This is a genomic window from Tabrizicola sp. (genome assembly GCF_030694085.1).
Classification (GTDB): Bacteria; Pseudomonadota; Alphaproteobacteria; order Rhodobacterales; family Rhodobacteraceae; genus Tabrizicola.
This window is the reverse complement of record NZ_JAUXZE010000009.1, coordinates 55692-111993: the sequence shown is the minus strand read 5'-3', so window position 1 is coordinate 111993 and position 56302 is coordinate 55692. Positions and strand designations below refer to the sequence as shown.

Here is a 56302-nt window from a genome sequence, read left to right as displayed (position 1 = left end):
TCTCCTCGCTCAACCTTGGCACCACGATCCTGGCCTATACCTCGCATGCCGTTGCAGCAGCCCCGTATCATCGCAGCCCCGATGCCTTCTGGAACGGCATTGCTGCCCTGGAAAGCAAGGCCGACATGCGCCTGGCGCTGGCCCGGTCGCAGGCCGACTACCTGGTGCTCTGCGCCGGCGACGCGGCCAAGCCCTACGCGGCCACTCTGCTGGGGGGCGAACTGCCCGACTGGCTGACCGAGGTGACCGACGACCGGCACGACTTCAGGGTCTATCGGGTCGACCAGACTCGTCTGGCCGAGGGTGCGCCATGAACACCTTTGCCCGCTTCCTTCTGGTGGGCGGGGCGCTGGCGCTGGTCTACGCGGTTGTGGCGGCCCTGGCGACCTCGCAGTTGCCCTGGCCCACGGCGGTCTCGGCCGGGGCGGCCTGGGTCGCCTGCATTCCCCTGGGCTTCTGGTGCCACCGACGCTTCACCTTCACTGGCAGCGCCCGGCGCCCCTTTGCGCTGGGCCTGTACGCGCTGACCCAGGTCCTTGGGATCGGCATCGGCGCGGGGGTCAGCTTCCTTTTCGCCACCGGCCGCTTCTGGCCCGACTTTCCAGTCCACCTCTGCGCCTCTGCGTTGGCCGCAGTCGCCAGCTACGTGATCAACCGCAAGCTGACCTTTCCAGAATCCGGCTCTGCCTGAGCCGCAGCTTGGGCCACGCGGCAACATCGCGCAACTGAGCCATTGCACGAGATTTTCCCCTTCCTTAACGACAAAGCTGCCATTACGGTTCCTTCGTTAACGATCACCGTTCCAGTCAAGGGAGACAAAGGATGGGCAAGAGGGACGAACTCATCGCCAAATATGCCGATGACCTGAAGAACAAGTGCAACGTGACGCCTGACATGGCGCTGCTGACGAAAGTGACGATCGGCTGCGGCCCGTCGATCTATGATAACGACGCGCAGACCGTCGCCGCGTCGGACAAGGACGAACTGGAGCGGATCAGGACCAATTTCCTGATCAAGAAGCTGGGCCTGACCGATGGCCCCAGCCTGATGGACGGGATCAACGCTGCAGTCGAGACCTACGGCAAGTCCGAGCGCAACAAGTTCCGCGCCGTGTTCTACTATCTGCTGGTCAAGCATTTCGGCCGCGAGGCCGCCTACAAGTAACTCTGCGCTTCCGAATTCAAAGGCCCGCGCCCGTCCGGCGTGGGCCTTTTGCCATGCATCCCTTCCCATTTGAGGCAAACCTTCAGCACTCGCGCCTTGCCGAATGGCGGGGATTCGGGGCATCACTCTCTGGTCAGGGCAGGACGCCCGGGACCCTTATACTACAGATCACGTGCGGTGCTTGGGGTGTGCGCGTGGGGTGGATGGAGGGTCCCGTAGGGGTGCGGGGCCCTCCATTCTTTTTTCCGGTTCTTGCTGTCCGAACGACCGCTGCCCTGCGCAGGCGTAGGGTGGGCGATCCGCCCACCTTCCTTCCAAAAAGGTCAGAGCCCCGATGCCCGCGTCGGTCTTTACCCTATCCGGCCCCGGACGCCACCGGTCTGGCCCCGGTCCAGAAGCAGATGGTCCAGGATGACACAGGCCATCATCGCCTCGCCCACCGGCACCGCGCGGATGCCGACGCAGGGGTCATGGCGGCCCTTGGTGATCAGGTCCGTGTCCTGCCCGCCTTGTGTGATCGTCTGGCGTGGCGTCAGGATCGACGACGTCGGTTTCACCGCGAACCGGCACACCACCGGCTGACCCGTGGAAATCCCGCCCAGAATTCCGCCCGCATGGTTCGACAGGAACTCCGGCCCGCCCGAGCCCATGCGGATCTCGTCGGCGTTCTCGACCCCTGTCAGCGCGGCCGATGCCATGCCCTCGCCGATCTCGACGCCCTTCACGGCGTTGATCGACATCATCGCCGACGCAAGGTCGCTGTCCAGCTTGCCATATAGCGGCGCGCCCAGGCCGGGCGGCACGCCTTCGGCCACCACCTCGATCACCGCCCCGACCGAGTTGTGCGACAGCCGCAGTGCGTCCAGATACTCGGCCCATTCCACCGCAGCCACCGCGTCAGGCACCCAGAACGGATTGCGCTCGATCTCGCCTGCGTCAAAGCGGCTCCGGTCGATCCCCTTCACCCCCATCTGCACCATATAGCCCGTGATCCTCAGCCCCGGCACCAGCGCCGCCAAAGCCGCCCGCGCCACGCCCCCCGCCGCCACGCGGCTTGCGGTTTCGCGCGCGCTCGACCGCCCGCCACCGCGATAATCCCGGATGCCGTATTTCTGGTGGTAGGTGATGTCGGCATGGCCCGGCCGGAACGCGCCAGCGATATCGCCATAGTCCTTCGACCGCTGATCCGTGTTCTCGATCATCAGCTGGATCGGGGTGCCCGTCGTATTGCCCTGAAACACCCCCGACAGGATGCGGACTTCGTCCGGTTCCTTGCGCTGGGTGGTGAACTTGTTCTGTCCGGGCTTGCGCTTGTCCAGCCAGGGCTGGATGTCGGCTTCGGTCAGCGCCACACCGGGCGGGCATCCGTCCACCGTGCAACCGATGGCCGGTCCGTGGCTTTCGCCCCAGGTGGTGACACGGAAAAGGTGACCGAAGGTGTTCAGGCTCATGGCGGTTCCTCGCTTGTGCTTGGGCATACAGGCCACGCCGCCTCTGCCACAAGCCCCGACGCCTGCGAAAATCCGCCAACCGCCGCCAGATGGTCACGGTTCCGTGAAAAAAGCCCAAGCACGGGGGTTGATTTGTCGCACCCTCTGCCCACCTTACTCCCCTGCGGGCCGGGCCCCTCTGACGACGCCGAATTCGTTTGGCGCTCGTGATGTCGGACCGCATCGAGAAATCGTGCTCGATGTCATGCCCGGCAACCTGCCCCTCAGAAGGCTGACCTCTCGACGCACCCGAATTGAGGGTTAGTGAGGATGGATTTCCTCTTCGAGATATTCGTGGGCAAGCCCCTCTGGCTGTGGCTGATGTTCCTTGGCATCGTCATCGCGCTGATGGCCTTCGACTTGGGCGTGCTGCACAAGGACGACCACGAACTTGGCGTTGCTGAAAGCCTGAAGCTTTCCGCCTTCTATATCTTCATTGCGATCCTGTTCGGCGGCTACATCTGGTGGGCCTGGCAGAACGGCACGTTGGTCACCAGCGACGGTACCAACCCCGTGGCGAGCTATTTCCAGGGCTACATCATCGAGAAGGTCCTCTCGATCGACAACGTCTTCGTCATCTCGCTGATCTTCGGCTATTTCGCCATTCCCCGGAAATACCAGTACCGTGCCCTCGTCTGGGGCATCATCGGTGTCATCATCCTGCGCGGCATCATGATCGCCGTCGGCGCCGAGCTGATCTCGAACTATGCCTGGGTGACGCTGGTCTTCGCCGCCTTCCTGGCGCTGACCGGCATCAAGATGCTGGTGGTCCCGGAAGGCGACATGGATGTCTCGAAGAACCCGGTGGTGAAGCTGACCTCGAAATACATGAACGTGTCGAAAGACCTGCACGGGCAGAAGTTCTTCGTCCGCCAGCCGCACCCGACCACGGGCAAGCTGGTGCTGTTCGCCACGCCCCTGTTCGTGGCGTTGATCGTCATCAACTTCGCCGACCTGATCTTCGCCGTGGACTCGGTGCCGGCGATCTTCCTGATCACCACGGACACCTTCATCGTCTATACCGCGAACATCATGGCGATCCTCGGCCTGCGCGCCTTGTACTTCGCGCTGGCGGCCTTGGTGCACCGCTTCCACTACCTGAAGTATGCGCTGGCCGTGGTGCTGATCTTCATCGGCCTGAAGGGCTTCTACAGCTACTTCTTCGGCAAGTTCGACCCCTACCTTTCGCTGGCGATCACCATCGGCATCATCGCGGCCGGCATCTTCTACTCGCTGTGGAAGACAAGGGACGGCGGTGACGACGGGCACGGGACAGAAGTCAAGGCGGCCGAATAGACCTGCACGTGCAGGCACACAGAGCAGGCGCCCGTCCCGAAGCTATGGGGCGGGCGTTTCCTGATCCTCGGTCTGACGGATCTGGGTTGCCAGGTCGTGCTCTTCGGGAACTCCGGCGATGCGCAGGACTGACAGTCCCAGCGTGACGTCCACTGCCCCGTCCGCCCGGCGCGCGACGATGGGCGTCTTCGGCCAGGCTGTAAGGTCATAGACCTGTTCCGCCCGCCACTGGCTGACATGGGTCACTCCGCCGTAGGCCAGGACGAATACCACTGCCCCCGCCCCCGGATCGACCCTGTTGACCCCGGTCCCGGCATGAACGGTGTCGTTGCCGCTGCCCAGCCGAACCAGGTTCCGACCCGGCCCCGTGTGCACCACCGACGCCGCATCACCGGAATGGATCTCGTCATTGCCATGCCCGCCAAAGATGCGCTTGCGGCCCCCGGTGCCGATGATCGTGTCGTCTCCCGAGCCGCCATCCAGCAGGTCCCGACCGGGTCCACCGACCAGCCGGTCATTCCCCGCCCCGCCATAGAAATAGTGGCGCGAGCCTTCGTGCACCGTCACCGCCCGCAGCACGTCGTCGCCCTCACCGCCGTAGAAGGTCGCGCCGCCGTATTTCGGCCCGATCATCACGTCGTTCCCGCGTGAGCCGCGCACATCGACCATCACCCGCTCGGTGGTCTCGAAGGTGATCGGGCTGTCGGGATGCGCCACTATCCGCAGGACGCGCGCGGTCTTGCGGCCCCCCGGGTCCTCGGTGCGCGCCAGCACGGTGGCTACCCGGATGTTCTCGACGTTCATCGGGCAGTGCAGAACATAGTCATCCGGCCCGCCCAGATACCACAGCGTGTCGTTACCACCGTCCTTCGTCTCGCGGATCTTTTCGGCTTCTGCGCCGTAGACCCAGTAGTTGTCGTTGCCCCGGTGCCCCTCCAGCACCACGGACCCATCCACGGCCATCATCGCGTTGATCCCGTCCGCCGGATTCTCGAACCCGCGCAGGTCAAGGCCCAGGTCCAGCGCGCCCTTCACCAGCTCGCCCCGCAGCACTTCCATCGGAGCCGTCGCGATCAGGTTCTCGGTCTCGCCTGGGTCGGCGACCACGTCGTAGACATGCTCCTCGCCGTTCGGATAGCGGAAGTAGCGGAAGTTCCGGTAGCCCTCGATCGACGGCCGCACCGAAAGCGTCCCGAAGACCGAGGTAATGGGCGATTTCGTCGTATCGAAAGCGCCGAAGCTGGGGTCGATCAGAGGCAGCAGGCTTTGCCCCGATACCCAGTCCGGGCGCGGCGGCAGGCCTGCAAGCTGCATGATCGTCTTCGGGAAGTTGTGCAAGGATACCGGAAGGTCCACGACCCGCCCCGCCTCCATCCGCGGCGACCAGATGCCCAGCGGCACATGGGCGGCGCTGTCCCACTGGCTCATCTTGTGAAAGCTGTCGTGGTTGCCAAGGTTGAAGCCGTTGTCCGACAGGAAGATCACCGTGGTCCGGTCGCCCAGCGGCGAGTGCTCCAGCGCGGTCAGAAACCGCCCGATCTCATGATCGACATGGCTGATCGCCGCGAAATAGGCGCGGACCACCTGCCGCCAGCCGTCATCGCCGCCCTTTTCCGGCGTCCAGTTGCCGTTGGCGATATAGGCCGCCTCATAGACCGCAAAGCCGGGGGGCGGGCCGTAGTAATCCTCGGGCGCGGCGATGTCGGGCCAGCGCACATCGGCGGGGTCGTACAGCTGGTAGAAGCGGTCTGGACATTCCAGGTTGTAATGCGGGTGCTTGAAGCCCAGCTGGATCAGGTGACGCCGCGCGGGGTCGGCCCGGCCCAGAAAGTCGATGGCGTTCTGCGCCACCATGAAATCGTAGAACAGATGGTCCTGCGAGCCGTCGTCGTCGGGATGGTTCACCCCCGCAATCCCCGGCCCCCGGTCCAGATAGTGCTTCATCTTCGTCCGCCCGCGGCTGTCATGCGCCGCCGGCTCTTCGTGGAACAGCACGCGGCGAAACCGCTGCGGCATCGGCGTGTAGCTGGCGTCGACCTTGCCGGTGGTAAAGTTGTAGAACCCCGCCCGCCGCAGGTCATAGGCCCAGACCTTCTCGGGTGGCAGCACCTGGCGCCAGAATCGGTTCAGGTCGACAAGCCCGGTGCGGAACGGCGACAGGCCGGTGGCCAGCTCGGCCCGGCAGGGGGCGCACAAGGGGATCGTCGCATAGGCATTGCCGAAGCGGACCCCCCGGTTCAAAAGGCGGTCCAGGTTCGGGGTCTGGATGCGCAGCCCGAAGGTGTCGCGCCAGGTGAATATGTCGATCATGTCATCGACCCAGATGACACAGAGGTTGTCGTCCTTGATGCTGTCGGCGTTGAACGCCATCACGGCCCGCCTTCGGTCAGCTTCAGCCGGGCGGGCAGCGCCCAGCGGCGCAAGGCTCCGTCGCCGAATTCGCCGCGCAACGCGCCCCGGTTCGCCGGATAGGGACCCAGGCCCGGCCCCGCGCCGTGGGCGTAGGTGACATAGACCTCACCCTCGGGCCGCTTCGAACAGCGCAGGATCAGCGCCTTGGTGTCGTATTTTCCGAACTCGATCCCGGTGATCCTGGCACCATTGGTGACGCCTTCCAGCGCAAATCCCGCCGTTTCGCCTGCGCCAAAGGGGTCGCCCGCATCGATCATCAGGCCGTCCTGCGCCTCGCAGATGACGCGGATGTCGTCGCCCGCCCGTTCGGCAAGCTGGATCACCGGGCAATGCCAGCGCCCGCCGCCGTGGACCGCGAGCAGTGCCTCGGTCATCAGCAGTGCCTTCTCGGCCCGGCCCGTATCGGTCAGCCGCCCGGTGTCGTCGATCTGGAATGCGTAAGAGGGCGCGGCAAAGACCAGCCGGTGATCGGCGTGGTTCCAGGACAGCTCCCACTGGCCCTCCAGCCCCGGTCCGCGGGTCACGTCCTGCGTCCCGCAATCGAACGATGTCAGGAAGATCGGCCGCGCCAGGCCCTGTTTCGCCATGCCAAGGGTGATCCGCTCCATCAGCGCGATCATCCCGTCGCGGTAGGCCACCGGGTCGCCGCTCAGGTCCTCCAGCGTATAGTCCAGCACCACGGCCAGCACTTGTGCGCGTGTCCCCAGACGGGCGGCGGCGGCCTGCAGATTGGCACAGGCCCGGTCCAGGTTCGCCACTGCGGCCCCCGCCCCCAGATCATGCGCCGAGGCGGACATGTCGGTCTCGGCCCGGACCAGCACCAGCGGCAGCGACTGGTGCGATGCCCGGCGGCGCGCGAGAAGCTCGTCGGCGATCAGCGCCTCGACCGTCAGCTCGCGCAGGGGTTCCAGCGCAGCGGTCTCGACCGCCTCGCCCTCGCCGCCCATGCCCACCGCGCCGACATCGTCAGCCGGAGCCATCACATGCCAGCGGAACCGCGCCGGTCCCTTCGAGCCAAGCCCGGCCCGTGCCCCGCCGATCCCCAGCACCGCCAGCAGCGGGCCGCGCGTTTCGGCAATGACCGCCCCGCCCGACACATGGCGCCGATAGCCGCGTTGGCCGTCCGCACCGGGCATGTTGGCCTGGAAAAGCACCCAGTCCCCCTCGCGCCGCGGGGCCCAGAGGTCGATGTCCTCGGGCAGGTCGGGCAGGTCGGGCAGGGGCGGGGCCTCTGTGACAGCGGCGGCCTGCGGCTTCAATTCCAGCCGCGCGGCGATGTCGGCGATCACCTTGTCCGACAGGCGCAGGATCAAGCCCGTCTCGTCATAGCGGATCACGTCGCCGTTTTCGGCCCGAATGATCACGCCCTCGGTCGGGATGTCGTCACCCATCAGAACAGCACCTTGAAACGTTCGGGCAAGCGGTAGACCCCCTTGGGCCGCGCGCCGCCGGGGGCAAAGTAAACCACCTTCTTCTCGCGCCAGCCGTCAATCATCTCTTGCCGGAATTCGGGGAAGTCCACCGTTTCGGCCTTTGGCTTTTCCTTGGACAGCGCCTTGTAGGTGTCCCAGGCTGTGTCCCAGCCGGTCTTTTCCCGCTCCACCTCCTCCAGCGCGCCGCTTTGGACCACCCGCTGCGCGCGGCGGGTCGCGAGGCGCGCCTCGGTCATGTCGTGGTCGATGAAGCGCAGGTGGAACAGATAAAGATGCGGGTCCAGATGCAGCTTCGGGTGGTTGGCGAAATGCCCGCCGGGGGCGATGTCGATCCTGTCGCAGGTGATGCAGGGCTTGGCGTAATTCGCGTTCAGCCGGAAGATCCGCCGGACGTCCAGAATGTTGCGCCCCTCGGCAATCGGCTCGGGCTCCAGGCTTGGGCTGTGCACCATCTCGATGGCAAACGGCGTGATGACCCGCGGCCCGCCCTTCTGCGCTGAATACTGCGCCAGATACTCCGGCAGGCTGTCCGACACGGCGGGATCAACGCAGACGATCTCGTCCACATCGCCGACCAGCACCCAGTTGTAGAAGTTGGTGAAACCGCTCGTCAGCCGCGACAGCATCTGCCAGCGCCGCTGGTTGAAGCAGTTCCGCGTCTCGTCGAAGGGCAGGTAGATGACGTTGCACCCCTTGGCGATGCGCTTGTGTTCGGGATCACCGCCGTGGGACAGAACGTAACAGTTCTCGCGGCCGAGCTGGCGACCGTAATACTCGACCCAGCGGGACAGGAAGAAGTGATCCCCACCCACCATGGTCATCGCCATCATCCGGCCGCGTGTCGTGTCCATTCCGCCGTTCCTGCCCTGCCGTCCCCGCATAGCATGAGGCCAAGTCCAAGGCCTAGCCCGCCTCTGCCGCCTTGCGCCCATTCACGGCCGCCCGTCGCGCCCGTCGGATGAAGACCTTCTCCTCGTCCGGCAGGTCCGCTCCCAGCCGCAGCATCGCGTCCGCCGCCCGGATCACCAGCCCCTGCCGCCCGCGACCTCCCGCCGCTGCAAGCAAGGCGCGCTGCCATTTCGGCACGGTCCGGCGCGCGCGGAACGCCTGCCAGAATTCGGCCCCGACATCATCCTGCTTGACCAGCTGGTCGATCAGCAGCGGGAACGTCCCTGATTTCAGCACCACCCGGATCGCTTCATGCGTGGTGAAGGGCGCCCGCAGAAACTGGACGTTCGGCCCCGCCAGCCGCGCGGCATGGGCGCGGTCCTCGGGGACGAAGGGGTCGTACAGAACCACGGCCCGCCGGATATACGGCACGGCGGCAGCGGCATCCAGAAACGGCATCCCCTCCCAGTTCGACTTTCGCACCGCGAAGGGAAACCGCTGCTCGAACGGGGCAATCACCTTGTTCATGGTGGACTGCGGGCTGAAGGCCAGCACCCGCGCCTCGGGGATCAGGGGGGCAAAGTTCAGTGCCGCGAAGCCGCCCATCGAGGCCCCCGTCAGCACCACGCGCCGGAAGCGCCGGAAGAAGCCCCGCGCCTCCAGTTCCCGCAGCAGGGCGGGGGCCGTCGGTTGGCGGAACCAGTCCTTCGCCTGGCTCTGCACGCCCAGGACCGAATGGCCCAGTGGCTCCAGCCGTCTCCAGGCCCAGGGCGCGCGGGGCCAGCCCTCGTCGATGGTGGCAAGGTTGTCGAAGGACACCACCAAGGCCTCTCCAGCCCCCTCGAACCACAGGTTCGCGTGGTCCCCCCGGACCAGGAACCGCCGGGCCCGGGCCGCCTCGTCCAGCCCCATCTCGGGCGGCACGTCCAGATCGGGGATCGGCACGTCCACCTAGTACTCCCAACGGGCATGCCGTCGCAGCGCCGCCAGCGCCGCCTGGTCCCCGGCATCCGACGAGCCCGGAAGCGACCGGTCCGGCCAGAAAAGCACCTCATGCAGCAGCGATTGGCCCAGCGTCTTTGCCAGCCCCGCCCGGTTCGACCGGCAGCCGATGAAGAAATCCGCCTGATGCGCCAGCCCCGGCACCTTGGCCGATGCCTCCGCCACCTGCCCGTCCATCTCCAGCCGCAGGGTCCGCCCGTCGAAGCCCAGGATCACCAGCTTCGCCCCCGCGCCCCCGATCAGCGGCAGCGCCACCTCGACCGACGCGGCCCTGTCCTTGACCAGCACCCTCCCCTCGGCCTCGGCCAGGAAGATCAGGTTGTTGGTCTGCCCGGTGAAGACGGTGGCCAGCGTCCGCGCCTCCCCTTGCGAGCGGTAGATCACTGCCACGGTGAAAGCCTCGACCTCGGGGGCAAAGCCGGGCAGGGTAAAACCGCAGTTCACCCCCTCCTGGCAGAGCAGAGCGCCCGGCGGCCCGGCCTCGAACCGACTGTTCCCGGTGTTGGGGGTCGCAGCACCCGCCTCGACCGCCAGCACCGAGTCCCGCCAGCCGGTAATCTTGCCGTCGGTGCGGACCAGATTGGCCTCCCGCGCGATGAAGCGCGCGCCCCCGGTGGCCAGGACCGCCTCGGCCAGCAGGGCATCCTCGCCCCCGACCAACGCCCCCGGTGGTAGCTTTGCAGCAAGTTCCAGCATCAGGCCTCCGTCCTTGCCGGTATCTTGCCGGGCGCGATGACTGGCCGCAAGGCTTGCTCCCCGCCCTGCAGCCGCTCCAGCGCCTGTGCAAGGATGACCGCGCCGTAAGCCGCATTGTGATGCTCGTAGTCCTGCTTCTCGATGTGGCCCTGAACCGCATAGGCCGGATCGGTGAACAGGCCATCAACCACCGTCTCCTGCGGCTGAGGGATCAGCTCGATCCCGTCCCTGGCCGCTGTCTCGGCCAGGACCGCCCAGAACCCCGGCAATTTGTCTTGCAGGATCGCGGCCATCTGCGGGGTGATCGTTGCTGCAAACCGCTCGGGGCTCGCCGTGTAATAGGCGACCGGCGCCAGCAACACCCGTGCCGTCCCCGTTGCTGCCAGCCCCGCCGCCAGCCGGTAGCCCGCCTGACCGCGCAGGCTGTCCGTCAGGATCCGCTGTTGCAGGCCCTGGCTGACGAAAGGCCCCTCGCTCAGCCGCTGAAGCAGCCGGTGGAACATCCGCCAGACATAGACCCGCGCGCCCGCAACCAGGATCGCGTCGAAGTCGGCGGCAGGCAGGAACGTCCGGCCAAGGGCATTGAACTTGGCAAAACGCTGCGCGGTGAATTCGTCCAGCGGATGAATCGTCCCGTCCCGTACCTCCAGATGGCGGAACCGGCTGCCGACATGGCCCCAGTATTCCAGCGCAACGCCCCGGACATCGACCAGGCCCTGCACCTCGGCCTGACGGACGCAGGCATAATGGCTGTCGCCGAAAACGCACAGACGCGGCAGGTCAGCCATGCCGCTGATCCGGGGCGAAGGTCGCCAGGATTTCCTCTTCGCAGCGCAGTTCCTCGGCCTCGGTCAACTCGCGCTCTGGCGCTTCCTCGACCTGGGTGAGGTGCGGCAGAGCCGACAAGACTGCAACGGTCTCCCCCCCGAAAGCCGCCGCCTGATCGTCAAAGAACTGCGTCATCACATGGTCCACGCCGGCCGGCAGAACCGACCGCAGGTTCGGCGCGAAGAAGCGGCCCTTGTAGACCGGATGGGTGATGATCTCGTAGGACGGGAAGTAATCCACCCGCGTTTGTGCCGCGACCAGCTCGGACGCCACCGCGCGCAGCAGCGACTTGGAATGGTTGGTCGCCGTCAGGACATGTTGCCCCGAGGCTGTCGCGGTCAAGGGCACCGGCGAGACCGTGAGCAGCACCTTCAACCCCCGGTTCGCCCGGAACATCAGCCGCAGGGCCGCGGTCATGTCGCCCATCAGCGCGCCGAAGCCGTGGTTCACAAAGCCATGCCGGTCGGGGTCGAACTGACCCGCCACTGTGCCGGGGCAGACCGCATACTCCACCCCCGACGCCGTGTCCTGCCAGGCCTCGGTCAATCCCATCGTGAAGACAAAGACCTGCGCTCCCCGCACCGCCGCCGCGATGGCCGCCAGCGTCTCGGCGCGCGAGGTCAGCAGCTCCTCGACCGAGACGAACCCCCCCGGCTCCACCCCTGGGCGGAACGGATCGTAGAAGCGGTCGTCCTTCTCCCAAGCCTCTGCGGGCGGGGACGCGTCAGTCAGGGCCCAGGTCAGCCACTGCAGCAGCATCCGGGGGGTGTAGATGTTGCCGGTGCGAAAGCTGAAGGTGCCATAATGATAGTCCTGCCGCTGCTCGGCCATCAGGCCCGCCGGCCCCGGCTCGAAGTCCAGCCAGCGATAGCGACGGGCGACCAGCGCCTTCGAGAAATGCTGCGCAAAGCAAGACCCCGCCGTGACGATCCGCGTCCGTCGCTGGATCGGATACTTCGGCTTCCAAAGCCCCGCAATCTCCAGCGCGTCGCGGTCGGCCACTGCGCTGCGCCAGAAGCGGTCCTCGGGCAGGGTCTCGTAGGGGTGCGACATGCGCGGGCCGTCCTTGGTTTCGCTCAGGATAAGGGGACAGAGGTTGCTGGGACGTCAACCGCTTTCCACCGTCTCTCTCCACAGGCCCGCAGCAGCGTGGTAGCCTCGCCCCATCATGCCCAGCCTCTGCCGCGACTGCCTGACCCTGACCGACAGCCCGGTATCGCGCTGCCCGGTCTGCCGCTCGCCCCGGATGGTCGCGCATGGGGAACTGACGACGCTTTCCATCGCCCACATGGACTGCGACGCCTTCTACGCATCCGTCGAAAAGCGCGACAACCCCAGCTTGCGCGACCAGCCCGTCATCGTCGGCGGCGGCACGCGCGGGGTCGTCTCGACCTGCTGCTACATCGCCCGGATCAAGGGCGTGCGGTCCGCCATGCCGATGTTCCAGGCCCTGAAGCTGTGCCCCGAGGCGGTGGTCGTCAAACCCCGCTTCCCCGCCTACACCGAAGCCTCCCGCGCCATTCGCGCGATGATGGAAGACCTGACCCCGGCCATCGAACCCCTGTCGCTGGACGAGGCCTTTCTCGACCTCACCGGCACCGCCCGCCTCCACGGCGCCCCGCCCGCCGTCCTGCTGGCCCGCCTGACCAAACGGATGGAGGACGAGTTGGGCCTCACCGGATCGGTCGGCCTGTCGCACAACAAGTTCCTCGCCAAGATCGCCTCCGACCTCGACAAGCCGCGCGGGTTTTCCGTGATCGGCCGCGCCGAGACCGAGGCGTTCCTGAAGCCAAAGCCCGTCCGCATCATCTGGGGTGTCGGTCAGGCCACCCAGACCGCGCTGGAAGGCGCGGGCATCCGCACCATCGCCGACCTTTTGCGCTGGGACCGTGCCGACCTTGGCGCGCGGTTCGGGTCAATGGGCGACCGGCTCTGGCATCTGGCGCGCGGCCTCGACACCCGCCGCGTCAACCGGGACGAAAGGCTCAAGTCGATCTCGAAAGAGACCACCTTCTTCGAAGACACCTCCGACCCCGATCTCCTTGACGGTCATATCTGGCGGCTGTCGGAACAGGTGGCCGACCGGGCCAAGGCCAAGCGGCTGGCGGGAAGAACCGTGACGCTGAAGCTGAAGAAGGGCGATTTCCAGCTGGTCACCCGCCGCCACGCGCTGACCGACCCCACCCAGCTTACCGACCGCATCTACCGCGCCGCGAAGGACCTTTTCGACCACGCCGGGACGGCAGGCCCGTTCCGGCTGATCGGAGTCGGCATCTCGGACCTGGCACCCGAGGACCAGGCCGACCTCTCCGGCGACCTTCTCGACCCCGAAGCCAGCCGTCGCGCCGCAGCCGAACGCGCCACCGATGCGATTCGCGCCAGGTTCGGGGCGGACGCGATCATCAAGGGCCGCAGCTTGCGCTGACCTCACTCGGCCGCCAGTCGCACCTCGCCCGCACCGCCGACCAGTTCGGCCACCACCCCGGCGATCAGCGCCCGGAAGTCCGCGAATCCCGCCAGCGGCTCGACCCGCACCTCGTCCATGTAAAGCGCCCGGTCGATCTCGACCTGCACCACATGCACCCCGCGCGAGGGGCGCCCGTAGGCCTGCGCCACATAGGCCCCCGCGAAGGGCGCATTGCGACCCACCCGCAAGCCCGCGCCCGCAAAAGCCGCCTCGACGCGCTCCATCACCTCGCGCCCCGCCGTCGCGCCGTAACGGTCGCCCAGCACCACCTCGGGACGCGGCTGGCCTGGCCGGGTATGCGCCTCGATCGCCTCGTGCGGCATGGAGTGGCAGTCGATCAACACTGCCTGCCCGAACTCGGAGCGGACGTCCTCGATCAGCCTGGCCAGCGCCTGGTGATAGGGATGCCAGTACCGCTTCAGCCGCGCATCTGCCTCGGCCAGCGACAGCTTTCCGCGATAGATCGCCCTGCCCCCGGCCACCACCCGGGGAATCACCCCCAGGCCGGACGAGATTCGCGGGTTGTGCGGCACCCGGACCAGCCCCTCGATCACGCCTGGGTCCAGCTCGTCTGCCGCCCGGTTCAGGTCAAGGTAGGCCCTGGGCACCCGCGCCGCCAGAAGCGGTGCCCCCATCTGCGGCGCCATCCCGAACAACTCGTCGACGAAGGCATCCTCGGACGAGCGGATCGCGTGCCGGTCAAGCACCGCCTGCGCCAGGAACGCGGCCGGGTAGTCCCGCCCGGAATGGGGCGAGGCGAAGATCATCGGCCCGGACCGCCGTTCCGGGCGGGTCAGGACATAGGCCTCGGTCTCTGTCCGCCCCACATGCGCCTCCGTTTCCATCCTTCGATATAGCCCCATAATTCCGAAAGCCAAAACCCCTTGCAGGCCCCGGCGCTTGCCAGTATAGACCCGGCGACCGACGCGGTTTGCCCCGCGTCCTTTTCGTTTCACCGCAAGGGGAACGACTGGCGACAGGGGCAGCGCATCGGGCAAGTGGGCGGTTAGCTCAGCGGTAGAGCACTACGTTGACAGCGTCGTGGCCACTGGTTCGATCCCAGTACCGCCCACCATTCACCGCTTCCAGTGATGGGGGCACGTTGTTTTCACTGGCGCAGACGCGCCGCGAACAAGGAGAAGATCGATGAAGGTTGCGAACTCGCTCCGCTCGCTGAAGACGCGTCATCGCGATTGCCAGGTCGTGCGCCGCAAAGGCCGCGTCTATGTGATCAACAAGACGCAGAAGCGCTACAAAGCGCGTCAAGGCTGAGCCCGCCAGGGCTTAGCCGCCTTCGGCTGACGGAATCAGGGGCCGCTGGGGGAAACCTCGGCGGCCTTTTCCGTTTGTCGGCTCGTCGATGACGTCGTCACTCCTCGCGGGTCCGCGACGAGAAGACGACGTCGCTCGAAAAGCGCAAATCTTTTCGAAAAGATTTGCAAAATCCTTCGAAGGATTTTGTCCTGTCGCCACCCGCTGCGCCCGAAAGCCCCCCGCAATGCACCCGAACCCCGCCTTCCGCCAGGAGCCCCGCGACCGGAACCTCGCCTTCGTGCGCGCCCGGGGCTTCGGCATCCTGTCGGTCAACGGCCCCGACGGCCCGTTGGCTGCCCACATCCCGTTCCTTCTGAACGACGACGCCAGCTTTGCAGACCTGCACCTCGCCCGCTCGAACCCCATCGCCCGCGCGGATCTGCCCGCCCCGGCCCTTCTCGCCGTCTCCGGCCCCGATGCCTACATCTCACCTGACTGGTACGGCCCGCATCAGGACGTCCCGGACCAAGTCCCGACTTGGAACTATGTCGCCGTCCACTTGCGCGGAACCCTCGAACCCCTGCCCGAGGACGCGCTGCGCCCCCATGTCGATGCCCTCTCGGCTGAACATGAAACCCGAATCGCCGACAAGCGCCCCTGGACCAGCGCCAAGATGACCGAAGGCGCGATGCCCCGGATGATGCGGATGATCCTGCCCTTCCGCTTCCACGTCAGTTCGGTCGATGGCACCTGGAAGCTGAACCAGAGCAAGACCCCCGAAATCCGTGCCCGTGCGGCAACGGCCCTGTCGCAAGGTGACGCCGCCGCGCAAGCAATTGCCGCGCTGATCCGGGATTTGCCATGAAGGTCATCCACCGCACTGACAATCTGCTGATGATCGAGGATCGACCCTGGTTCATCGGCATCCTGATGATCGTCATGGCACTGGTCTTTGCCTTCGGCGGCATGGCGATCCTTGCCTCGGGAGAGATCTTCGGTGGCGTGATGATGCTTCTGATCGGCGTTGGTGTGCCACTTCTGATCGGCGCGCTGATGGTGCAGCGGGTGCGCCTGACCTTTGACCGCAGCGCCGGAACCGTGACCCGGACCCGGCGTTCGGTTCTTGGGCTGACACAGACGATGCACCGGCTCGACCGGCTGGACCGGGCGCGGGTCGGGGTCAGCACCGACAGCGACGGCACGACCTACCGGATGGAGCTGGACCTGCGCGACCCACCCGAAATGCTTCCCTTCACCACCTATCACACCAGCGGCAAGCGGCCGGAAGAGATGGCGCAGGCCGTGAACGACTGGCTGCTCGGCGGGACCTGATCCGCCGCGGTGCGCATGGCTTTGGCCAATCGTTAAACTTCCGTTACCGTCCGCGGCCAAGCTATTGAAATCAATTCCTATAACGATCTTGACCACCGTGGACACTCGCACAGCCAGTTTACACGGCGCCCCCTCCGCCCCTACAGTCGGCCAGCGTTTCCCGGAGGTTCTCATGCCCCTGCCCCTCGCCCCCCTGATCCCCCTCGCCGTCCGCCTGGGTCTGGTCGCGACGACGACCTGGGCCGTGACCCGATGGATCCGCTCCGCCACCCACCCCGGCCGCACCGACCAGCGGGCCGAGGACGCCCTCGACGACCTGGGCGAAGGCCTCACCCTCCACCGCCCCGTCGACCGGGTCGCCGACAATCCGGGGGATCGCCAGACCAACGCGACTGCCAGGGTCCGCCGGGTGGTCCGCTTCCGGGGCCGCAGCTACGAATTCGACGCCGGCCTGATGGCCCGCCTCCGCGTGCGAGCGACTGAAGAATGAAGCTCTTTCACGCACCGCTGTCGCCTTTCGTCAGGAAGGTCATGGTCCTCCTTCATGAAGCCGGGGCAGCCGACCGCGTCACCCTCGTGCCCGTGTCAGGACACCCGCTCGACCCCGGCACGCTGCCCGTCGACCGCAACCCCCTTGGCAAGATCCCGGCGCTGGAACGACCCGACGGACCGACCCTCTACGACAGCCGGGTGATCACCCGCTATCTCGACGACCTCCTGCACGCGGGCCTCTACCCCGCCGCCCCGCACCTCTGGGATACCCTGGTGATCGAAGCCACCGGCGACGGCATCGCCGAAGCCGCCGTCCTGATGCGATACGAGATGCAGGTCCGCCCCGAGGACACCCGCTCTCCGGCTTGGGTCGAGGGACAATGGGCCAAGATCGCCCGCGCACTGGACGCGCTTGAGGAGCGCTGGTTGAGCCATCTGTCGGGCCCCGTGGACATGGGCTTGGTCGCCGTCGGCTGCGGGTTGGGATATCTCGATCTTCGCCACGCCGAGCGGGACTGGCGCGCGATGCACCCCGCGCTGGCCGCCTGGTTCGCCGAATTTTCCGCCCGCCGTTCCATGCAGGCGACCGCGCCCGCCGCCTGAACCCGCGACCCACGCGACACACTGGACCAAGTGCCGCACAGAAATGCGGACCTGCGCGCCTTTGTCCGCTGGACGAGGCGGAAAGCCTTGGCTAGATACACGCGCGGCGGGGCATGGAATATCCATTGCCCCTCAAGTCATATGGGTCGGCATCCACCGGCCTGAAAGGGGAGAAGATCTCGTGTCCCACGCAGACGATCACGCAGGCACCGGCGAAGGCACTCGGCGGGATTTCCTGTACTACGCAACGGCAGGTGCCGGGGCGGTTGCCACGGGCGCCGCAGTCTGGCCTCTGGTCAACCAGATGAACCCTTCGGCCGATGTCCGCTCGCTGGCCTCGATCATGGTCGATGTGTCGGGCGTCGAGGTCGGGACGCAGCTGACGGTGAAATGGCTGGGCAAGCCGGTCTTCATCCGCCGCCGCAGCGCCGAGGAAATCGAGTCCGCGCGCGCCGCAGCGCTGACCGACCTGCCCGACACCGGGTCCGAGAACGCGAACAAGCCGGGCACCGACGCCTCGGACACGAACCGTTCCCTGGACGATGCCGGCGAATGGCTGGTGATGATGGGTGTCTGCACCCACCTTGGCTGTGTGCCGCTGGGCGACGGCGCGGGTGAGTTTGGCGGCTGGTTCTGCCCCTGCCACGGCTCGCACTACGATACCTCGGGCCGCATCCGCAAAGGGCCCGCCCCGCGCAACCTGCCGGTGCCGGTCGCCGCGTTCACCGATGAAACCACGATCAAGCTTGGGTAAGGATCACACTCATGGCCGGAATTCCGCACGACCATTACGAGCCCAAGACCGCTGGTGAGCGCTGGCTGCACAAGCGCCTGCCCATCGCGGGGCTCCTTTACGACACCATCATGATCCCCACGCCCAAGAACCTGAACTGGATGTGGATCTGGGGCATCGTCCTGACCTTCTGCCTTGCGCTGCAGATCGTCACCGGGATCATCCTGGCGATGCACTACACGCCGCATGTCGACATGGCCTTCGCCTCGATCGAACACATCATGCGGAACGTGAACGGCGGCTACTTCATCCGCTATCTGCACATGAACGGCGCGTCGCTGTTCTTCTTCGCCGTCTACCTGCACATCTTCCGCGGTCTTTACTACGGCAGCTACAAGGCCCCGCGCGAGATCACCTGGATCGTCGGCATGATCATCTACCTTCTGATGATGGGCACCGCGTTCATGGGATACGTGCTCCCGTGGGGGCAGATGTCGTTCTGGGGTGCCACGGTCATCACCGGCCTCTTCGGTGCGATCCCCGGTGTGGGGGAATCGATCCAGACCTGGCTTCTGGGCGGCCCGGCCGTCGACAACGCCACGCTGAACCGCTTCTTCTCGCTGCACTACCTGCTGCCCTTCGTGATCGCGGCCCTGGTCGCCGTCCACATCTGGGCTTTCCACACCACCGGCAACAACAACCCGACGGGTGTTGAGGTTCGCCGCGGATCGAAGGAAGAGGCCGAGCGTGACACCGTTCCGTTCTGGCCCTATTTCGTTATGAAGGACCTGTTCGCGCTGGCGGTCATCTTGGCGGTTTTCTTCGCCATCGTCGGCTTCATGCCGAACTATCTGGGCCACCCCGACAACTACATCGAGGCGAACCCGCTGGCGACGCCCGCGCATATCGTACCCGAATGGTATTTCCTGCCGTTCTACGCGATCCTGCGCGCCTTCACCGCGGACGTCTGGGTCGTCATCGCGGCCGAGTGGCTGTCCTTCGGCATCATCGACGCCAAGTTCTTCGGCGTGCTGGCGATGTTCGGCGCGATCGCGGTCATGGCGCTGGCGCCGTGGCTCGATACCTCCTCTGTCCGGTCGGGTCGCTATCGCCCGATGTTCAAGTGGTGGTTCGCGCTGTTGGTCGTCGATTTCATCGTCCTGATGTGGTGCGGCGCGATGCCGGCGGAAGAACCCTATGCCACGATCTCCTTGATCGCCTCGGCCTACTGGTTCGCCTACTTCCTGGTGATCCTGCCGCTTCTGGGCGTGATCGAGAAGCCGCTGGCCCAGCCCGCGACCATCGAGGAAGACTTCAACGCCCACTACTCGCCGACCACCGGCGGGACCAAGACCATCGCGGCCGAGTGAGAGGATACCAACCATGATCCGCAACATCGCACTCATCGCCGCATCGGCGCTGACACTGACTGCCGGCGGTGCCATCGCCGCCGGTGAAGAGACGCACATCGAGGACGTGGCCTTCGCCCATGAAGGCCCGTTCGGGAAGTTCGACCAGTTCCAGCTCCAGCGCGGCCTCCAGGTCTATACCGAGGTCTGCTCGGGCTGCCACGGACTTAAGTACGTTCCGCTGCGCACCCTGTCCGACGAAGGCGGCCCCGGCATCCCCGAGGATCAGGTTCGGGCCTATGCCACGCAGTTCACGGTGACCGACAAGGAAACCGGCGAGGACCGCGAGGGCCTGCCGACCGACAACTTCCCGGCCAACACCGGGGCTGGCGCGCCGGATCTGTCCATGATGGCCAAGGCCCGCGCAGGGTTCCACGGTCCCTACGGCACCGGCATCAACCAGCTGTTCCGCGGGATGGGCGGGCCGGAATACATCTATTCGATCCTCACCGGCTATACTGGCGAGGAAAAGGAAGAATTCGGCTCGTACTTCTATGGCAACACCGCCTTCCCCGGCGGCTGGATCGCGATGGCGCCGCCGCTGTCCGACGACCAGGTGACCTATGCCGATGGTCATCCGGCCACGGTGCATCATATGGCCGAGGACGTGTCCTCGTTCCTGATGTGGGCGGCCGAGCCGAAGCTGATGGACCGCAAGAATGCGGGCTTTGTCAGCGTGCTGTTCCTGGTGCTGCTGTCGACGCTGCTTTACCTGACCAACAAGCGCATCTGGGCCGGGATCAAGGGCAAGAAGCTGCACGCCTGATCATCCTGCACAATACTTTCAAAAAACCCCGCCCTGGTGCGGGGTTTTTCATGTGCGGCCCAGGTAGTCCTGCACATCCTTTGGCGGATTGGCGAAAAGCGCCCGCGTCTCGACGGGGGCGTGCACGATTCCCTCCGCCACAAAGGCCGTATCGCCCCCAAGCGCCAGAGCATCCTTCGGGTCATGGGTGACCATCAGAACCAGCGCCCCGGTTTCGTCCGCCACCGCGCGCACCAGGTCCAGCATCTCGCCCCGCAAAGCGGGACCCAGCGCGGCAAAGGGCTCGTCCAGCAGCAGGATCGGTCGGGCGCGCAAGAGCGCACGCGCAAGGGCCGCCCGGCTGGCCTGCCCGCCGGAAAGCTGGGCGGGACGGCGGGGTCCCATCCCGTCCAGGCCGACGCGGGCCAACGCCTCGTCAAGCCGCGCCCGGTCTGCAGGGGTCAGCCGCAGGTCGGGACGCAGGCCAAGCCCCAGGTTCTGCGCCACGGTCAGATGCGGAAACAGGTTCTGGTCCTGAAACAGGATGGTCACCGGGCGCTCTCCGGCCGGGACATCCGCCTGATCGCGCCCCTGCCACAGGATGCGGCCTGACGACGGCTTAAGGAAGCCCGCGATTGCGGCAAGCAGGGTGGATTTCCCCGCCCCCGATGGCCCCATGACGGCAATCCGGGCGTCGGGGTTTGCGGACCAGTCGGCAGTCATCTGGAAGCTGCCTTGCGTGAGGGTCAGGCGATCAAGCTGCAGCACGGCGGCCTCCGGCATCACAGGCCCAGAACAGGGCGAAGGACAAGGTGACAAGGATCAGCGCGGCCGAGGCGGCGGCCTCCATCCGGTAGGCGCCGGTCAGCTGGCTGACGACAAGCGGCAGCGTCGCCTGACGTTCCCCGGCGAAAAGGGCAATCACCCCCAGGTCGCCCATTGAAAGGGCTGCGGCGATCCCTGCGCCGAAGCCAAGGGGACGCGCAAGACGCGGCAGGATCAGCCAGCGCAGGCGCGACCAGCCCTGGATCGCCAGACTGTCGGCAAGACGACCGTAGTCACTGTGCACCGCGCGAGCCTCGGGCAACAGGATGCGGTAAAGGTAGGGCAGCGAAAGCGCCACGTTGACCAGGATGGTGACCGGAAGGGCCAGCGTCATCGGCGTTGCAAAGGGCTGGATCAGCAGGAAAAGTCCGGTCCCAAGCACAAGCCCCGAGGTCGCCAGCGGCAGGGTCGCCGCTGCCCCCAGCAGCATTTGCGGACGGCGCGCGGCGGCGAGGGCCAGGGTCAGCGCCGCTGTCGTGGCGATGCTTGACGAGGCAAGCGCCACCAGCACGGACCGACCGGCTGCGGGCAGGACCACAGCGGGAAGGTCCGAAAGGCCCGGCAACCCGCGCAACAGGACCGCCCCCAGCGGCAGGCTCAGGAACAGCGCGACCGCGCTCAGCGCGGCGATGTCCCCCGCCCTTCGCCAGCCTTCCGGGGCGGACAGGTTCAACTCCCGCCCCAGCCCGGCGCCAAAGCCGGCGGGTGAGGTCACCAGCCAGGCAGCCAGAGCCGCCAGCGACCCAACCGCCAGCTGTACCCCGGCAAGCCCCGCCGCACGCGACAGATCGAACTCGAACCGCACCGCCTGATAGATCGCCAGCTCGATCGTGGTGGCGGAAGGCCCTCCGCCCAGCGTCAGGACCACGGCGAAGCTGGTCAGACAGATCACCAGGATCACCAGCACCACGCCGGGCAGCACCTCGCGCAGCATGGGCCCTTCGAGATGGCGAAAGGTCTCGGACGGGCCGAAGCCCAGGGATTGCGCCAGACGGATGCGCTCGGACGGGATGGACAGCCAGCCTTGCAGGATCATCCGGGTGGCAAGGGGAAGGTTCAGGAAGACATGCGCCAGGACAACGCCATGCAGGCCGTAGATCGAAATGGGCGGCAGGCCGAGGGCAATGAGGGCCTGATTGAGCAGGCCGGAGCGGCCGAAGACGGCAAGAAGACCCAGGACAGCGACGACGGCAGGCAGCAGGAAGGGCGCTCCCATCAGGGTGATAAGCAGGGTCCGACCGGGAAAGCGGCGACGGGCCAATGCGCGGGCAACCGGGATGGCAAGAGCGGTGGAAAAGACAGCAGACAGAAGGGCTTGCGTGATCGAAAAGCGAACGGCGGCCCAGTCGGCCGGGCCAAGCGAAAGCCCCGCCCCCCGCCAGCCCACGGCGGCCAGGGGGGCGAGGACCAGCGCCAGCAGCAGGGCTGCCAGCGCTGGGGCGATCAGGTTCAGCGGGCGAGCGCGGCTTGCCATTCGGCCAGTGCCGCGTCGCGGGCGGCTTGTGCCTGTGCGGGCGCCAGCAGCAGCGACTTCGCGGGGCGGAAGGCGTCAAAGCCCTCTGGCAGGCCTGACGCGGGGGTGACCGCCGGATACATCCAGTTCGTCTGCGGAATGACCGACTGGAAGGCTTCGGTCAGCATGAAGTCAAGGAACTGATCCGCCAGGTCCGGCTGGTCGGAGGAAGCCAGCTTCCCCGCGACCTCGATCTGCATGTAGTGGCCTTCGTCGAACAACGCGGCACCCTTGGTGTCGTCGCTTTCCGCGATCAGGTGGTAGGCCGGGCTGGTGGTATAGGACAGCACCATGTCCGCCTCGCCTTCCAGAAACAGCCCATAGGCCTCGGACCATCCGGGGGTGACAGTGACGATGTTGTCGGCAAGGCCCTGCCAGATCTCGGGCGCGCGGTCGCCATAGGCGGCCTTCACCCACATCAGCAGGCCTAGGCCGGGGGTCGAGGAGCGCGGGTCCTGGATCACGATCTTCAGGTCCGAGGCGGCGAGTGCTTCGAACGATTTCGGCGGCTCGGGCAGTTTTGTCTTGTCGTGGACAAAGGCGAACCAGCCCCAGTCGAAGGGCAGGAAGTTGGGGTCGGCAAAGTCAACCGGCAGGTTGGTGGACGCAGTCTTCCCATGTGGCGCAAAGAGTTGCGTGGCACTGGCGGCGGCGGTGAGACTGGTGTCCAGTCCAAGGACCACATCGGCGTCCGAGGCCGCGCCTTCCAGCTGGACGCGGGCCAACAGCGCGGCACCGTCACCTGCCGGAACGAAGCGCAGGTCGCAGGCGCAGGTGGCCTCGAAGGCCGCCTCGATCGCCGGGCCGGGACCCCATTCCGAAGTGAAGCTGTCGTAGGTCAGGACTGTAAGCACGGGAGTTTCGGCCAAAGCAGGCGTTGCGATGGTCAGAAGGCCCGCAGCAAGGAGGTGTCTTTGCATCATAGTCTCCATGTTGCGACGGAATGGTCGGGGATGGAGAACCCATGCACCTTCCCTCCGCCGGTATGATCCGGTTCAGGTTCGACGGGTTCGCTTTCGCATCTCAGCCGGTGACGGCTCCCCGAGGTAAGGGCGAACATAGGCGAATGGGGCCGGGGTGCAAGTGCCGATCTGCACCCCGGCCGGGCGGCTCACGGCGCGCGCAGTTCCTGGTAGTCGCCCCCCGTGCGAAGCGTCACCCTCACGGGCGCGTCGCTGCGGTTGCGCCAGAACCAGCCGTGGTTGCCGGTGAAGGCCGCGGTCAGCTCTCCGGTCTGTTCGGGAACGGCTCGGCCCTGTTCGTAGCTGAGCTTCTGCCCTCCGCCATCGCCGTGCAGGTCGAAGTTCACCACGCCGCCATTCGCCGTCCATTCGTAGCGGGCAGTCTGGCCTTCCTGCATCGCCAGCTTCACCTCGATCCCCTCGCCGGCGTTCAGGGTGTAGCTGACCTCGTCGCGCCAATCCGGGGTAGTGGCCCCGGCGACTGCCGCCTCGACAGGATCGGGGGGTGCCGCGATCGGGGTCTCGGGGGCCGAGGCCGCACTGCTGGGCGACGTGCCGATCACCGCCGCGATGGCTGCAAGCTGGGCGTCGATCCGGTCAAGTCGGGCAAGGATCTCGGGTGCGGCCACCACGGGCGCGGTCGGCACGGGGGCCGACGCTGCTGCGGTCATCGCATCTGCGTCGGCCTCGGCGGCAAGCTGCTGCTTGATCTCGCCCATTTCGGTCAATCCGGTCAGCCTGCCCATGCCCGTCGGGTCGATCCCGTATTCGGCCGGCAGCCAGAACAGGACAAGGACCGCTCCCGCGGCCCCCGCGGCAAGCAAGGTAGACCGGATCAGGCCACCGGGGGTGGCGGGGACCGTGTGAACGGCGGCGCGGGGCTCGGCCCGCAGCGAAGTGTCGTAACGACTGGTCATGGGATGCGCTCTCCTTCAGGCGACGAAGTAGCCGGTGATCTGCAGGCCCATCAGGGCAAAGCCAGCCACCATCATGAGGACATTCGCGGCATAGGCCTGCCGCGCGAAAGCCGGGCGCGCGCGCCACTGGCGCATCGCCAGAAGGATCAGCGCCAGTGCCATCAGCTGGCCGATCTCGACGCCCACATTGAAGGCGATGAGGTTGCCCAGAAGCCCGTCGGGCGAGATGTCATAGTCCTGAATCTTCGTCGCCAGACCGAAGCCGTGCAGAAGGCCGAAGATCAGCGTCGCGGCCTTGGTGTCGGGTTGGACGCCGAACCACAACCGGAAGGCGCCAAGGTTGTCCAGCGCCTTGTAGACCACCGAGAACGCGATGATGGCGTCAATGATGTAGGCGTTGATGGCGATCTGCCACCAGACACCGGCGATCATCGTGACCGAATGGCCGATGGCGAAAAGGCTGACACAGGTGGCGATGTCCTTCGCCTGGTAAAGAAAGAAGATCACTCCGGCAAGGAAGAGAAGGTGGTCATAGCCCGTCACCATATGCTTGGCACCGAGATAGATGAAGGCGATGGGGTGGGAGCCCGTCACCTCCTGGACATAGCCCGCGTCGCCTTCGGTGACGTTGTGGGCCAGCGCCGCTCCGGTGACAAGAAGGGTGCCAAGACAGCTGACAAGCGCCAGCAGCGCCTGCCAGGGCAAGGGGGGACGCCACTGCGCCCAAAGGGTGGATACCATGTGGTCTTTCCTGCGAGATGGGAACTGTCGGACCGCCCGCCTTGGGGCAGTGGCTCAGGTATTCATCGCACGGGGTGGCCGCCTGGGCCCGTCAGGCGGTGAGATGTCGGCCACCACGGCCGCCGAAAGGTCCCGGCGGCAGGGGTCCGTATGGACCTCGGCGCCCAGGCTGGTCAGCAAGGCGACGCTGACATGGTCATGGTCGTCGGCGTCGTGATTCGCCTCTGGATGGTGATGAACCAGATCAGCGGGATGGGCGTGGTGGTCCACCTCGGCGGCCTGTGTTCCCGGGCCGTGATGGGCGGTCTCGACCGCATGGGCAAGCGCCATCGCAAGCACCAGCGCCAGGCAAAGTGCCCGCATGATGCTCCATCTGGTCAGGATTGCCCGCATGGCCTGCCTTTCGGGGACGGTCTCCCCTGTTGTTCTTCTTCTGATCCGCCGGAAAGTAGGTCGTGCGGATGTTTCCCGTAAGCCAGGCGCAGGGTCATTCCCGGCGAAGATAGATCGTTCCGTTCGGCTCGCCGTTCATGTCCTCGGCGAAGCCCAGCTCGGTCAGGGCCGGGGCCAGCTTTGTGCGCGCGGCAGTCACCTCGGATGGGTCAAGGAACGGAACCAGGATGCGTCGGACACTGGTGAGGGAAGCCTCGCTGAACGCCTCGGCCGAGAGGAGCGGCCCGGAAAGGCGCAAGACCTCCGGTCGTGTGGCGGCAAGAAGCTTGTGCAGGCCGGACCAGACGCCCTCGGGGTTCAGCGTCGCCTGCGACCAGGAGATACCGGCCGCATCGGAAAAGTTCAGCGCGGCGATCCGACGCGACATCAGCAGCAGCGCGGGCCTTTCCTCGTGGATCGTCACCTGCAGGTCCGGGTTCGCGGCCTTGGCGCGCAAAGCGACGAAACCGATGCCGCAGTCCAGGTCAAGAAGCCGGGTGCAGCCGTTCAGGAACCCCGCGATGTTGCGCGCATGACGGCGATCGAATTTGCCGGACTTCAGCACCTCCATCGTCGCGGCGGTGAAGACGCGGGGGTCGAGCGGGATCTTCACCGTCTGGTTTTCGACCACCTCCAGCGGGATATCCGCCGACAAGTCCGCCGACCCCGAGACATAGGGCGAGGCAAAGGGCGAGCCCCAGCCGGGCGGCGGCGGGGTGCGGCGGTCTTCCTTGGGCAGGGCGTTGCGGCGCTGCTCCAGCTTGGTCTGGACCGCCTTGACCGCCTCCTTGTCGCGGAGCTTCGGCGGCTTGGCGACGACCTGACTTATAGGCACACTGGACCCGGCGACCAGGTCGTCGACCATCGTCTGATAGTCGGGCGAAAGCCGGATCTCTGCCAGTCGCGCCTCGGCCCGGGCATGGGCGGCCTCGTGCAGCTGGCGGACTTCGTCATCTTCCAGAAGTGCCGCCATGATGCCGTCACGCCGGTCGCGGTGGCGGGCAATCTTCACATCCTCGACCTCGTTCCGGTCCTGCAAGGACCAGTAGTCCGAGCCATACTTCGTGAGCTTGCCGTTGGCATTGCCGCGGAACTTGCGAAGCGTATAGGCGTCCATCGACTTGATGGCGTAGTGGTTGATCTGCGCCCAGTCGTAGCCAACGGTCCGGCGGATCGAGCGCCAGCCTCGGAATTTGAACCATTCCTCCAGGGGCCGCCCCGAGCCGTTCACCCAGTGCTGGCTGTCAGGGTAGTCCGTTTCGCGGAACTTCTCCTTGATCACCGGGCGGTGCATGCCCAGCCGCTGATGTTCGGCATCGAAGCGCAGCATGGTCTTGGTGCCCCAGCCCTTGTTCCAGAACTCGGGAGCGGCGCGGGTGAATTGGTCGGTGATCGGCTGACGCGACCAGTCGCGGACACCCGAGGACCCGAAGATGCGCCAGGTCATCACGATGGCATGGGCATCCATCGCGTTCAGGTCGGTGACCAGACCGTCCAGCGTGCCCGAGGGGTGGTTGATCACCATGAACTCGTCCGCGTCGATCACCAGCACCCAGTCCGAGTTGACGATCAGCGGCTCCTCGGCGGCGGCCTTCAGCATCGAAGGGTGCGGCTTCATCCCCTTGGGGATCACGTTGTCGCGGTGGTGGACCCCGGTGTCCATCGCCTCCAGCCGCTTCAGAAGCGTGTCGGTCCCGTCGGAACAGTCGTTGGTGTAGACCATCAGCTCGGTGAAGCCCAGGGCCAGATGGTGTGCCACCCATTCCACGACGAACGGACCTTCGTCCTTCATGGTGGAGAGGACCACCAGCGACCCATGCGGGCTGGTCTGGTGGGCGAAGCTCATTCTTCCAGCGCGGCGGTGGGGTCGATGTCCAGTTTCTCGCACATCCGGGCGATGTAGCTGCCCTTCAGGGGCGGGTTCTTGCGCCACCAGGGCCGGGCGGCGTTGGTGTAGATGTGGACCGAAAGGGTGGCGTCGGTGAAATGGCCTTCGACATTGGAATGAGGATCGTAGAAGACGTCATTCAGCTGGAAGGGCACGGGATACAGCGTGTCGGCGGTCATCGCCTTGTCGATGTCGCCTGTGACCTGCGCAAAGTGGGTAAAGGCCTGCGGGCCAAAGGCGGTGCGCTCGGTCTGGAAGATGCGGACCGCCTTGGGCAGCGAGCGGTCCAGCTTGTCCATCTTCTTCTTCTGGCGGTTGCCCCACCAGGCCGGGTAGTCCGGCAGGTTGTCGTAATAGTCGAGCAGGCTTTCGATCAGCTTGCCGGTATTGGGCATCGCCACCACGCCGCAGTTCAGCGCCCCCCGCATCCCGTGGCCGGCGTAGATATGCTCTTGCCCCTCGGGGAAGGGGCGGTAGCAGTAGGCGTCGCAGTCGATCCAGATCGCGCCGGTCTTGGCGATCATCCTGTAGCGGAAGACGTTCGACAGGAACGAGGCCGAGGTTTCGGCCACGATGGCGCGGTCGATCTCCATGATCTCGGACGCGGGGCGCACCTCGACCCCCTGCGGCACATTACGCACATGATCGGTGCAGTACAGCGTCACCGGATGGCCCATCACCAGGTGTGACTTCAGGCACAGCTGGTTCACGTAGTGCAGGTTTTCCCCAATCCAGAGCGAGGCGACGGGGCGGCGATTCAGTTCCATGATGGGGCCTTTGGCAAAGGGTCAGAAGACCGAGGCGAAACGTTCTGGCAGGCGGAATAGCGACTTGGTCCGGCCGCCGCCGAAGAAGGTGATCTTGCCGTCGTGCAGGTGCTGCTGTTCCTCGACCATCCGCTTGCGGAAATCGGGCAGCTCGGCGTCTTCACGGACGGCAACGCCCTTGGATAGCGCAAGGAAGGTTTCCAGATCCTTGCTCCAGGCCTTGCCCACTTCATCGGGGTTGCGGTCCCCGGCCATGATGGCGCGCATGTCCTTGCGGCCGGCAAGGCGTTCCGTGACCCTGTCGAAGTCGAAAAACCGCAGGTGGACCAGGTAGAGGTGCGGGTCCAGCACGCGGGGCTGGTGGCTGTTCGCGTGTCCGCCGATGGTGAAGCCGGTTTCCTTGCGCAGGACGCAAGGCTTTGCGTAATTCGCGTTGGCCCGGAACACCCGCCGCCGCGACAGGATCGGCGCGTCATCGGCCAGCGGTTCCGGCTCGGCTTCCGGGTTGTGGACCAGCTCGATCCCAAAGGGACACAGCGAGGCGGGGGCTTTCCTGGAGTTCGTGTAGCGGCCCAGGTAGGTCACAAGGTCCGGCGCGACATCGGGATCGACGATCACCACCTCGTCCACGTCCCCGACGATGAACCAGTTGTAATAGCGCAGCATCCCCGCCGAAAACTGAGAGTTGATGCCCCAGCGCCGCCTTTCCATCCGCCACAGCGTCGGGTCGCGTGGCAGCCGGATGACGTTGGCACCTTCGCAGATGCGGTCGTGCTCTGGGTCGCCGCCGTGGGACAGCACGTAAAGGTGTTCTCGCCCGAACTGGCGGCCGTAATAGTCGACCCAGCGCTGCAGGAAGTAATAGTCCTTGTAGACCATCGTCATGGCCCCGGCCGGCTTCTTGGTCGGATCAAGCGTGGCGGGGCTTTCGGACATCTGGGTTCCCTGAACGTGCGCCGGGACGCTATCACGCGGTTCCAAAGCCTTTCAAGCGCGGGCGGGGCGGCGGCCCTCGGTGCGCAGCTGGTCGATGAAGCTGCGCAACAGCGGCACCCGGCGGGGGCGGAAGCTTTCGTCGGTCAGGATGACCCGGTCCATCTGGTGCACCTTGAAGCGGCGGAAATCCTGGCGCAGGCAGCACCAGGCAAGGACCATGACCTCACGGTCCAGGAATACAGTGCCAAGTGGCCAGATCCGGCGGTCGGTCACCTGGCCCGACAGGTCGCGATAGGTCAGGTCCAGCGCGCGTTCCTCCCAGGCGGCCTCGCGCAGGGTCTGCATGTGCGGCGGCAAGGGCGCGCGGCGGTCGAAGCGGTAGGTCTGGGTCACGGCATGGATCGCCTGGCGCTGCACCCGGTCTGGCAGGGTGGCGATGATCTTCGCCTGGGCCTGGGCGGCAGCCCTTGCCAGCGCCGGGTCGCCTGCCATCGTCACCTCGGCAAGACCCAGGACCAGCGCCTCGACCTCCAGCCGGGTGAACATCTGCGGCGGCAGGGCAGGGTCCTCGGTCAGGGTATAGCCCGCCCCGGCCTCACCATCGATCAATGCTCCGGCAAGCCGCAAAGCCTGGATGTCGCGATAAAGGGTGCGTTCGGACACGCCCATCTCTTCGGCCAGCCGGGCGGCGGTGACCGGCTGAGGCAGCAGCCGGAAGGCGTTCAACAGGCGGAACAGGCGGTCGGACTTGGGCATCTGATCCTGACAGGTTCTGGCAGGAAGGAATGGTTACCCTTGTCCCATGAACAAGCAAAGGAGAAAGACATGCTGACCCTTTTTCATTCCCCCGAAAGCCGCTCGGTCGCGATCCTCTCGCTGATCGAGGAGATGGGCATCCAGGACTGGGTCACGGTGCGCACGGTGACGATCCCCCGCATGGACGGCTCGGGCGGTCGCGATCCCGCGAACCCGCATCCCGAGGGCAAGGTTCCGGCGCTGGTGCACGACGGGGTGGTTCTGACGGAACGCGCAGCGATCATCCTGCACCTGACCAGCCTTTTCCCTGACAGCGGCCTGGCGCCCAAGGTCGGCACCCCGGAGTGGGGGGCCTTCGCCACCTGGATGGCCTGGTATCAGGGCGTGCTGGAACCCGCCTTCATCCTGGAAGGCGCCGGCGTCTCGCACCCCTGGCTGACGGCGGCTATCCGCGACCACAAGACGGCGGTCGCGCGGCTGCGCGCGGCGCTGGAAACGGGGCCCTGGATCATGGGGGCGAAGTTCACCGCCGCGGACATCCTGCTGCACGGCCCCTATGCCTGGTTCCCCGAGGGCACTCCCGATGACCCGCTGATCCGCGACTGGGTCGACCGCTGCAAGGCGCGCGAGGCCAGCCGCAATGTTCGTGCCGAGGATGCCCGTCGCATGGCAACCCTGCACACGGCGGCGTGACCGCCATGCGATGACTGCCCGAACCGCAGCTTGACCTTCGCTCCGGTCCGGGCAGTCAGACCTTGCATCGACCTGGGGCGACCCGACCTTCCCCGCGGGGAAGATTGCTCGGCCCTGGGCCTGTGCCCCATCCCTTTGTGATGCCACCCCGGTCAAGACCCTTCACCGTGCGATGTTCGAAGCCTTCCGCAAGGTTTTCGCGCAAGACCTCGTGCCATGCGCGAGTCCCTGTCGGCCGCGCCCATCAGGAAACTTGCGTCAGCCCGTTGGCTGCCTGTGACAAGACCGGAAGGACCCGCCATGACCGAAAAACGCCGCGTGTTCGATACCCTCCTGCGCGAAGACCCCGGGGGTGCCGCAGACCAGACCTTCCCTGCGGGGAAGGTTTTCGACACACCGTCCCAGAGCGGGCCGACGGCAGCAGCAAGTGCAAGGACCATCTCCCCGGCCAACGAGCGGCTGAAGATCGAGGCGCAGGTCGGCCCCAGGGACGACACTCTGAGGCAGGACCATGTCCGGCTGAAGCGTCTGGGTCTGGTGGTCGAGCTGGTCGCTCTGGACCTGATCGAGATGCACAAGCTGGTCCGCGACCGCAGGAAGGCACCGGACTTCGAGCTTGCCGAGCTCAAGACCTCGATCACCGAGCTGGGCCTGTCGAACCCGATCCGGCTTGAGGCCCGTGCCGATGGCCGGTTCGAACTGATCCAGGGCTACCGCCGCCTGTCGGCCTACCGTCAGCTTCTGAAGGAGACAGGTGATGCCGACCGTTATGGCACGATCCCGGCTGCGGTAAGCCAGCCAGGTGACGACCTCGAGGCGCTTTACCGCAGGATGGTGGACGAGAACCTGGTGCGGAAGGACATCTCCTTTGCCGAGATGGCGATGCTTGCGCTGGACTACGCCGGCGATCCCGGAACTGCGGTCCATGACCCGGACAAGGCGGTGGCGGTCCTTTTCAGGTCAGCGAGCTACCAGAAGCGCAGCTACATTCGCAGTTTCCTGCCGCTGGTCGAACGGCTGGGCGGCGATCTGCTCTATCCCCAGGAGATCCCGCGCGCTCTTGGCCTGGCCCTGGCCCGACGGCTGGAAGAGGTCGATGGTCTGGCCTTGCTCATCCGGGGCGAGTTGAAGGGATGGGATCATCGCTCGGTCACTGACGAACTGACCATCCTGCGGCGCTTTGCCGACGAGACGGCCGAAAGCCGGTCCGGCACGCCTCATGCTGCGGCAACCGTCCGGCGCGACACGCCGGCCAAGGCGATGGCCAGCTTTTCGTTCGACCGCAAGACGGGTCGGGGCAAATGCGTCGCCGCCATCGGCAGGCTGGAGATACAGTTTGACCGCGACTTCACCGCCATCGACCGGCGCAGGCTGGAACAGGCCTTGCGCCTGATGCTGGATCAACTGGACTGATCGACCGACAGGTGACCGCCGTCTGGCGCAGCCCCCCGCAGGGTGGCAGATATTCAACACCCTGACAGTGTTGCTGGCGAAGGCTCGCGCGGTGACGGGTCGGTCGCCGTGTCTTTTGCGCGACGACTCCTCGATGGGTCTGGCACCGATCATCGTGGCCAGGCTATTCAATGTGGTGAAGGGGCTGAAGGTGCTGGACGTGACGGTGCTTCTGGTGGAACAGAACGCCTGTGGCGCGCTGAGGGTCGCGGACCGGGGCTATGTTATGAAGACGGGGCGGATCGCGATGGACCGACCCCTCGCCAAGCTGACCCCCGCCAAGCTGATCGCCGACCCGCGCCTTTGCGACGCTTACCTGGGGATTTGAGATGGCAGTCAACATCGACCGCGACGGCGACATCGCCATCGTCACCGTGGACAACCCGCCGGTGAACGCGCTTGGCCAGGCCCTGCGCCAGGGCCTGTGGGACGCGGTGGAGGGGCTGGACGCCGACGCGTCTGTCCGCGCTGTGGTGCTGATCTGCGCCGGGCGCACCTTCATCGCCGGCGCCGACGTGACCGAATTCGGCAAGCCCCCCATGCCCCCGCATCTGCCCGACCTCGTCGGCCGGTTGGAGCAGACCGCAAAGCCTTGGGTGGCCGCCATCCATGGCTCGGCTCTGGGCGGCGGGTTCGAGGTCGCGATGGGCTGCCGGTTCCGTGTCGCTTTGGACAGCGCCCTGGTGGGCCTGCCGGAAGTCACTCTCGGGATCGTCCCCGGAGCTTCGGGCACAGTCCGTACCCCGCGTCTGGCTGGCGTCGAAGCGGCTGTGGACCTGGTGACGACAGGCAAGCCGGTCAAGGCCGCCAAGGCGCTGGCGTTGGGTCTGGTGGACAAGGTCGTGACGGGCGAGCTGCGGGCAGAAGCCGTCACCTTCGCCCACGACGCCCTGACCCGGACCCTGCCGCAGCCAATTTCCGCCCGTCCCGTCACCTCACCCGACCCGGCCTGGTGGGACGCGCAGCGCCAGGCCATCGCCAAGCGCGCCAAGGGTGAAGTTGCCCCCCTCCGCGCGCTGGACTGCCTGCGGATGGCCGCCGAGAAGCCCTTTGCCGAAGCGATGGCCTTTGAGCGCGCGACCTTCCTTGACCTTCGCGCCTCGGATCAGGCCGCAGCCCTGCGCCATATCTTCTTCGCCGAACGCGCTGCCCCCCGACCCGCGCATCTGGCCGACGCCAAGCCGCGCGGGGTCCGATCCGCCGCAGTGATCGGTGGCGGCACGATGGGCGCGGGTATCGCCGCTGCCCTTCGCGATGCAGGCCTGCCCGTCACCCTGATCGAACGCGACGCCGAGGCGGTCAAGCGCGGCCTTTTGAACCTTCGCAACATCTTCGACGCCGCGGTCAAGCGGGGCAAGCTGACCGAGGCAGAGGCGCAGGCCCGGGTGAAGGATGTCTGCGCCGGCAGCGACTATAGCCTCTTGGCCGAGACCGACCTCGTGATCGAAGCTGTGTTCGAGGACCTTGCCGTCAAGCGCGCGGTCTTTGCCCGGCTGGGCCAGACCTGCCGTCCCGACGCAATCCTCGCCACCAACACCTCCTACCTCGACCCGCGTCTCATTGCCGAAGGCCTGCCGAATCCCGACCGCTTCATCGGCCTGCATTTCTTCAGCCCGGCCAACGTGATGAAGCTCCTGGAGATCGTTCCGACGCCCGCGACCTCACCCGCGACTCTGGCGACCGGCTTTGCGCTGGCCCGCAGCCTTGGCAAGATCCCTGTCCAGTCCGGGATCTGCGACGGCTTCATCGGCAACCGCATCCTGACACGCTACCGGGCCGAGGCGGAAATGCTGGTCCGCCAGGGCACGCCCATCGCCGCAATCGACGCCGCCATGCGCGGGTACGGCTTTGCAATGGGGCCATTCGAGGCACAGGATCTGGGCGGGCTCGACATCGCCTACCTGCAACGCGAAGCCGCGCGGTCGGCGGGTCAGGACGTGCCGGAAGCTTTGTGCGACATCCTTGTTCGCGCGGGGCGCAAGGGGCAGAAGACCGGCGCCGGCTGGTATGACTATGCGCCGGGCGACCGGGAGCCAACGCCCTCAGAGACCGTCGTTGCCTTGCTGGCCAATCGCCTTACCCCAGGCCCAAGCCTGAGTGCCGAAGACATTGCCGGCCGGTTGACGGCGGCGATGGTGGCCGAGGGCAAGGCGATCCTGGCCGAAGGCATCGCCCTGCGCGCGTCGGACATCGACCTGGTGGAAGTGCACGGCTACGGCTACCCGCGCTGGCGCGGCGGTCCGATGTTCGAGGCCGAGCGCATGGCATCGCAACGGTCTGTCTGAAGAGGTCACTTACAGCGAGCGGCGGTCAATCATAACGCAATGGCGTCGCCTTGCCGCGAAAGATCCAGTAGCTGAGGATCGAATAGGCCAGGATCGTCGGCAGCACGATCAGCGTGCCGACCAGGATGATCGCCAGCGACTCGGGTGCGCTTGCCGCCTCGTAGATCGTGATCGCCTCGGGCACGATGAAGGGATAGAAGCTGTAGGCCATCCCGGCGAAGCCCAGCACGAAAAGCGCGATCGAGGCGGCAAATGGGACCCAGGCGAAACGGTCCCCCGCCATCGGCAGGCGGCGAAGCTTCCACCAGATCAGCCCGACCAACAGCCCCGACAGCGCGGGAAGCGGCGACAGATACAGGATCTGCGGCAGGCCGAACCATTTGTCGAAAATCCGCTGGGACACGAACGGCGTGGCAAGCGAGATCGCTCCCATCCCCAGCACGACGCCCCAGATGCCGCCCTGCGACCACTCCACGGCTTTCTTCTGCAACGGGCCTTCCGTCTTGGCGATCAGCCAGGTCGCGCCGATGAAGCTGTAGGCCACGGTCAGGAAGACCGCCGTGATCAGGGCAAAGCCGACATGCCACCAGGTGTAGCTGAGGCCCATGATGTACAGCCCCAGCATGAAGCCCTGCGACAGGCCGGTCATCAGGCTGCCAGTGAAGAAGGCACCATCCCAGGCGCGCTTGTGCTTGAGCGGAGCCTTGGCGCGGAACTCGAACGCGACGCCGCGCAGGATCAGCCCGACCAGCATTACCGCCACGGGCAGGTAAAGCTGCGTCAGGATCGCGCCATGCGCCACCGGGAAGGCGACAAGGAGAAGCCCGATGGCCAGCACCAGCCAGGTCTCGTTCGCGTCCCAGAACGGGCCGATGCTGGCGACCATCGTGTCGCGGTCGTCCGGCGTGGCGAAGGGGAACAGGATGCCCACGCCAAGGTCGAACCCGTCAAGGACGACGTAGATCAGGATCGACAGGCCCAGAAGGGCGGCGAAGATGAAGGGCAGGTCCAGGCTGGCGAACATCTCTGCTACTCCGCCGGCACGGCCATCGCTTCGCCGCCCTTCACCCGTTCGTCCTTGGGCAGGGGTTCGCCGCGGGCAGCCTTGCGGGCCATGTAGGTGATGACCCCCATGTAGGCCAGGATCAGACCGGCATAGACGGCCAGATAAACCAGCAGCGTCGTCAGCACCATCGGCGCGGGCACATCGGCCACGGCGGCCTTGGTGCTGAGCACGCCCTGCACCAGCCAGGGCTGGCGGCCGATCTCGGTCGTGTACCAGCCCGCCAGCGTGGCGATCCAGCCCGAGAAGGCAAGCCCCGACATCCCGTAAAGGTACAGCCGCGGCATCGCGTCCACTCCGCGCCGCCACAAGAGAAAGGCACCCGTCCAGCTGGCCAGCAGCATCAGCATGCCGACGCCCACCATGATGCGGAAGGACCAGAAGACAGGGGCCACGGGGGGGTGCATAACCTCGCCCTCGGCGGTGACGAAGTCGTTCAGGCCGGGCACGATACCAGCAGGGTCGTGCTTCAGGATGATCGACGCGAGGCTGGGGATGCCGATCTCGAAATGATTGGTCCGGGCCGCTTCGTCGGGCAGCGCGAACAGCAGCAGCGGCACGTGGCCTTGCGTTTCCCAGTTGCCCTCCATCGCGGCCACCTTCTGCGGCTGATGCTCCAGCGTGTTCAGCCCGTGCATGTCGCCCATCAGGATCTGCACCGGGATCAGCACCGCGCCCAGGATGACGCCCACCCGAAAGGTCGAACGCACGCTGGCGCTGCGGTCGTTCATCAACAGGCGAAGCGCACTGATCCCGGCAAGCAGGAAGGCCACGGTCAGGCCGCTGGCCAAAAGCATGTGGCCAAGACGGTAGGGCATCGAGGGGTTGAAGATGATCGCCCACCAGTCGGTCGCATGCACGATGCCATCGCGCAGCTCATATCCCTGCGGCGTGTGCATCCAGCTGTTCAGGACCAGGATCCAGAACGCCGACATGGTGGTGCCGAAGGCGACAAGGCCGGTGGCCAGAGTGTGCAACCAGCCCGGCACCCGGCTTGCGCCGAACAGCATGATGCCCAGGAAGACCGCCTCAAGAAAGAAGGCCGTCAGCACCTCGTAGGCCAGCAGCGGCCCGGCGACGTTGCCGACCGTCTCCATGAAGCCGGGCCAGTTGGTGCCGAACTGGAAGGACATGGTGATGCCCGACACGACACCCAGCGCGAAGGTCAGGGCGAAGACCTTGACCCAGAACATGTAGGCCTCGGCCCACTTGCGGTCCCGGGTCGCGTTGAAGCGCAGCTTGAAGAACAGAAGCACCCAGCCCAGAGCGATGGTGATCGTCGGAAACAGGATGTGGAACGAGATGTTTGCCCCGAACTGGATTCGGGAAAGCAGAAGAGTGTCCATCGTTACCATCGCTTCTGTAACACGCCGACATCAGGCCGGTCAGGCAAGTATATGGCTCGGGTTGTGCGAAATGCTATTGGGGCGCGGCGGCGCGCCGCAGGTTGAATGGCTGGACGGAAGGCGATCTGAAGACGCCGGGGGGACAAGTGGTCGCGTCTCACAGATCAATGGCTTGGGCCGGATACCATAGGTCCGACGTCGACGATCCCGGCACGAATTCCGTCGGCCAGAGGGTATGGCTTTGGCGGCACGCAGCGCGACGGCAATGCGCCTGTCTCACAAGCGTCGCAAGTTCGGCCAACGACCGCGCAGCCACGGCTTCGAAAACAATCGCTTGTATTGTTTGATCCGGCTACGGGAAACGCCTTGAAGTGATCAAGACCTGTCCGAAAGGACGCTTCGGCTGCCAAGATGCGCCGGTTTTCGGGACATTCCGCCGACCCGACCACAGGATCGGCGGAAAGCTGCTTTGGCACCCCCTTTGCGGCGTGGGCGTGCAACTTGCAGAGGAACAATCCCGACAGCATCGCGTTGACCGGCCAGGAATGGGACCCAGGGGAACATCAGACGTGGGACACTTGGAACTTGCACAGTCGCATGCGCAGGAGGGCAGCGATGTCCGCGCCTGACCGTCTGAGCATCGCGATCATCGACGCCAATCCGCTGCTTGCAGACGGAATTGCCGCTCTGCTGACGCAGGACGACGGCTTTGCTGCCCGCACCGTCTTTCTGGGTTCCAAACCCGGCGAGACCGCTCCGGGCGGCTTCGATGTAATCATCATCGATCCGGCCCAGGTCAAGGTCACCCCCGCCCAGCTGGCGCGCGATCTGTGCGGGAGGGGTGGGGCTATGGTGGCCTATTGCAGTTCCCTGTCGGAACAACTGGCACATGACTGCATCGTCGCCGGCTTCCAAGGCGTCCTGCCCAAGACAGTGTCCTTCGACGTGCTGAAGATCGCTTTGGCCACCACAGCCCGGGGCGGAATCTTCATCGACAAGGCTTTCGCGGCGGCGATCGCGCCCAGACCGGGCGCCGAAGACCCGCCCAGCCAGCCTGCCCAGGACCGTCGGCTGTCCGAGCGCGAGATGTTCGTGCTGAAATCGGTGGCACATGGCAAGTCGCTGAAAGAGATCGGTCGGGAACTGGATCTCTCATCCAAGACGATCGAGACGTACAAGGCCCGCGGCACCAGCAAACTGAACCTGACGGGCCGCCGCCAGATCGTGGAGTTCGCCATCGCCCAGGGATGGGTGGACGGGACCTCGCTCACCGCCGGCTGAGAAAAGCGTCGGCTTTCAAGGGGATCGGAAAACCGCCTGTTCGGGCGGCTACGCCATCTTCGCACTTGCAGAAACTCCTGTCAGGAAAATCCTTACATCGCCGGTTTAGCCTGACAGGATCACCCCGCACTGTAGGGGTCATTCCTGACAAAACACCCCGAAAACCGGGGTTTTTCCCTGACTTTCCGCAGGATCGAGACCGTGCCTACCCTGTTTGCGGGATGCTGCACTGCTGCATGCGGTGTGGGGAATTGCGGTCTGACGACCGGGGAAAAGGATTGGGTAATGGCACGACTTGCAGTGTTTGGAATCGGCTATGTCGGAGTGGTCTCTGCAGCCTGTCTGGCCCGGGACGGCCACCAGGTCATCGCGGTGGACGTCGATCCGGCCAGGGTGGCGGCGATCAACGAGGGGCGCTCGCCCATCGTGGAAAAGGGCCTGCCCGAACTGATCGCAAAGGTGGTGGCCGAGGGTCGGCTGACTGCCACGACCAATGCCGGGGAAGCGGTCCATGCAACCGATGCTTCCTTCGTCTGCGTCGGTACGCCCAGCGCGGCGGATCACTCCATCGGGCTGACCTACGTCACCGCAGTCTGCGAGGACATTGGCCGGGCATTGGCGACCCATCCGGGGTTCCACTCGGTCATCCTGCGCTCGACCATCGTTCCGGGCACCACGGAACGGGTCTGCATCCCGATCCTGGAGCAGGCTTCGGGCAAGATTGCGGGGCAGGGCTTCGGCGTTGGGTATTACCCCGAGTTCCTGCGCGAAAGCACCGCGATCCAGGACTATGGTGATCCGGGCCTGATCGTCTTCGGGGCACTGGACTCGGCCACCGGGGCGCTCTTGACCTCGCTGAACCGCGACCTGCCGTGCGAAACGCACCTCGTCGATCTGCCGACCGCCGAGATGGTGAAATACACGTCGAACGCCTGGCGGGCGGTGAAGGTCAGCTTCGCGAACGAGATCGGGAACATTGCCAAGGCTGCCGGGTTGGATGGCCAGCGGGTCATGTCGATCCTGTGTTCGGATCACAAGGTTTCGATGAGCCCCTATTTCCTGCGTCCCGGCTTCGCCTTTGGCGGGTCCTGCCTGCCGAAGGACGTCCGCGCGCTGCGGGCGTTTGCGGCGGACCGCAAGGTCGCCTCGCCGCTGCTGGACGCGGTGCTGGTGGCTAACGCGGCGCAGATCCAGCGGGCGGAAGACATGATCCACGCCTCGGGCAAGACCCGGGTCGGGATGGTCGGCATCAGTTTCAAGCCGGGGACCGACGACCTGCGGGAAAGCCCGCTGGCAGAGCTTGCCACCCGTCTGATCGGGCGGGGCATGGAGTTGTCGGTCTACGACCCCTTTGTGCAAGAGGCTTTCGCCAACGACAACACGGCCGTCGGACGGGGTCTGGAAAAGGACATCGCGCTGGGCAGTCGGCTGGTGGGGTCCATCGACGAGCTGATCGCTGGCTCGGATATCGTGCTGGTTGGCAATCGCTATGACGAGGCGGTCCGGCCCCTGCAGGCCGCGCTGGGCAACCGCCCGATGGTCGACCTGACCCGGATCACTCCGGGCCAGCGGTCCGAAGGCAGCTACGTGGGGATCTGCTGGTGATGAGCCGCCTGTCCCTGATCCTTGGTCACGCGCTTTACCTGGCGGTGCTGGCGCTTCTGGTGCTGAGCATCCCGCCGGGCGCGCTGGGCCATGTCTCGGACGGGCTGATCGTCGTCGGCGTGGTCGGGGCCTGGCGCTATGGCTGGGCCCTTGTCAACTACCTGCGGGCGCTGGCCTATACCCGCTTTGCCTATCCCCGCCTTAAGGCGCGGGCGCAGGCGGCCCATGCGGCGGAACCCGTCCACGGGCACGCCTACTTCCTGGTCACCAGCTACAAGATCGACACCGACACCTCCCGCCGTGTCTATCAGGCGCTGTTCCGCGCGGCAGCGGCAGCCAAGGGCGGGGCAACCATCGTCGCATCGGTCGTCGACACCTCGGACCTGAGGCTGATCCGGCGCATCCATGCCCTGATGGACGTGCCGATGGATGGGGTCGAGCTGATCATCGACCAGATCCCCGGCACCGGCAAGCGTGACGCCCTGGCGCGGTCCCTGCGGCTGATCGGTCGGCGGGCTCCCTCACGCCGGGATGTCCTGCTGCTGGTCGACGGCGACAGTTGCGTGCCCGAGGATATCGTTGCCGCCTCGGCCCCCTTCTTCACCGATCCCACCGTCGGTGCGCTGACCACGGACGAGGCCGCCGAGATCCGGCCCGGCCTCTTTGCCGACTGGTTTGCCCTGCGCTTCACCCAGCGGCAGATGATGATGAGCTCGATGGGTCTGTCCGGGCGCGTGCTGACCTTGACCGGGCGGATGTCGGTCTTCCGCGCCGACCTGGCCACGCAGCCCGACTTCGTCCGCATGGTGCAGCACGACCACATCGATCACTGGCGGCTGGGGCGCGTCGATTTCCTGACTGGCGACGACAAGTCGACCTGGTTCTGGTTGCTGCAACGTGGCTACCGGATGCTGTATCTGCCCGATGTCACCTCTGTCTCGATGGAGACACAGCCGCTGCCTGGCTTCATGGACAGCGCGGTCACCCTGATGATCCGCTGGTTCGGCAACATGCTGCGCACCAATGGCCGCGCCCTGTCGCTGGGGCCTCGTCGGATCGGGCTTTTCACCTGGTGGTCGATACTGGATCAGAAGCTGGGGATATGGACCACGCTTGCCGGGCCGATCTCGGTCGTGCTGGCGGCCCTGTTCATCGAGCCGCTGGTCATCCCCGCCTACATCGCCTGGGTCATGGCAACCCGCTATATCTTCTGCTGGGTGCTGGCGACCGTCCGGGGACGGGGCTTCCCGATCAGCTATCCTGTCCTGCTGTATTTCGGCCAGATCGTCGGCGCAGCGGTGAAAAGCTATGTGCTTTTCCGCCTGGATCGCCAGCGCTGGACCCGGCAATCCACCGCCTTCGCGGCCCCCGCCCTTGGCGACCGCCTGCGCGCCTTCGGCTCGGCCTATGTCCACCTCCTTGCCCTCGGCTGGCTGACCTTCGGGGTCATGCTTCTGTCGGGGCTTGTCTGAAACCCGTCTGGAAAGGACCGTCCCTTGGACCAAGCGATCACATCTTCGACCCGCCAAAGTCCGGCAGCCGTCACCTGGGGCGGCCCGGCCGACCATCCGATGCTGGACATCCCCTTCCATGTCGAGATCGACGGGCGGCAATACAGGGGTCGCGAAATCTCGCTGGTCCGCGCGACGATCAGCGGGTTGATCGACCCCCACATGCAGGGGCTGGAGCGGCTGGCCTGGGTCGTCTTCCGCTTTCAGGGCTACACCGTCGGCCTGTCCATCGAGGTCCGGGTCGAGGATGCGGACGCGGCCAATGGCTCGGCGGCGCTGATGTTCCTGGAACCGATGGGCGAGCATCTGCCGCAGCTGCGTCACCTGATGAACTCGTACATCGCGGGCGACCTGGTCACCCTGGGCAATGTGCTGACGGTGCGCCCACCATCCGGGGCGAAACCCAAGGGGACCCAGGTGCCGGTGCGGCGGTTGCGCAAGTTTGGCGGCACGCTCCTGCTCCTGGCGCTGACAGCCCTTCTGTTGGGTCTGGTCGGCACCAAGGTCTTTCAGCGTGTCTTTACCTACCGGCTGGCAACGCCCGCCGTCGTGGGCTTCGAAGGGCGCACGCTGGCGGCGACCGCCACGGGTCAGATCGACTTTCTGGACCCCGAGGCCAAGGCAGGCGAGGTCGCCTATGCGATCCGGTCGAACACCGGGCAGGCCCTGTCCGTGGTGATGCCATGCGACTGTCGGGTCGAGGTGCTGGGGGTCGAGGCGGGGTCTACCGTCTTTGCGGGCGATCCCGTGCTGCGGGTGTCCAACCCGGACGCTCCGCTGGTGCTGACCGGAACCGTCCTGCCGGAAGAGCTGATTGACCTGGCCCAGGCCAGCGCGGTCGAGCTGCGCTTTGCCGATGGCCAGGAGGTCACGGCCCGTCTTGCCCCCGGCGGCCTTGGCTCTGCCGCGCCGGGTCAGCCGGTGCCGTTCCGACTGACGCCCGACCAGCCGCTGGCCCAGGACCGCACCGGACAGCTGGCCGAAGTCACCCTGCGGCGCCCGCTTCCCGGCCTGGTTCGGCCGCTTGCCACCTATGCCGACACTCTCACCTCCGCAACAAAGGCAGACTCGCCATGACACAGTCCATCACTCCCGTTGTGCTTTGCGGTGGCATGGGCTCTCGCCTGTGGCCGATGAGCCGGATCGAGCAGCCGAAGCAGTTCCAGCCGACCCTGGGCAAGGGCAGCCTGACCTATTTCCAGGCCACCCTTCAGCGCCATCGCGGCCCGGATTTCGCCGAGCCGATCGTGGTCACAAATGCGGGCCAGGCGGCGCTGGTTCACCGGCAACTGGACGAGGTTCAGCTTCAGGGGCGGGTGATCGGCGAGCCGGTTGGTCGCAACACCGGCCCGGCCGTGCTGGCCGCAGCACTTTGTGCGTATCGGGACGACCCGGAGGCGATGATCCTTGTCCTGCCCTCGGACCACATGATCAAGGGCGACATCAACCGCATCATCCGGGCCATGCGCCCGGCGGCCGATGACGGGCGGATCATCAGCTTCGGCGTCCACCCGACCTATCCCGAGACCGGCTACGGCTACCTCACCGACGGTGGGGTCGTGGCGGACTATCCCGGACTGCACCAGGTGGCGCAGTTCGTGGAAAAGCCGGGCTACGACCACGCCCAACGACTGATCCAGGCAGGCGGGGTCTTCTGGGCCTCGGGCATCAGCCTGATGCGGGCCGAGACGCTGATTGATGAGTTCCGCCGCCTGGACCCGGTCACCCATGCAGCGGTGACGGGTGCGCTAGACGGGGCCGAGCTGCGGACGCTGGGCATCCTTCTGGACGAGGCCAGCTTCCGCCAGGCGGCGAACGAGCCGACCGAGCGTCAGGTGTTCGAGCGCACGCCCGCCATCGCGCTGGCCCCCTTGCACGGGGTGGAATGGGACGACGTCGGCGCCTGGAATGCGGTCTACCAGATCTCGGACCGCGATGGGGACGGCAACGTCCTGCATGGCGACGTGATCGCGATGAACACCAAGAATTCGCTGGTGCAAAGCGAAACGCGCCTGGTTGCCGTGATCGGGATGCAGGACACGGTGGTGATCGACACCCCCGACGCCGTTCTGGTGACCAAGCGGTCGAACTCGCAGGACGTCAAGCAGCTGGTGGACCGGCTGAAGGCCAGCCAGCGCCGCGAGGTCCGCACCCACACCACGCGCGAAATGCCCTGGGGCCGGATCGAGACTGTTGCGACCGACATGGGCAACGACATGCGGATCATGACGGTGCAACGGAAGGCATCGGTCCAGGTGAACGGGACGGGGGTGGGACCAAGCCTGCTGACTGTCCTTTCAGGCGAGGGGCGCTGCCTGATCGACGGGCGCGAAGTGACGGTGCGGCGCGGTCAGACAGTCGCGATCGACCCCGACGAGGCTTTGCCGCTGACCAACCCGACCGAGGGCGACCTGAAGCTGGTGCACCTGGTTTTCCGGGGCGGGGCAGACTTCGGCGGCCTTGGGCACGATCTCATCATGGCCTCCGACCGTCTGCCGGAGGCGATCTGATGCGGCTCTTGCCGTCCATTCTCGCCGTGCTGTTGCTGGCCGGCCCCCTTTCGGCCCAGCCGGACGCGATCCTGCACGGGGCGATTGCTCGGGTGCTGAAGGCGGGTGCGGACCGCGAGGTGCTGGCGGTGCTGGCCGGCCGGCTGGCTGGAGGGCTGGAACTGGCTGACGTGCCGAAAGCCTCGCCCGTTGCGGGGGGGCCGATGAAGGTGCTGGAGGGGGATGTTCAGGCCGCGCTGACCCAGCTGTCGATCCTGGCGGGCGGCAACGGGCATCTGTCGCTGCAACTGGCGCAAGCCAGCGCGACGGATGTGATCTACCTTCTGTCCGGCACCGCGACCCTGCCCGAGCTGGAAGCCGCAGGCTTCCTTCAGCGCCGGACGAACGGCTGGCGACTGTCGCGGCCGTTGGTCCTGTGGCCCGGCGCGACGCTGGTGCTGTCGAAGGGCGATCTTCTGGAACTGGACACCGCCGCCGGGGCCTTCGTTCTGAGCTTCGGTGACGTCCACCTTGCCGGCGCGACACTGCGCGGCGATACGGGGCAGAACGCCCGGGTGCCGACCTTCCGGCCGTTCCTCCTGGTCACGGGTCAGGGCAGCTTCCGGGCTGAACGGTCGACTTTTGCCGACCTTGGCTTCGCCGGACCTGTGGCGTTCCGGGGCGTCTCGGTCCTGACCGGCGGGTTGATGAAACCGTCCAGCGCGCCGGTCGTGACCCGCAGCCGGTTCCAGGACGTCTACAGCCTGTCCTTCGAGGGCGCGGACGGCATGGTCGTGACCCGCAACCGCTTTTCTGGCGCGGGTGCTGCGGCGGTTTCGGTCAAGGATGGGCGCGGCGTCGTGCTGTCCGGGAACCGGATCACCGGAACCGACAGCGGCGCGGGCATCCGCCTGTCGGGCATGCTGGAAGATGTGGTCATCGCGGGCAACGTGATCGCCGATGGCGGCCGGAACGGGTTGCAGATCGATGGCAAGACCCTTCGTCTGGGCCTGCGGGCCAATGTCATCCTGAACAACGCCGGGTCCGGCATCAGCCTTGGCCCGGCCACTTGCGTCGCGGTGCAGGGCAACATCATCGCCGGAAACGGCACGGCGGGTCTGCGCCTGACCCGGACAGGCGCGGCGCGGGTGGCCGATAACGCCATTACCGGCAACGGCTCGGCCGGGATCGAGGTCCAGGCGCAGTCGGGCCTTGGGCCGGTCCTGATGTCCGACAACCGCCTCAGCGGCAACCGCGAGGGCCTGCGTGCGGCCGGTCTGGGCGAAGTGCGCCTCGCGGGCAACGACCTGAGCGACCAGACCCCGCGCCAGTTTGCCGGGGACTTCTCACCCTGGCTGGGGGCCTATCTCGGCGCGGGATCAGCCTTCGTCATTCCCGCTGTAGCCAAAGCCTCTGCCCCCCCTGTTCCCTGTCAGCCGGAGTAGACCGATGGTCTTTTCCTCGGAAACCTTCCTGTTCCTGTTCCTGCCGCTGTTCCTGGGGCTGTATTACCTTACGCCGTTCCGCTACCGCTCGGCGCTGATCCTGGCGGGGTCGTGGACGTTCTACGGCTGGTGGCGGATCGACTTCCTGGGTCTCTTGATCCTGACGACGCTGTGGACCTACGCGTTCGGGCGGGTGATCGGGGCCAATCTCGGCACGCGCCGGGCAACCTGGGCCTGCGCCATCGGCACGGCGGGGTGCCTGTCCGTGCTGGGCGTGTTCAAATACCTGAACTTCTTCATCGACAGCTTTGCCGCGATGCTGGGCACGGACGCGGCGGGCCTGGGCGTCCACTGGCACCTGATCCTGCCGATCGGCGTGTCGTTCTACGTCTTCCAGTCGATCAGCTACCTGATCGACGTCTACCGCCGTGACGCCAGCCCCACCGCCAACTTCTTCGACTTCGCCGCCTTCATCTCGCTTTTCCCGCAACTCGTGGCCGGCCCCATCCTGCGCTTCAAGGACCTTGAGAACCAGTTCCGCGACCGCACCCACACCGCCGACAAGTTCGCCGACGGAATGGCACGCTTTACCGTGGGCCTGGGCAAGAAGGTCCTGATCGCCGACAGCCTTGCCCCGCTTGCCGACCTTGCCTTCACCACCCCCGATCCCACGGCGCCCCTGGCCTGGGTCGGCGCGCTGGCCTACATGATGCAGCTTTACTTCGACTTTTCGGGCTACAGCGACATGGCCATCGGCCTGGGCCTGATGATGGGCTTTAGGTTCATGGAGAACTTCGACACGCCCTACATCTCGGGGTCGATCACCGAGTTCTGGCGGCGCTGGCACATCAGCCTGTCGGTCTGGCTGCGGGATTATCTGTACATCCCCCTGGGCGGCAACCGGGTCGGCGGGGGACGCACCTACGTCAACCTCATGACCGTGATGGTCCTGGGGGGCCTCTGGCACGGGGCCAACTGGACCTTTGTCCTCTGGGGTGCCTGGCATGGTGGCTGGCTGGCAGTGGAGCGCTGGACCGGCATCGCCCGCGCGCCCAAGACGACGGTGCGCGTGCTTCGGACCCTCTTGATCGTGCTGATCGGTTGGGTCGCCTTCCGGGCAACGGGCATCGGCACGGCGATAGAGGTCTACGCCGGGATGCTGGGCCTTAACGGCTGGGCACTGCCTTTCGAGATCGCAGTCCAGATCACCCGCGAAAGCCTGGCGGTCCTGATGCTGGCAATCCTCCTCGCCGCGTCGGAACCCTTCCTGAACGACTGGTTCGACCGCCGCTACCACGCCGTCACGCCGACCGGCACGCTGGCGCTTTCAGGCACTGTCCTGCCCGCGCTGGCGACCACGCTGATCTTCTCGTTGGCCGTGATGCGGCTGGCCGAGCAGAGCTTCTCTCCCTTCCTGTATTTCCAGTTCTAGGAGTCCGCCATGCAACCCATCCTCAGGGCCTCGCGCTTCCTGCTCCCCGCTGCCTTCTTCAGCTATGCCGCGGTGGTGAACCTTGGTTACGCCCAGTTTCCGGGCCGCAGCGAGCTGCCGTCGGACGTCGAGCTTCTTCGTGGCGGGCTGACGGCAAGGCTGGACACCGTCTACCGCAAGTCTCTGCCGCATCGTGATCCGGCCATCGGCATGATCGGGGCGCTGCGCTATCTTGCGGTGGGCGAAGGCCGCAAGGGCGTGCTTGCCGGCGAAGACGGCTGGCTTTTCACCTCCGAGGAAGTGCGGCCCCTGTCCGGCGACCTTGACCTGTCGCTTGCCCGCATCGCGCGGGTCCGTGACCGACTGGAGGCGGCAGGCACGCGGCTGGTCATGGTTCCGGTTCCCGGCAAGCTGGACGTCATGGTCGCCCACAGCGACCGCGAGGCGGCGCAGGGGGTCGCCACGCTGTATGATGCCTTCCTGGCCGGTCTGCGCAGTCATGACGTGCCCGTCCTCAACGCCCGGTCGGCGCTGCGGGGCGGGGCCGAGGCAGAATTGTCCTTCTTCCGCACCGACACCCACTGGACCCCCGAAGGCGCCGAGGACGTGGCGCAGGCGCTGGCTGCCTCGGGGCTGATCGACCTGGGCGACAGCGAGTTCGACATCGAGCGGCTGTCTCCGCAAGAGTTCACCGGCGATCTTGTGGCCTACGTGACCACCGAGGATCTCGCCCCGTCAATCGGCCTCGCCCCCGAGGTCGCCAGCCCCTTCACCGCCACGGCGCGGGCTGCAGACGACGGCCTTGACATCTTCGCGGGAACCGAGGCGGGCGGCACGCTTCTGATCGGCACGTCCTACTCTGCCAACCCGACCTTCAGCTTCGCCGAGGCGCTGAAGCTTGCCCTGCGCCGTGACGTGCTGAATCTGGCCGAAGAGGGCCGAGGTCCGGCCCGCCCGATGCTGGACTACCTTGCGTCGCCCGATTTCCGTGACGCCCCGCCCGAGGTGGTGATCTGGGAATTCCCGGTGCGCTACCTGACCGACCCCGCGCTGTGGGATGCGCAAGGTCCGGTGAAGCAAGGCACGGTGAAAAGCGGTGCGTAGGGTTCTGCATATCGGGCTGGTCCTGGCCCTGCTTGCCGCGGCCCCGGTTTGGGCGGACGTGGTGCTGCCCCCGGCCATCGCGGGCAGCCCGTCCCTCAAGGCCTTGCGCAAGTCGATGCTGGCCGGGCGCGATCTGTCCGATGTCCAGCTTCGGACCCTTGCCGACGCGGGCGAGGGGCTGGCCGCCGCCCGCTTTGCCAAGCGGCTGGAGGAACGGGGCGACCCTGCCTTCATCGACGATGCCGCGCATTACTATTCCATTGCCGTCTACCAGGGCCGCGACTTCGCAATGCCGCGCCTTCTGGCCACCTTGACCGACCAAAGCGCCGCGTTCGGCCCCGCCCGCCTGCGCAACATTCGCGGTGTCCTTGACCGCGCAGCGCGGCGGGGCGACGCCAAGGCGGCATCGGGCCTGGCGCAGATGCTGCTGAAAGGCGCGCCGTTCCAGACCGACATCCCCCGCGCGCGGGAGCTGTTGCTTCTTGCCGCCCGGGCCGGGGACGCCAAGGCCGCGATTCAGCTTGCGCTAAGCCATATCAAGGGCGAGCCGGGCCTGCCGCCAGACCCCGAAGCTGCCCGCCCCGCGCTGGAGTTGGCGCTGGCCAGCCCCGATCCCGGCGTTCAGGCAATGGCCCTGTCGCTGGCGCGTCAGATTCCCGGTGGTGAAGACCTGCAGGCCGCCGCCCTGCCCGCCACCGATCCCGATCTTGACCGCAGCAAGCGCCCGCCCGAGCGCCCGACATCCGAAGGAGCCGCCCCATGATGCGCCCCGCTTTCGTCCTTTGCACCCTTCTCGCCCCCGCCGTTCTCGCCCCCGCCGCTCAGGCAGGACCCACGCAGTTCGGCTGCGCCAACACCGAGATTGCCCCTTCGGCCAGCATCGAGGGCAAGGACGGCGTCTTCTACCGTGTCCAGTCCGACCTGCGCCTGCAGCATCCGATGGACGATATCGTCGTTGGCCAACTGGCCCAACTTGCGCGGGTGCTGGAAGAACAGGGCACCACGCTGATCTACGTCAACGTTCCGACGAAGGGGCAGGCGATGCCGCAATACCTGCCGCCCGAAGCTGCGGCCTATGGCTACGACCCCGCCGTGATGCAGGCCAACTACCAGGACGTGACCGACCGCCTCAATGCCGCCGGAGTCCCGTCGCCTGACCTGATGACCGCGATGCTGAAGGCCGAACCGGACGAAAGGGTCTTCTTCCAGGCCGACTTCCACTGGACCCCCATTGGCGCGCGAATTGCCGCCCAGGCCATAGGCGAAATGATCCGCAGCCTGCCAGCCTATGCCGACCTGACGCCCGTCACGTTCACCTCGCAGGAAGCCGCGCCCGAGATCGCCTTCTCTGGTCTTCGTCGCGAGTTGCAGACCTATTGCAAGGAAACCCTGCCCCAGGTCGAAGCGACCACCTGGGTCACCACCGTAGCCAGCGATGCCGCGCTTTCCGCCGCCGACATCTTCGCCGACGGCGAACCAGCCCAGCCCCAAGCCGAGGGCGGAGCCCTGGACATCTTCGGCACCGGCGGCGACGAAGCCAGCCTGGTGCTGGTCGGCACGTCGTTCTCTGACAGCAGCATCAACAACTTCGCCGGGTTCCTGTCCGAATACGCCGGGATCGAGGCGGTCAACTACGCCATCACCGGCGGCAACCAGTTCGGTTCGATGACCTCCTATCTGACCTCGCGCGAGTTTGCCGAGGACCGACCGACCTTCCTGGTCTGGGAGAACCCGATCTACAACAGCCTCGCCCAGTTCGGCCCCGTCCCGATGGACGAACTGATCGTGGCTGCTGGCCCTGCCTGCGACATCGCAACCAAGACGACCATCGAGGAAGGCACACTCGCGGCCAGCTTTCAGCCCGGACAGCTCAAGCCCGAAGATGCGCTTCTGTTCGATCAGGGCGGCGAAGGTGCGCGGCTTGCCGACGTGACGTTCGAGACCAGGGCGGGTATCCGCCGATCCCTGCGCATCGAACGGTCGGATCGCCTGCGTGCCACGGGCCGGTTCTTCCTGAAACTGGAACCCTATTGGCACCCCGATCTTGTCAAGGTGGCGGTCCGCTTCGACCGGCCGCTTACCGACACCTCCGCCCTTACCCTTTGTCCCACCCAGAAAGGAGACGCGTCGTGAAACGCATCCACCTGACCCTTCCGTTCCTGATCCTTGCCGCTTCCACCGTGACAGCCCAGGACGCCGGCCTTTACGAAGACGTGGCAAACCCTGATGCCAGCTTTGTCCGCGTGGTGGACGCCTCGACGTCGGTCGCGGTGATCCAGTCCGCCAGCTTTGACCGGGTCGAGAAGGGCGTCACGCCTTACGTCGTCATTGATGGGGAACCCGAGGTCCGCATCACCTCCGGCAAGACAACGGCGACCGAAGCGATCCAGCCCGCGACCTTCTATTCCTTCGTCGTCGGTGCCGACGGCACCTCGGCCCTGGTTGTGGACAAGATCACCCGCAACCCGGCGCAGGCCGACGTGACCTTCTACAACCTTTCCGACATCGCTTCGGCCGATCTCTACGCCCCCCAGGCCAAGGCCATCGCGATTGCGGGCGTCGCGCCTGGCAGCGGCGGGGCCGTGGCACTGAAAGCCCCGCTGACCCTGGACTTCGAAATCCGCGACGGCGAGACCGTGGTCGCCTCTGTCCCGGCGGTCGACCTCAAGCGGCGCGAGGGCGTGGCCATCGTCCTCTCTGGCACTGGCGGCAGCTACACCGCCTCTGTCACGCCCAACGCCCTGGCCAAGCAACCCTGACCGGAGGGCCAATGCCCATGCAGCGCATCCTCGCCACGCTTCTGTTCCTGGCCTTGCCCACCGTGGCGGGGGCGCAGACGGTGGACCTTCTTTTCGAGCCGCCAGAGCTGGAGACCGGCCCGGTCTGCGAGCCCCGGCCCTCGGACGAGTCGCTCCAGGCGAAATGGGAGGGTGTCACCCCGGACACCTTGCCCGAAAGCGATACCGCGATCATCAAGCGCGACTTCCGCCGTCTGATCGAGCTTGATCCGCAGCGCTGGTTCGACACGGTCGATGCCGTGCAGTCGATCTTCCGCAGGATCGACCCGCAGTATTCCGAAGCCAACATGCTGATCGACCGGATCGAGCTTCTGCTGGCCGTCGGGCGCGTGTCCGAGTTGCAGCGCGAACGGCTGGTCGAACAGCTTGCCGCGCTGGACCTGCGGCAGACACCTCGGGCGCAGCACCTTCTGGCGGGCTACCTGATGCGCGGCGTCGGGATCGAACGCGATGTGGCGCGCGGCGAGGAGTTGTTGCTGCAAGCCGGGTTCGGAGGCAATGCCGATGCGATCCTTCAGCTGGTGGAACGCGAGATCCAGGGCAACCCGGTCCAGGGCTGGGACGTGCCGGCCGAGCTGGGCGTGACGATGGCCTTCGGCGCGCTGGTCGGCAAGCTTGACCCCCTGATCTGCGACCGGGTGAACCGGATCGCGCGGGAATACATGAACGGCGACATCGTGACCCGTGATCCGGCCCTGTCGGAACGCTGGTATCGCTTTTCTGCGGACCTTGGCGATGCGCTGTCCGCATGGCGGGTGGCGGAAATCCATTTGCGGGCCGAGGACCTTGCGAAGGACAACGACGTGCTGGTCCACTACCTGACCGCTGCCGCCGATGCGGGCCTGCCTTATGCGCAGGTTGCCCTGGCGCGGCTGCATGCCGACGGCGCCCTGCTGCCGCGCGACCTGGAAGCGGCGGACGCCAGCTATGGCGCCGCAGGGGGAATCTGGACGCCGGGCGCGGCAAGCCATGTCCTTTTCCTGCAGGCGCAGGCCCGACGCAACCCGGACTGGGTCCCGCGCTACGGTGAGGCGCTTGCAACCCTGGTCCAGACCCCGGATGCTCCGGCCTGGTCGCTGATCGCGATGGCCGAGAAGGTGCTTTCCGACCAGGGCCGCTGGGCCGGCGAGGCCGAGGCGCTGAAGCTTCTGGAGCGGGCCATCGCGCAAGGCGAATACGGCGCGATGGAGAAAGCCGCGCCGATGAAGTTTCGCGCGGCGCGGACGCCGCAGGATTTCTACGCGGTCATGGACCAGTTGATGCAGGCCGTGGTCACGTCGGGCGAGGTCGACCCGATGCAACAGCTTTCCAGCGCCTTCATCTGCCGCGCCCCGGATGCGCCGCAGCTTGAAGAGGCCGACTACTGGGTGCAGGTGGCCGACAGCACCGCATCCGAGGCGGTGGATTTCACACCGGACGAGCTGGCCCGTCTCGCCGCCGCCCCCGACCCCATCGCCGAAGCCGAGATCCAGACCCAGGCCCTGACCGGCCGGATTACCGCCATTGCGCAGTATATTCATCTCCTGGACCAGCGCCAGGTTCCGGCGGAAACACTGGCGTTCTGGGAAGACTATGCCACCCGGTTTCCGGGCGTCAGCACCGCCCGTGCGTCTCTGGCGCTGAAGGCCGCCCGCAGCCCCGCTGACCGTCGGGCCGCGTTGGACCTTTTTCGCAAAGCCATCGCGCTGGGCGAACCCTCTGCCGGGACCCAGTTCGCCGAGGCGCTGCTGGAAGAGGGCTTCGTGACGCCCCAAACCCAGGCCGAGGCGTTGAAGATCCTGCTGCCTTTGGCCGAACGCGGGGTGGGCGACGCATTGCAGATGCTGCCGCTGGCCGACCCCGACAGCTTCCCGACGCTTGCCGCCGTCATGGACCGCTATGGCGACGTCGTGGACGCACGCGGCGATTTCGATGCACTCTTGCTTGCCCTGCCGCTGATCGGGGACCGCACTGCCTATGCCGATTATCTGACCCGTGCCACGGCGATCACGGCCTGCACCTTTGACGAGGCCTTGCGCCTGACCGAGGCCGTAGGTCGTGCCGGGGACCGGACACTGTTTGAACGCTGGCTGCGCATTTCGGACTATCTGGCGGAGGGCGAGGGCTATGCGCTGGCCGAACTGGCCGATGTCTACAGCCGCTACGCCACCGACGCGGACCAGCCGAAGATCCTCGCCTATTACGAGGCCGCGCGGGCCGAAGGCAGCCGCATCGCCATCCACCGGCTCTTGAACATCTACTCTCGCCGGTCCGCGCCGCAGTACGACCCCGCGCAGTCGGCTGCCCTCTTCGCCGACCTCGTCCGCTTCAGCGCCCCCGAGGATCTGCCTGGCACCCTTGCCCGCCTGCGGGCTGCAACGCCCGAAATCCGGGCCATTGCCTACCGGGACATCGACGAGGCGGCGCTTTACCTGTCTGCGGCGGAATCCGGCAATGCAATCGCCATGCGCGAATACGCCCTGATCCTGCGCCGGGCTGCCTCGACCCCCGCGGAGGTGCTGGAGTCGACCGACTGGCTGCGCCGTGCCGCCGAAGCCGGAGAGCCGTCCGCGATGGTGGATTATGCCGAGGCGCTTGTCTTCGGCATCGGCACCGACCCCTCACGCGACGAGGCTCTGGCATGGCTGCAAGAAGCTGCCGACCTTGGCAGCGATGAGGCCGCGCAACGCCTGCGCTCCCTGCAACTTTCGACGGAGGTCAACCAGTGACCACGCGATCCCTTGCCCTGCTCCTTGTCCTCGCCAGCCCCCTGGCCGCCGAAGAGGCCCCGAAGTGCCCCGTGGACACCAAACCCGTTGTCTCGCTGGGTTTCGGCAGCCGCTACACCGACGACAGCGAAAACCGCAGCGACTTCGACGAGGAAAGCGACAAGGCCGTCACGGCGGCCCTCAGGCCGATCGACGATTTCATCACCGATCTCGCCAAACAGACCAACATCCTGAACGACCCGAAGACCAAGCCCGAGGAGGCGCAGACAGCTGCGGCCTGCGTGCTGGACAGCATCCTTGCCTGGGCCAGGGCCGACGCCCTCAGCGACCTCAGGACTCAGGGTGCGAAGCTGTCGGCCCCCTCGCGGGTGGGGGGCATTGCCTTCGCCTATGCCGCCGCCCTGAAGATCGTGCCACAGCCCCAGGGACAAGCCGAGATCGAGGCCTGGTTCCTGGCCCGGTCGCAGCAGACGATGGCCTTCTTCGACACCGAAGCCCCACCCCGCGCCTCGCAGAACAACCTGCGCGCCTGGGCGGGGCTGGCGGTGACCCGGGTGGGCATGACCCAGGGCGACCCCACCCTGATCGACTGGGGCGCCGAGACGCTGCGCCTTGTCGCCTGCACCGCCGACGCGGACGGCAGCCTGCCCAACGAGATGTGGCGCGGCAAGCTGGCGCTGCACTATCAGCTGCATGCCGTCGCACCCCTGGTCACCACCGCGGCCCTTCTGCAGGATGAGCGGCCCGAGCTGTTCACCGCCTGCGACCGGGCGCTTCCCCGGATCGTCCGCTTCACCCTGGACGGGCTGGACGACCCCTCGACAGTCGAGAAGATCACCGGAGAGAAGCAGTCGGTAGGCGGCACCCGCAAGGCGCGAGACTTCGAACTTGCCTGGGTCCCGGCTTACCTGACGCTTGACCCCGATGCGAAGATCGCGGCGCGGCTGGACAAGATCAAGGAACTGGGCAATTCCAAGCTGGGCGGAGACCAGCGCCTGCTTTGGCCGGGCGCTGCACCCGCCGGCCCGGCGGATGGCTGACGCCTTAAGGGGTTTCCTTTCCACACCGCTTGGTCTATAGGCCGCCCCACATGCGCGTGGGCCCGCTTAGGCAAGAATCAGATCCATCCCCTCGGATGGGGCCTTCTGGTCTTTCGTGCGACAGATTTGAAACCGATAGACCGCAAGGAAGCCATCATGGCCAACACTGAACAGTCCAAGAAACGCGCCCGCCAGTCGGAAGCCCGCTATGCCATCAACAAGGCCCGCCGCTCGCGTATCCGCACCTTCCTGCGCAAGGTCGAGGAAGCCATTGCCTCGGGCAACGGCGAAGTCGCCCAGGCCGCTCTGAAGGCCGCCCAGCCGGAATTGGCCCGTGGTGTCACCAAGGGCGTGCTGCACAAGAACACCGTCGCACGGAAGATGTCGCGCCTTGCCGCGCGCGTGAAGGCCGCTGGCGTCGCCAAGGCCTGATCCGTTCGTCTGGACCGAATCCAGAACACGAAGGGCGCACCTGAAAGGGTCGCGCCCTTCAGCATTTTTGCGCCTGTCGGATGCGTCATTCCGACCCTGCGTTGCCGATTTGCCAGAGCCGTCGGATTCGGGTTTGGGGAATCTCTGTCAAGCGCGTTGTTCGGTTGCAGAGCCCGCGCCGGGGTTGCTAGCGTGACCTTGCGATTCACTTCGTCTTGGGGGACATGAACGGGTCGCAAAAGGAAAGCTGCTGCACAGGGATGGCGCCCAATGGGGCGCAATATCTGAGTTTTCCGTTTGCGATCAAATGGTTGGAGGTAGCAGCCAAGCTACTCCGTCTGCGTGACCAGGGCACCGGCTGGCCGGGCGTCTTATGTCATGCGTATGTTCCGTCCCACTGACAGGTCCAGTCTGGCAGGCCGGTTCCCGGCCAACGCGCGGCTTGGACGAAGCGGCTTGCAAGAGACGTGACAGGACAGGACCGGCAGTCTGTGCCGGTTCGGGGATATGGCAGGTTAAAGAATGACGAATGAAACCTGGGGGCAGGTTCGGGAAGAGTTGATCAAGCGTGTCGGCAAGAACAACTATACGACCTGGATCGAACCTCTGAAGCTGTCCCACCTGAAGAACGGTGTCGCGCGCTTCGAAGTGCCGACCATCTTTTTCGGCGATTGGGTCCAGCGCAACTACGCTGACCACATCCGCACGCAGCTGACCTCTGCCGGCGCTCTGGTCGATCGGGTGGAGTTTGCTGTCGGCACCGCCGCTGCGGAAGCCCGTCCCGCGATTGCCGCTGCCGCATTGAAACCGGCGGCCAAGGCTGCCCGCACCCGCGCCTCGGACGAAGAGCTTCCCGGCGCGCCGCTGGATGCCCGCTTCACTTTCGACAGCTTTGTTGTCGGCAAGCCGAACGAGCTTGCCCATGCCGCCGCGCGCCGGGTGGCCGAAGGCGGCCCCGTCACCTTCAACCCGCTGTTTCTGTATGGCGGCGTCGGCCTTGGCAAGACGCACCTGATGCATGCCATCGCCCACGAACTGCAATCCCGCCGCCCCGAGTTGCGCGTCCTGTATCTGTCCGCCGAACAGTTCATGTACCGCTTCGTGCAGGCCCTGCGCGATCGTCAGGTCATGGACTTCAAGGAGCTGTTCCGCTCGGTCGACGTCCTGATGGTGGATGACGTCCAGTTCATCGCCGGAAAGGATTCCACCCAAGAGGAATTCTTCCACACGTTCAACGCGCTTGTGGATGCCAACAAGCAGATCGTCATCTCGGCGGACCGCGCCCCGGGTGAGATCAAGGATCTGGAAGACCGGATCAAGTCGCGCCTGCAATGTGGGCTGGTCGTCGACCTGCACCCGACAGATTATGAGCTTCGCCTTGGCATCCTGCAGCAGAAAGTCGACTTCTACCGCTCGCAGTACAAAGGCCTTGTCCTCGCCGACGGCGTTCTCGAGTTCCTTGCGCATCGCATCACCACGAACGTCCGCGTGCTGGAAGGTGCGCTGACCCGCCTCTTTGCCTTTGCCTCGCTGGTGGGCCGCGAGATCACGCTTGACCTCGCCCAGGACTGTCTGGCCGACATCCTGCGGTCCTCGGACCGCAAGCTGTCGATCGAGGAAATCCAGCGCAAGGTGGC

At 66.2% G+C, this 56302-nt stretch carries 52 protein-coding genes, 1 tRNA gene, 1 pseudogene and 1 riboswitch (2 of these 55 only partly in view); of the genes and pseudogenes, 33 read left to right on the top strand and 21 right to left on the bottom strand.

Going from position 1 to position 56302, the window contains the following annotated elements; all coding sequences use genetic code 11:
- From Q8M85_RS01655 to Q8M85_RS01645, 3 genes are all read left to right on the top strand, one after another.
- A protein-coding gene (locus tag Q8M85_RS01655; protein ID WP_305539409.1) for a hypothetical protein crosses the window boundary here: on the top strand, nt 1–314 show its 3' end. 1489 nt of this gene lie to the left of the window's left edge; the window shows 314 of its 1803 coding nt (coding positions 1490–1803); its start codon lies beyond the left edge, outside the window; it ends in the stop codon at nt 312–314.
- Entirely contained in the window at nt 311–691 is a 381-nt protein-coding gene (locus Q8M85_RS01650) for a GtrA family protein (protein ID WP_305539407.1), read from the top strand. The genes Q8M85_RS01655 and Q8M85_RS01650 overlap by 4 nt, the downstream gene beginning before the upstream one ends.
- 131 nt (nt 692–822) lie before the next feature.
- Nucleotides 823–1164, top strand: a complete 342-nt coding sequence (locus tag Q8M85_RS01645) for a DUF2853 family protein (RefSeq protein WP_305539405.1) — start codon at nt 823–825, stop codon at nt 1162–1164.
- Between the two features lie 350 nt (nt 1165–1514).
- Here Q8M85_RS01645 and aroC read toward each other — a convergent pair whose 3' ends face one another.
- Nucleotides 1515–2615: a chorismate synthase gene (aroC, locus tag Q8M85_RS01640; RefSeq protein WP_305539403.1), complete on the bottom strand. Its 1101-nt coding sequence runs from the start codon at nt 2613–2615 to the stop codon at nt 1515–1517.
- A 309-nt stretch (nt 2616–2924) separates the two neighbouring features.
- Between aroC and Q8M85_RS01635 the strand changes: the two genes are divergently transcribed.
- The gene (locus Q8M85_RS01635) at nt 2925–3950 is read left to right on the top strand and encodes a TerC family protein (RefSeq protein WP_305539401.1); all 1026 of its coding nucleotides are present in this window, start codon (nt 2925–2927) and stop codon (nt 3948–3950) included.
- Nucleotides 3951–3992: 42 nt separating this feature from the next.
- On the opposite strand, the gene Q8M85_RS01630 is transcribed toward Q8M85_RS01635, so the two are convergent.
- Genes Q8M85_RS01630 through Q8M85_RS01600 form a run of 7 tightly spaced genes read right to left on the bottom strand, consistent with a single transcriptional unit; the run spans nt 3993 to nt 12262 of the window.
- Entirely contained in the window at nt 3993–6320 is a 2328-nt protein-coding gene (locus Q8M85_RS01630; protein ID WP_305539399.1) for a sulfatase-like hydrolase/transferase, read from the bottom strand.
- On the bottom strand, nt 6320–7753 hold the full coding sequence (locus tag Q8M85_RS01625) for a hypothetical protein (RefSeq protein WP_305539397.1): 1434 nt from the start codon (nt 7751–7753) through the stop codon (nt 6320–6322). The genes Q8M85_RS01630 and Q8M85_RS01625 overlap by 1 nt, the downstream gene beginning before the upstream one ends.
- Nucleotides 7753–8646 (bottom strand): glycosyltransferase family 2 protein, encoded by an 894-nt coding sequence (locus Q8M85_RS01620; RefSeq protein WP_305539395.1) that lies wholly within the window; start codon nt 8644–8646, stop codon nt 7753–7755. The genes Q8M85_RS01625 and Q8M85_RS01620 overlap by 1 nt, the downstream gene beginning before the upstream one ends.
- 52 nt (nt 8647–8698) lie before the next feature.
- Entirely contained in the window at nt 8699–9634 is a 936-nt protein-coding gene (locus tag Q8M85_RS01615; RefSeq protein WP_305539393.1) for a hypothetical protein, read from the bottom strand.
- Nucleotides 9635–10381 (bottom strand): hypothetical protein, encoded by a 747-nt coding sequence (locus Q8M85_RS01610; protein WP_305539391.1) that lies wholly within the window; start codon nt 10379–10381, stop codon nt 9635–9637.
- The gene (locus tag Q8M85_RS01605; protein WP_305539389.1) at nt 10381–11169 is read right to left on the bottom strand and encodes a hypothetical protein; all 789 of its coding nucleotides are present in this window, start codon (nt 11167–11169) and stop codon (nt 10381–10383) included. The genes Q8M85_RS01610 and Q8M85_RS01605 overlap by 1 nt, the downstream gene beginning before the upstream one ends.
- Nucleotides 11162–12262, bottom strand: coding sequence for a GSCFA domain-containing protein (locus Q8M85_RS01600; protein ID WP_305539387.1), 1101 nt, complete (start codon nt 12260–12262; stop codon nt 11162–11164). Before Q8M85_RS01600 ends, Q8M85_RS01605 begins: the two co-directional genes overlap by 8 nt.
- A gap of 115 nt (nt 12263–12377) precedes the next feature.
- On the opposite strand from Q8M85_RS01600, the gene Q8M85_RS01595 reads away from it, so the two are divergent.
- Nucleotides 12378–13634, top strand: a complete 1257-nt coding sequence (locus Q8M85_RS01595) for a DNA polymerase IV (protein WP_305539385.1) — start codon at nt 12378–12380, stop codon at nt 13632–13634.
- A gap of 2 nt (nt 13635–13636) precedes the next feature.
- On the opposite strand, the gene Q8M85_RS01590 is transcribed toward Q8M85_RS01595, so the two are convergent.
- On the bottom strand, nt 13637–14521 hold the full coding sequence (locus Q8M85_RS01590) for an N-formylglutamate amidohydrolase (protein WP_371135169.1): 885 nt from the start codon (nt 14519–14521) through the stop codon (nt 13637–13639).
- 155 nt (nt 14522–14676) lie between these two features.
- Between Q8M85_RS01590 and Q8M85_RS01585 the strand changes: the two genes are divergently transcribed.
- The 9 genes from Q8M85_RS01585 (at nt 14677) to Q8M85_RS01545 (ending at nt 20265) form a co-directional block, all read left to right on the top strand.
- Nucleotides 14677–14751: transfer RNA gene (locus tag Q8M85_RS01585), tRNA-Val, on the top strand.
- A gap of 71 nt (nt 14752–14822) precedes the next feature.
- Nucleotides 14823–14948, top strand: a complete 126-nt coding sequence (ykgO, locus tag Q8M85_RS01580) for a type B 50S ribosomal protein L36 (protein WP_023666132.1) — start codon at nt 14823–14825, stop codon at nt 14946–14948.
- A 226-nt stretch (nt 14949–15174) separates the two neighbouring features.
- A complete protein-coding gene (locus tag Q8M85_RS01575; protein WP_305539383.1) occupies nt 15175–15795 on the top strand; it encodes an FMN-binding negative transcriptional regulator in 621 nt (206 codons plus the stop codon).
- Nucleotides 15792–16262 (top strand): sodium/calcium exchanger protein, encoded by a 471-nt coding sequence (locus tag Q8M85_RS01570; protein ID WP_305539381.1) that lies wholly within the window; start codon nt 15792–15794, stop codon nt 16260–16262. Before Q8M85_RS01575 ends, Q8M85_RS01570 begins: the two co-directional genes overlap by 4 nt.
- A 172-nt stretch (nt 16263–16434) precedes the next feature.
- Nucleotides 16435–16752, top strand: a complete 318-nt coding sequence (locus Q8M85_RS01565) for a hypothetical protein (protein ID WP_305539379.1) — start codon at nt 16435–16437, stop codon at nt 16750–16752.
- Nucleotides 16749–17357, top strand: a complete 609-nt coding sequence (locus tag Q8M85_RS01560; RefSeq protein WP_305539377.1) for a glutathione S-transferase — start codon at nt 16749–16751, stop codon at nt 17355–17357. Before Q8M85_RS01565 ends, Q8M85_RS01560 begins: the two co-directional genes overlap by 4 nt.
- Before the next feature lie 181 nt (nt 17358–17538).
- Nucleotides 17539–18111, top strand: coding sequence for a ubiquinol-cytochrome c reductase iron-sulfur subunit (gene petA / locus Q8M85_RS01555; RefSeq protein ID WP_305539375.1), 573 nt, complete (start codon nt 17539–17541; stop codon nt 18109–18111).
- 11 nt (nt 18112–18122) lie between these two features.
- A complete protein-coding gene (petB, locus tag Q8M85_RS01550) occupies nt 18123–19460 on the top strand; it encodes a cytochrome b (RefSeq protein ID WP_305539373.1) in 1338 nt (445 codons plus the stop codon).
- A 13-nt stretch (nt 19461–19473) separates the two neighbouring features.
- Entirely contained in the window at nt 19474–20265 is a 792-nt protein-coding gene (locus tag Q8M85_RS01545) for a cytochrome c1 (RefSeq protein ID WP_305539372.1), read from the top strand.
- Nucleotides 20266–20313: 48 nt separating this feature from the next.
- Here the strand turns inward: Q8M85_RS01545 and Q8M85_RS01540 are convergent, their stop codons facing one another.
- From Q8M85_RS01540 to Q8M85_RS01495, 10 genes are all read right to left on the bottom strand, one after another.
- On the bottom strand, nt 20314–21012 hold the full coding sequence (locus Q8M85_RS01540; RefSeq protein WP_305539371.1) for an ATP-binding cassette domain-containing protein: 699 nt from the start codon (nt 21010–21012) through the stop codon (nt 20314–20316).
- Nucleotides 20999–22543, bottom strand: a complete 1545-nt coding sequence (locus Q8M85_RS01535; protein WP_305539369.1) for a thiamine/thiamine pyrophosphate ABC transporter permease ThiP — start codon at nt 22541–22543, stop codon at nt 20999–21001. The genes Q8M85_RS01540 and Q8M85_RS01535 overlap by 14 nt, the downstream gene beginning before the upstream one ends.
- Complete coding sequence (gene thiB / locus Q8M85_RS01530) at nt 22519–23502, bottom strand: thiamine ABC transporter substrate binding subunit (RefSeq protein ID WP_305539367.1); 984 nt, start codon at nt 23500–23502, stop codon at nt 22519–22521. The genes Q8M85_RS01535 and thiB overlap by 25 nt, the downstream gene beginning before the upstream one ends.
- Before the next feature lie 35 nt (nt 23503–23537).
- A riboswitch (TPP riboswitch) is annotated at nt 23538–23636 on the bottom strand.
- A 57-nt stretch (nt 23637–23693) separates the two neighbouring features.
- Nucleotides 23694–24461 carry a hypothetical protein gene (locus Q8M85_RS01525; RefSeq protein WP_305539365.1) on the bottom strand — a complete coding sequence of 256 codons (768 nt, stop codon included), beginning with the start codon at nt 24459–24461 and terminating at the stop codon, nt 23694–23696.
- A gap of 15 nt (nt 24462–24476) precedes the next feature.
- On the bottom strand, nt 24477–25202 hold the full coding sequence (locus tag Q8M85_RS01520) for a HupE/UreJ family protein (RefSeq protein ID WP_305539363.1): 726 nt from the start codon (nt 25200–25202) through the stop codon (nt 24477–24479).
- A 54-nt stretch (nt 25203–25256) separates the two neighbouring features.
- The gene (locus Q8M85_RS01515) at nt 25257–25565 is read right to left on the bottom strand and encodes a hypothetical protein (protein ID WP_305539362.1); all 309 of its coding nucleotides are present in this window, start codon (nt 25563–25565) and stop codon (nt 25257–25259) included.
- Between the two features lie 124 nt (nt 25566–25689).
- Complete coding sequence (locus Q8M85_RS01510) at nt 25690–27480, bottom strand: glycosyltransferase family 2 protein (RefSeq protein WP_305539360.1); 1791 nt, start codon at nt 27478–27480, stop codon at nt 25690–25692.
- The gene (locus Q8M85_RS01505; protein ID WP_305539358.1) at nt 27477–28289 is read right to left on the bottom strand and encodes a hypothetical protein; all 813 of its coding nucleotides are present in this window, start codon (nt 28287–28289) and stop codon (nt 27477–27479) included. Before Q8M85_RS01505 ends, Q8M85_RS01510 begins: the two co-directional genes overlap by 4 nt.
- A 21-nt stretch (nt 28290–28310) precedes the next feature.
- A complete protein-coding gene (locus tag Q8M85_RS01500; RefSeq protein WP_305539356.1) occupies nt 28311–29225 on the bottom strand; it encodes a glycosyltransferase family 2 protein in 915 nt (304 codons plus the stop codon).
- 51 nt (nt 29226–29276) lie between these two features.
- On the bottom strand, nt 29277–29981 hold the full coding sequence (locus Q8M85_RS01495; RefSeq protein ID WP_305539354.1) for a YafY family protein: 705 nt from the start codon (nt 29979–29981) through the stop codon (nt 29277–29279).
- Nucleotides 29982–30050: 69 nt separating this feature from the next.
- On the opposite strand from Q8M85_RS01495, the gene Q8M85_RS01490 reads away from it, so the two are divergent.
- The 4 genes and pseudogenes from Q8M85_RS01490 (at nt 30051) to Q8M85_RS01475 (ending at nt 34411) form a co-directional block, all read left to right on the top strand.
- The gene (locus Q8M85_RS01490) at nt 30051–30674 is read left to right on the top strand and encodes a glutathione S-transferase family protein (RefSeq protein WP_305539352.1); all 624 of its coding nucleotides are present in this window, start codon (nt 30051–30053) and stop codon (nt 30672–30674) included.
- Nucleotides 30675–30974: 300 nt separating this feature from the next.
- On the top strand, nt 30975–32087 hold the full coding sequence (locus tag Q8M85_RS01485) for a ParB/RepB/Spo0J family partition protein (RefSeq protein WP_305539350.1): 1113 nt from the start codon (nt 30975–30977) through the stop codon (nt 32085–32087).
- 70 nt (nt 32088–32157) lie between these two features.
- Nucleotides 32158–32454: pseudogene (locus Q8M85_RS01480) on the top strand (ABC transporter ATP-binding protein); the annotation flags it as partial.
- A 1-nt stretch (nt 32455) separates the two neighbouring features.
- Nucleotides 32456–34411 carry a 3-hydroxyacyl-CoA dehydrogenase NAD-binding domain-containing protein gene (locus Q8M85_RS01475; protein ID WP_305539346.1) on the top strand — a complete coding sequence of 652 codons (1956 nt, stop codon included), beginning with the start codon at nt 32456–32458 and terminating at the stop codon, nt 34409–34411.
- A 25-nt stretch (nt 34412–34436) separates the two neighbouring features.
- On the opposite strand, the gene Q8M85_RS01470 is transcribed toward Q8M85_RS01475, so the two are convergent.
- On the bottom strand, nt 34437–35435 hold the full coding sequence (locus tag Q8M85_RS01470; protein WP_305539344.1) for a cytochrome d ubiquinol oxidase subunit II: 999 nt from the start codon (nt 35433–35435) through the stop codon (nt 34437–34439).
- Nucleotides 35436–35440: 5 nt separating this feature from the next.
- Nucleotides 35441–36829 carry a cytochrome ubiquinol oxidase subunit I gene (locus Q8M85_RS01465; RefSeq protein ID WP_371135168.1) on the bottom strand — a complete coding sequence of 463 codons (1389 nt, stop codon included), beginning with the start codon at nt 36827–36829 and terminating at the stop codon, nt 35441–35443.
- Between the two features lie 606 nt (nt 36830–37435).
- Here Q8M85_RS01465 and Q8M85_RS01460 point away from each other — a divergent pair.
- From Q8M85_RS01460 to dnaA, 15 genes are all read left to right on the top strand, one after another.
- A complete protein-coding gene (locus tag Q8M85_RS01460) occupies nt 37436–38101 on the top strand; it encodes a response regulator transcription factor (protein WP_305539340.1) in 666 nt (221 codons plus the stop codon).
- A 285-nt stretch (nt 38102–38386) separates the two neighbouring features.
- The gene (locus Q8M85_RS01455; RefSeq protein ID WP_305539338.1) at nt 38387–39706 is read left to right on the top strand and encodes a nucleotide sugar dehydrogenase; all 1320 of its coding nucleotides are present in this window, start codon (nt 38387–38389) and stop codon (nt 39704–39706) included.
- A complete protein-coding gene (locus Q8M85_RS01450; protein ID WP_305539336.1) occupies nt 39706–41178 on the top strand; it encodes a glycosyltransferase in 1473 nt (490 codons plus the stop codon). The genes Q8M85_RS01455 and Q8M85_RS01450 overlap by 1 nt, the downstream gene beginning before the upstream one ends.
- A 24-nt stretch (nt 41179–41202) precedes the next feature.
- Nucleotides 41203–42294 (top strand): HlyD family efflux transporter periplasmic adaptor subunit, encoded by a 1092-nt coding sequence (locus Q8M85_RS01445; RefSeq protein ID WP_305539334.1) that lies wholly within the window; start codon nt 41203–41205, stop codon nt 42292–42294.
- Nucleotides 42291–43727, top strand: a complete 1437-nt coding sequence (locus tag Q8M85_RS01440) for a sugar phosphate nucleotidyltransferase (protein WP_305539332.1) — start codon at nt 42291–42293, stop codon at nt 43725–43727. The genes Q8M85_RS01445 and Q8M85_RS01440 overlap by 4 nt, the downstream gene beginning before the upstream one ends.
- On the top strand, nt 43727–45151 hold the full coding sequence (locus Q8M85_RS01435) for a right-handed parallel beta-helix repeat-containing protein (protein WP_305539330.1): 1425 nt from the start codon (nt 43727–43729) through the stop codon (nt 45149–45151). Before Q8M85_RS01440 ends, Q8M85_RS01435 begins: the two co-directional genes overlap by 1 nt.
- Before the next feature lie 4 nt (nt 45152–45155).
- Nucleotides 45156–46583 (top strand): MBOAT family protein, encoded by a 1428-nt coding sequence (locus tag Q8M85_RS01430; protein WP_305539329.1) that lies wholly within the window; start codon nt 45156–45158, stop codon nt 46581–46583.
- Between the two features lie 9 nt (nt 46584–46592).
- Nucleotides 46593–47687: a hypothetical protein gene (locus tag Q8M85_RS01425; RefSeq protein WP_305539327.1), complete on the top strand. Its 1095-nt coding sequence runs from the start codon at nt 46593–46595 to the stop codon at nt 47685–47687.
- On the top strand, nt 47680–48450 hold the full coding sequence (locus Q8M85_RS01420) for a hypothetical protein (protein WP_305539325.1): 771 nt from the start codon (nt 47680–47682) through the stop codon (nt 48448–48450). Before Q8M85_RS01425 ends, Q8M85_RS01420 begins: the two co-directional genes overlap by 8 nt.
- Nucleotides 48447–49820: a hypothetical protein gene (locus tag Q8M85_RS01415; protein ID WP_305539323.1), complete on the top strand. Its 1374-nt coding sequence runs from the start codon at nt 48447–48449 to the stop codon at nt 49818–49820. Before Q8M85_RS01420 ends, Q8M85_RS01415 begins: the two co-directional genes overlap by 4 nt.
- On the top strand, nt 49817–50446 hold the full coding sequence (locus Q8M85_RS01410; RefSeq protein WP_305539321.1) for an alginate O-acetyltransferase AlgF: 630 nt from the start codon (nt 49817–49819) through the stop codon (nt 50444–50446). Before Q8M85_RS01415 ends, Q8M85_RS01410 begins: the two co-directional genes overlap by 4 nt.
- Nucleotides 50447–50463: 17 nt before the next feature.
- Nucleotides 50464–53193, top strand: coding sequence for a hypothetical protein (locus Q8M85_RS01405; RefSeq protein ID WP_305539319.1), 2730 nt, complete (start codon nt 50464–50466; stop codon nt 53191–53193).
- Nucleotides 53190–54233 (top strand): alginate lyase family protein, encoded by a 1044-nt coding sequence (locus Q8M85_RS01400; protein WP_305539317.1) that lies wholly within the window; start codon nt 53190–53192, stop codon nt 54231–54233. Before Q8M85_RS01405 ends, Q8M85_RS01400 begins: the two co-directional genes overlap by 4 nt.
- Nucleotides 54234–54389: 156 nt before the next feature.
- On the top strand, nt 54390–54665 hold the full coding sequence (gene rpsT, locus Q8M85_RS01395; protein WP_305539315.1) for a 30S ribosomal protein S20: 276 nt from the start codon (nt 54390–54392) through the stop codon (nt 54663–54665).
- A 522-nt stretch (nt 54666–55187) separates the two neighbouring features.
- A protein-coding gene (dnaA, locus tag Q8M85_RS01390; protein ID WP_305539313.1) for a chromosomal replication initiator protein DnaA crosses the window boundary here: on the top strand, nt 55188–56302 show its 5' portion. The gene runs 253 nt beyond the window's last position; the window shows 1115 of its 1368 coding nt (coding positions 1–1115); the start codon lies at nt 55188–55190; the stop codon falls past the right edge of the window.

Excerpts from the sequence above, each read along its gene's own strand:
- Q8M85_RS01650 (WP_305539407.1), top strand. The coding sequence starts at position 311 with ATGAACACCTTTGCCCGCTTCCTTCTGGTGGGCGGGGCGCTGGCGCTG.
- Q8M85_RS01645 (WP_305539405.1), top strand. The coding sequence starts at position 823 with ATGGGCAAGAGGGACGAACTCATCGCCAAATATGCCGATGACCTGAAG.
- aroC (WP_305539403.1), bottom strand. The coding sequence starts at position 2,615 with ATGAGCCTGAACACCTTCGGTCACCTTTTCCGTGTCACCACCTGGGGC.
- Q8M85_RS01635 (WP_305539401.1), top strand. The coding sequence starts at position 2,925 with ATGGATTTCCTCTTCGAGATATTCGTGGGCAAGCCCCTCTGGCTGTGG.
- Q8M85_RS01630 (WP_305539399.1), bottom strand. The coding sequence starts at position 6,320 with ATGGCGTTCAACGCCGACAGCATCAAGGACGACAACCTCTGTGTCATC.
- Q8M85_RS01625 (WP_305539397.1), bottom strand. The coding sequence starts at position 7,753 with ATGGGTGACGACATCCCGACCGAGGGCGTGATCATTCGGGCCGAAAAC.
- Q8M85_RS01620 (WP_305539395.1), bottom strand. The coding sequence starts at position 8,646 with ATGGACACGACACGCGGCCGGATGATGGCGATGACCATGGTGGGTGGG.
- Q8M85_RS01610 (WP_305539391.1), bottom strand. The coding sequence starts at position 10,381 with ATGCTGGAACTTGCTGCAAAGCTACCACCGGGGGCGTTGGTCGGGGGC.
- Q8M85_RS01605 (WP_305539389.1), bottom strand. The coding sequence starts at position 11,169 with ATGGCTGACCTGCCGCGTCTGTGCGTTTTCGGCGACAGCCATTATGCC.
- Q8M85_RS01600 (WP_305539387.1), bottom strand. The coding sequence starts at position 12,262 with ATGTCGCACCCCTACGAGACCCTGCCCGAGGACCGCTTCTGGCGCAGC.
- Q8M85_RS01595 (WP_305539385.1), top strand. The coding sequence starts at position 12,378 with ATGCCCAGCCTCTGCCGCGACTGCCTGACCCTGACCGACAGCCCGGTA.
- Q8M85_RS01590 (WP_371135169.1), bottom strand. The coding sequence starts at position 14,521 with ATGGAAACGGAGGCGCATGTGGGGCGGACAGAGACCGAGGCCTATGTC.
- ykgO (WP_023666132.1), top strand. The coding sequence starts at position 14,823 with ATGAAGGTTGCGAACTCGCTCCGCTCGCTGAAGACGCGTCATCGCGAT.
- Q8M85_RS01575 (WP_305539383.1), top strand. The coding sequence starts at position 15,175 with ATGCACCCGAACCCCGCCTTCCGCCAGGAGCCCCGCGACCGGAACCTC.
- Q8M85_RS01570 (WP_305539381.1), top strand. The coding sequence starts at position 15,792 with ATGAAGGTCATCCACCGCACTGACAATCTGCTGATGATCGAGGATCGA.
- Q8M85_RS01565 (WP_305539379.1), top strand. The coding sequence starts at position 16,435 with ATGCCCCTGCCCCTCGCCCCCCTGATCCCCCTCGCCGTCCGCCTGGGT.
- Q8M85_RS01560 (WP_305539377.1), top strand. The coding sequence starts at position 16,749 with ATGAAGCTCTTTCACGCACCGCTGTCGCCTTTCGTCAGGAAGGTCATG.
- petB (WP_305539373.1), top strand. The coding sequence starts at position 18,123 with ATGGCCGGAATTCCGCACGACCATTACGAGCCCAAGACCGCTGGTGAG.
- Q8M85_RS01545 (WP_305539372.1), top strand. The coding sequence starts at position 19,474 with ATGATCCGCAACATCGCACTCATCGCCGCATCGGCGCTGACACTGACT.
- Q8M85_RS01535 (WP_305539369.1), bottom strand. The coding sequence starts at position 22,543 with ATGGCAAGCCGCGCTCGCCCGCTGAACCTGATCGCCCCAGCGCTGGCA.
- thiB (WP_305539367.1), bottom strand. The coding sequence starts at position 23,502 with ATGCAAAGACACCTCCTTGCTGCGGGCCTTCTGACCATCGCAACGCCT.
- Q8M85_RS01525 (WP_305539365.1), bottom strand. The coding sequence starts at position 24,461 with ATGACCAGTCGTTACGACACTTCGCTGCGGGCCGAGCCCCGCGCCGCC.
- Q8M85_RS01520 (WP_305539363.1), bottom strand. The coding sequence starts at position 25,202 with ATGGTATCCACCCTTTGGGCGCAGTGGCGTCCCCCCTTGCCCTGGCAG.
- Q8M85_RS01515 (WP_305539362.1), bottom strand. The coding sequence starts at position 25,565 with ATGCGGGCACTTTGCCTGGCGCTGGTGCTTGCGATGGCGCTTGCCCAT.
- Q8M85_RS01510 (WP_305539360.1), bottom strand. The coding sequence starts at position 27,480 with ATGAGCTTCGCCCACCAGACCAGCCCGCATGGGTCGCTGGTGGTCCTC.
- Q8M85_RS01505 (WP_305539358.1), bottom strand. The coding sequence starts at position 28,289 with ATGGAACTGAATCGCCGCCCCGTCGCCTCGCTCTGGATTGGGGAAAAC.
- Q8M85_RS01500 (WP_305539356.1), bottom strand. The coding sequence starts at position 29,225 with ATGTCCGAAAGCCCCGCCACGCTTGATCCGACCAAGAAGCCGGCCGGG.
- Q8M85_RS01495 (WP_305539354.1), bottom strand. The coding sequence starts at position 29,981 with ATGCCCAAGTCCGACCGCCTGTTCCGCCTGTTGAACGCCTTCCGGCTG.
- Q8M85_RS01490 (WP_305539352.1), top strand. The coding sequence starts at position 30,051 with ATGCTGACCCTTTTTCATTCCCCCGAAAGCCGCTCGGTCGCGATCCTC.
- Q8M85_RS01485 (WP_305539350.1), top strand. The coding sequence starts at position 30,975 with ATGACCGAAAAACGCCGCGTGTTCGATACCCTCCTGCGCGAAGACCCC.
- Q8M85_RS01475 (WP_305539346.1), top strand. The coding sequence starts at position 32,456 with ATGGCAGTCAACATCGACCGCGACGGCGACATCGCCATCGTCACCGTG.
- Q8M85_RS01470 (WP_305539344.1), bottom strand. The coding sequence starts at position 35,435 with ATGTTCGCCAGCCTGGACCTGCCCTTCATCTTCGCCGCCCTTCTGGGC.
- Q8M85_RS01465 (WP_371135168.1), bottom strand. The coding sequence starts at position 36,829 with ATGGTAACGATGGACACTCTTCTGCTTTCCCGAATCCAGTTCGGGGCA.
- Q8M85_RS01460 (WP_305539340.1), top strand. The coding sequence starts at position 37,436 with ATGTCCGCGCCTGACCGTCTGAGCATCGCGATCATCGACGCCAATCCG.
- Q8M85_RS01455 (WP_305539338.1), top strand. The coding sequence starts at position 38,387 with ATGGCACGACTTGCAGTGTTTGGAATCGGCTATGTCGGAGTGGTCTCT.
- Q8M85_RS01450 (WP_305539336.1), top strand. The coding sequence starts at position 39,706 with ATGAGCCGCCTGTCCCTGATCCTTGGTCACGCGCTTTACCTGGCGGTG.
- Q8M85_RS01440 (WP_305539332.1), top strand. The coding sequence starts at position 42,291 with ATGACACAGTCCATCACTCCCGTTGTGCTTTGCGGTGGCATGGGCTCT.
- Q8M85_RS01435 (WP_305539330.1), top strand. The coding sequence starts at position 43,727 with ATGCGGCTCTTGCCGTCCATTCTCGCCGTGCTGTTGCTGGCCGGCCCC.
- Q8M85_RS01430 (WP_305539329.1), top strand. The coding sequence starts at position 45,156 with ATGGTCTTTTCCTCGGAAACCTTCCTGTTCCTGTTCCTGCCGCTGTTC.
- Q8M85_RS01425 (WP_305539327.1), top strand. The coding sequence starts at position 46,593 with ATGCAACCCATCCTCAGGGCCTCGCGCTTCCTGCTCCCCGCTGCCTTC.
- Q8M85_RS01415 (WP_305539323.1), top strand. The coding sequence starts at position 48,447 with ATGATGCGCCCCGCTTTCGTCCTTTGCACCCTTCTCGCCCCCGCCGTT.
- Q8M85_RS01405 (WP_305539319.1), top strand. The coding sequence starts at position 50,464 with ATGCAGCGCATCCTCGCCACGCTTCTGTTCCTGGCCTTGCCCACCGTG.
- rpsT (WP_305539315.1), top strand. The coding sequence starts at position 54,390 with ATGGCCAACACTGAACAGTCCAAGAAACGCGCCCGCCAGTCGGAAGCC.